At 69.5% G+C, this 56,841-nt stretch carries 52 protein-coding genes, 1 tRNA gene and 2 pseudogenes (2 of these 55 running past the window's edge); 23 read left to right on the top strand and 32 right to left on the bottom strand.

Annotated features, from left to right (window positions below; genetic code table 11):
* Window positions 1–573: the 3' portion of an alpha/beta fold hydrolase gene (locus N5079_RS19500; RefSeq protein WP_261585360.1), read on the top strand. It extends 348 nt beyond the left edge of the window; 573 of the gene's 921 nt are visible here — the last part of the coding sequence; its start codon lies beyond the left edge, outside the window; the stop codon is at window positions 571–573.
* Window positions 574–713: 140 nt separating this feature from the next.
* Window positions 714–1,193, top strand: a complete 480-nt coding sequence (locus N5079_RS19495; protein ID WP_261585359.1) for a DUF309 domain-containing protein — start codon at window positions 714–716, stop codon at window positions 1,191–1,193.
* A 68-nt stretch (window positions 1,194–1,261) separates the two neighbouring features.
* Here N5079_RS19495 and N5079_RS19490 read toward each other — a convergent pair whose 3' ends face one another.
* The gene (locus tag N5079_RS19490) at window positions 1,262–2,446 is read right to left on the bottom strand and encodes a MarP family serine protease (RefSeq protein WP_261585358.1); all 1,185 of its coding nucleotides are present in this window, start codon (window positions 2,444–2,446) and stop codon (window positions 1,262–1,264) included.
* Window positions 2,447–2,517: 71 nt separating this feature from the next.
* On the opposite strand from N5079_RS19490, the gene N5079_RS19485 reads away from it, so the two are divergent.
* A complete protein-coding gene (locus N5079_RS19485; RefSeq protein ID WP_261585357.1) occupies window positions 2,518–3,069 on the top strand; it encodes a HEAT repeat domain-containing protein in 552 nt (183 codons plus the stop codon).
* Here the strand turns inward: N5079_RS19485 and N5079_RS19480 are convergent.
* A complete protein-coding gene (locus tag N5079_RS19480; RefSeq protein ID WP_261585356.1) occupies window positions 3,016–3,660 on the bottom strand; it encodes an NUDIX hydrolase in 645 nt (214 codons plus the stop codon). The genes N5079_RS19485 and N5079_RS19480 overlap by 54 nt on opposite strands.
* Before the next feature lie 9 nt (window positions 3,661–3,669).
* Entirely contained in the window at window positions 3,670–4,389 is a 720-nt protein-coding gene (nth, locus tag N5079_RS19475; protein ID WP_261585355.1) for an endonuclease III, read from the bottom strand.
* Window positions 4,390–4,421: 32 nt separating this feature from the next.
* On the opposite strand from nth, the gene N5079_RS19470 reads away from it, so the two are divergent.
* Window positions 4,422–5,120 carry a Crp/Fnr family transcriptional regulator gene (locus N5079_RS19470; protein ID WP_261585354.1) on the top strand — a complete coding sequence of 233 codons (699 nt, stop codon included), beginning with the start codon at window positions 4,422–4,424 and terminating at the stop codon, window positions 5,118–5,120.
* Between the two features lie 29 nt (window positions 5,121–5,149).
* Here the strand turns inward: N5079_RS19470 and N5079_RS19465 are convergent, their stop codons facing one another.
* Genes N5079_RS19465 through N5079_RS19445 form a run of 5 tightly spaced genes read right to left on the bottom strand, consistent with a single transcriptional unit; the run spans window position 5,150 to window position 8,203 of the window.
* A complete protein-coding gene (locus N5079_RS19465; protein WP_261585353.1) occupies window positions 5,150–5,941 on the bottom strand; it encodes an MBL fold metallo-hydrolase in 792 nt (263 codons plus the stop codon).
* Window positions 5,938–6,687 (bottom strand): NUDIX hydrolase, encoded by a 750-nt coding sequence (locus N5079_RS19460; RefSeq protein WP_261585352.1) that lies wholly within the window; start codon window positions 6,685–6,687, stop codon window positions 5,938–5,940. The genes N5079_RS19465 and N5079_RS19460 overlap by 4 nt, the downstream gene beginning before the upstream one ends.
* On the bottom strand, window positions 6,684–7,148 hold the full coding sequence (locus N5079_RS19455; protein WP_261585351.1) for a RidA family protein: 465 nt from the start codon (window positions 7,146–7,148) through the stop codon (window positions 6,684–6,686). The genes N5079_RS19460 and N5079_RS19455 overlap by 4 nt, the downstream gene beginning before the upstream one ends.
* The gene (locus N5079_RS19450; protein WP_076440089.1) at window positions 7,148–7,300 is read right to left on the bottom strand and encodes a DUF4177 domain-containing protein; all 153 of its coding nucleotides are present in this window, start codon (window positions 7,298–7,300) and stop codon (window positions 7,148–7,150) included. Before N5079_RS19450 ends, N5079_RS19455 begins: the two co-directional genes overlap by 1 nt.
* A 9-nt stretch (window positions 7,301–7,309) precedes the next feature.
* Entirely contained in the window at window positions 7,310–8,203 is an 894-nt protein-coding gene (locus N5079_RS19445; protein WP_261585350.1) for a slipin family protein, read from the bottom strand.
* Between the two features lie 134 nt (window positions 8,204–8,337).
* Between N5079_RS19445 and N5079_RS19440 the strand changes: the two genes are divergently transcribed.
* Both N5079_RS19440 and N5079_RS19435 read left to right on the top strand, forming a co-directional pair.
* Window positions 8,338–9,351 carry an ArsA-related P-loop ATPase gene (locus N5079_RS19440; protein WP_261585349.1) on the top strand — a complete coding sequence of 338 codons (1,014 nt, stop codon included), beginning with the start codon at window positions 8,338–8,340 and terminating at the stop codon, window positions 9,349–9,351.
* A 13-nt stretch (window positions 9,352–9,364) separates the two neighbouring features.
* Entirely contained in the window at window positions 9,365–10,495 is a 1,131-nt protein-coding gene (locus N5079_RS19435; RefSeq protein ID WP_261585348.1) for an ArsA family ATPase, read from the top strand.
* A gap of 8 nt (window positions 10,496–10,503) precedes the next feature.
* Here N5079_RS19435 and N5079_RS19430 read toward each other — a convergent pair whose 3' ends face one another.
* Window positions 10,504–10,800, bottom strand: coding sequence for a WhiB family transcriptional regulator (locus N5079_RS19430; protein ID WP_036326687.1), 297 nt, complete (start codon window positions 10,798–10,800; stop codon window positions 10,504–10,506).
* Between the two features lie 249 nt (window positions 10,801–11,049).
* On the opposite strand from N5079_RS19430, the gene N5079_RS19425 reads away from it, so the two are divergent.
* On the top strand, window positions 11,050–13,299 hold the full coding sequence (locus N5079_RS19425; protein ID WP_261585347.1) for a transglycosylase domain-containing protein: 2,250 nt from the start codon (window positions 11,050–11,052) through the stop codon (window positions 13,297–13,299).
* A gap of 41 nt (window positions 13,300–13,340) precedes the next feature.
* Here N5079_RS19425 and N5079_RS19420 read toward each other — a convergent pair whose 3' ends face one another.
* On the bottom strand, window positions 13,341–13,796 hold the full coding sequence (locus N5079_RS19420) for a GatB/YqeY domain-containing protein (RefSeq protein ID WP_261585346.1): 456 nt from the start codon (window positions 13,794–13,796) through the stop codon (window positions 13,341–13,343).
* Between the two features lie 79 nt (window positions 13,797–13,875).
* Here N5079_RS19420 and N5079_RS19415 point away from each other — a divergent pair, with 79 nt between their 5' ends.
* Both N5079_RS19415 and N5079_RS19410 read left to right on the top strand, forming a co-directional pair.
* Window positions 13,876–14,778 carry a metallophosphoesterase gene (locus N5079_RS19415; RefSeq protein ID WP_261585345.1) on the top strand — a complete coding sequence of 301 codons (903 nt, stop codon included), beginning with the start codon at window positions 13,876–13,878 and terminating at the stop codon, window positions 14,776–14,778.
* Window positions 14,779–14,839: 61 nt separating this feature from the next.
* Window positions 14,840–14,913, top strand: a tRNA-Pro gene (locus tag N5079_RS19410).
* A 316-nt stretch (window positions 14,914–15,229) separates the two neighbouring features.
* Here N5079_RS19410 and N5079_RS19405 read toward each other — a convergent pair.
* The 12 genes and pseudogenes from N5079_RS19405 to N5079_RS19355 all read right to left on the bottom strand — a co-directional run bounded on the left by N5079_RS19405 (window position 15,230) and on the right by N5079_RS19355 (window position 27,954).
* Window positions 15,230–17,251, bottom strand: coding sequence for a M60 family metallopeptidase (locus tag N5079_RS19405; protein ID WP_261585344.1), 2,022 nt, complete (start codon window positions 17,249–17,251; stop codon window positions 15,230–15,232).
* Between the two features lie 437 nt (window positions 17,252–17,688).
* A pseudogene (locus tag N5079_RS19400) lies at window positions 17,689–18,039 on the bottom strand (IS1380 family transposase); the annotation flags it as partial.
* On the bottom strand, window positions 18,009–18,311 hold the full coding sequence (locus tag N5079_RS19395) for a site-specific DNA-methyltransferase (RefSeq protein WP_261585479.1): 303 nt from the start codon (window positions 18,309–18,311) through the stop codon (window positions 18,009–18,011). The pseudogene N5079_RS19400 and the gene N5079_RS19395, both read right to left, overlap by 31 nt.
* A 962-nt stretch (window positions 18,312–19,273) precedes the next feature.
* Complete coding sequence (locus N5079_RS19390) at window positions 19,274–19,999, bottom strand: alpha/beta fold hydrolase (protein WP_261585343.1); 726 nt, start codon at window positions 19,997–19,999, stop codon at window positions 19,274–19,276.
* A 166-nt stretch (window positions 20,000–20,165) separates the two neighbouring features.
* A pseudogene (locus tag N5079_RS35585) lies at window positions 20,166–20,327 on the bottom strand (hypothetical protein); the annotation flags it as partial.
* Between the two features lie 30 nt (window positions 20,328–20,357).
* Window positions 20,358–21,146: an oxidoreductase gene (locus tag N5079_RS19385; RefSeq protein WP_261585342.1), complete on the bottom strand. Its 789-nt coding sequence runs from the start codon at window positions 21,144–21,146 to the stop codon at window positions 20,358–20,360.
* 55 nt (window positions 21,147–21,201) lie between these two features.
* A complete protein-coding gene (locus tag N5079_RS19380; protein ID WP_261585341.1) occupies window positions 21,202–22,008 on the bottom strand; it encodes an alpha/beta fold hydrolase in 807 nt (268 codons plus the stop codon).
* A gap of 13 nt (window positions 22,009–22,021) precedes the next feature.
* Window positions 22,022–22,969: an alpha/beta fold hydrolase gene (locus N5079_RS19375; RefSeq protein WP_261585340.1), complete on the bottom strand. Its 948-nt coding sequence runs from the start codon at window positions 22,967–22,969 to the stop codon at window positions 22,022–22,024.
* Between the two features lie 71 nt (window positions 22,970–23,040).
* Window positions 23,041–23,832, bottom strand: coding sequence for an alpha/beta hydrolase (locus N5079_RS19370; RefSeq protein ID WP_261585339.1), 792 nt, complete (start codon window positions 23,830–23,832; stop codon window positions 23,041–23,043).
* A gap of 20 nt (window positions 23,833–23,852) precedes the next feature.
* Window positions 23,853–24,311 carry a cupin domain-containing protein gene (locus tag N5079_RS19365; RefSeq protein WP_261585338.1) on the bottom strand — a complete coding sequence of 153 codons (459 nt, stop codon included), beginning with the start codon at window positions 24,309–24,311 and terminating at the stop codon, window positions 23,853–23,855.
* Window positions 24,312–24,516: 205 nt separating this feature from the next.
* Entirely contained in the window at window positions 24,517–25,050 is a 534-nt protein-coding gene (locus N5079_RS19360) for a helix-turn-helix transcriptional regulator (RefSeq protein ID WP_261585337.1), read from the bottom strand.
* Window positions 25,051–25,152: 102 nt separating this feature from the next.
* A complete protein-coding gene (locus N5079_RS19355) occupies window positions 25,153–27,954 on the bottom strand; it encodes a helix-turn-helix transcriptional regulator (RefSeq protein WP_261585336.1) in 2,802 nt (933 codons plus the stop codon).
* 82 nt (window positions 27,955–28,036) lie between these two features.
* On the opposite strand from N5079_RS19355, the gene N5079_RS19350 reads away from it, so the two are divergent.
* On the top strand, window positions 28,037–30,799 hold the full coding sequence (locus N5079_RS19350) for an ATP-binding protein (RefSeq protein ID WP_261585335.1): 2,763 nt from the start codon (window positions 28,037–28,039) through the stop codon (window positions 30,797–30,799).
* Window positions 30,800–31,890: 1,091 nt separating this feature from the next.
* Here the strand turns inward: N5079_RS19350 and N5079_RS19345 are convergent.
* Entirely contained in the window at window positions 31,891–32,499 is a 609-nt protein-coding gene (locus tag N5079_RS19345; RefSeq protein WP_261585334.1) for a TetR/AcrR family transcriptional regulator, read from the bottom strand.
* 468 nt (window positions 32,500–32,967) lie between these two features.
* Between N5079_RS19345 and N5079_RS19340 the strand changes: the two genes are divergently transcribed.
* The 5 genes from N5079_RS19340 (at window position 32,968) to N5079_RS19325 (ending at window position 35,280) form a co-directional block, all read left to right on the top strand.
* Window positions 32,968–33,360, top strand: a complete 393-nt coding sequence (locus N5079_RS19340) for an ester cyclase (protein ID WP_261585333.1) — start codon at window positions 32,968–32,970, stop codon at window positions 33,358–33,360.
* Between the two features lie 84 nt (window positions 33,361–33,444).
* A complete protein-coding gene (locus N5079_RS19335) occupies window positions 33,445–34,131 on the top strand; it encodes an SDR family NAD(P)-dependent oxidoreductase (RefSeq protein ID WP_261585332.1) in 687 nt (228 codons plus the stop codon).
* A 269-nt stretch (window positions 34,132–34,400) separates the two neighbouring features.
* Window positions 34,401–34,652 carry a response regulator transcription factor gene (locus tag N5079_RS35385; protein WP_315967870.1) on the top strand — a complete coding sequence of 84 codons (252 nt, stop codon included), beginning with the start codon at window positions 34,401–34,403 and terminating at the stop codon, window positions 34,650–34,652.
* Between the two features lie 17 nt (window positions 34,653–34,669).
* Window positions 34,670–35,074: a response regulator transcription factor gene (locus tag N5079_RS35380; RefSeq protein ID WP_315967869.1), complete on the top strand. Its 405-nt coding sequence runs from the start codon at window positions 34,670–34,672 to the stop codon at window positions 35,072–35,074.
* A 71-nt stretch (window positions 35,075–35,145) separates the two neighbouring features.
* Window positions 35,146–35,280, top strand: coding sequence for a hypothetical protein (locus tag N5079_RS19325; RefSeq protein WP_261585331.1), 135 nt, complete (start codon window positions 35,146–35,148; stop codon window positions 35,278–35,280).
* Here N5079_RS19325 and N5079_RS19320 read toward each other — a convergent pair.
* From N5079_RS19320 to N5079_RS19310, 3 genes are all read right to left on the bottom strand, one after another.
* Complete coding sequence (locus N5079_RS19320; protein ID WP_261585330.1) at window positions 35,277–35,648, bottom strand: YybH family protein; 372 nt, start codon at window positions 35,646–35,648, stop codon at window positions 35,277–35,279. The two genes, N5079_RS19325 and N5079_RS19320, sit on opposite strands and share 4 nt — an antisense overlap.
* A gap of 191 nt (window positions 35,649–35,839) precedes the next feature.
* Window positions 35,840–36,553, bottom strand: a complete 714-nt coding sequence (locus N5079_RS19315; protein ID WP_261585329.1) for an SDR family NAD(P)-dependent oxidoreductase — start codon at window positions 36,551–36,553, stop codon at window positions 35,840–35,842.
* Between the two features lie 221 nt (window positions 36,554–36,774).
* Complete coding sequence (locus tag N5079_RS19310; protein ID WP_261585328.1) at window positions 36,775–37,698, bottom strand: LysR family transcriptional regulator; 924 nt, start codon at window positions 37,696–37,698, stop codon at window positions 36,775–36,777.
* A gap of 340 nt (window positions 37,699–38,038) precedes the next feature.
* Here N5079_RS19310 and N5079_RS19305 point away from each other — a divergent pair, with 340 nt between their 5' ends.
* From N5079_RS19305 to N5079_RS19295, 3 genes are all read left to right on the top strand, one after another.
* Window positions 38,039–39,325, top strand: a complete 1,287-nt coding sequence (locus N5079_RS19305) for a YbfB/YjiJ family MFS transporter (RefSeq protein ID WP_261585327.1) — start codon at window positions 38,039–38,041, stop codon at window positions 39,323–39,325.
* Between the two features lie 280 nt (window positions 39,326–39,605).
* On the top strand, window positions 39,606–40,865 hold the full coding sequence (locus N5079_RS19300; protein ID WP_261585326.1) for a trypsin-like serine peptidase: 1,260 nt from the start codon (window positions 39,606–39,608) through the stop codon (window positions 40,863–40,865).
* 247 nt (window positions 40,866–41,112) lie between these two features.
* Window positions 41,113–41,718, top strand: a complete 606-nt coding sequence (locus N5079_RS19295; RefSeq protein ID WP_261585325.1) for a MarR family winged helix-turn-helix transcriptional regulator — start codon at window positions 41,113–41,115, stop codon at window positions 41,716–41,718.
* A gap of 269 nt (window positions 41,719–41,987) precedes the next feature.
* Here N5079_RS19295 and N5079_RS19290 read toward each other — a convergent pair whose 3' ends face one another.
* Window positions 41,988–42,176 carry a hypothetical protein gene (locus tag N5079_RS19290; RefSeq protein WP_261585324.1) on the bottom strand — a complete coding sequence of 63 codons (189 nt, stop codon included), beginning with the start codon at window positions 42,174–42,176 and terminating at the stop codon, window positions 41,988–41,990.
* 331 nt (window positions 42,177–42,507) lie between these two features.
* Between N5079_RS19290 and N5079_RS19285 the strand changes: the two genes are divergently transcribed.
* Window positions 42,508–43,356, top strand: a complete 849-nt coding sequence (locus N5079_RS19285) for a hypothetical protein (RefSeq protein ID WP_261585323.1) — start codon at window positions 42,508–42,510, stop codon at window positions 43,354–43,356.
* A 159-nt stretch (window positions 43,357–43,515) separates the two neighbouring features.
* Here the strand turns inward: N5079_RS19285 and N5079_RS19280 are convergent, their stop codons facing one another.
* The 4 genes from N5079_RS19280 to N5079_RS19265 form a co-directional block, all read right to left on the bottom strand.
* A complete protein-coding gene (locus tag N5079_RS19280) occupies window positions 43,516–48,591 on the bottom strand; it encodes a DNA repair ATPase (protein WP_410007810.1) in 5,076 nt (1,691 codons plus the stop codon).
* A 16-nt stretch (window positions 48,592–48,607) separates the two neighbouring features.
* Entirely contained in the window at window positions 48,608–50,683 is a 2,076-nt protein-coding gene (locus N5079_RS19275) for a flotillin family protein (RefSeq protein WP_261585322.1), read from the bottom strand.
* Between the two features lie 13 nt (window positions 50,684–50,696).
* Window positions 50,697–51,257: a hypothetical protein gene (locus N5079_RS19270; protein WP_261585321.1), complete on the bottom strand. Its 561-nt coding sequence runs from the start codon at window positions 51,255–51,257 to the stop codon at window positions 50,697–50,699.
* Window positions 51,258–51,491: 234 nt separating this feature from the next.
* Complete coding sequence (locus tag N5079_RS19265) at window positions 51,492–52,472, bottom strand: hypothetical protein (protein ID WP_261585320.1); 981 nt, start codon at window positions 52,470–52,472, stop codon at window positions 51,492–51,494.
* Between the two features lie 186 nt (window positions 52,473–52,658).
* Between N5079_RS19265 and N5079_RS19260 the strand changes: the two genes are divergently transcribed.
* Both N5079_RS19260 and N5079_RS19255 read left to right on the top strand, forming a co-directional pair.
* The gene (locus N5079_RS19260; RefSeq protein WP_261585319.1) at window positions 52,659–53,219 is read left to right on the top strand and encodes an isochorismatase family protein; all 561 of its coding nucleotides are present in this window, start codon (window positions 52,659–52,661) and stop codon (window positions 53,217–53,219) included.
* A 207-nt stretch (window positions 53,220–53,426) separates the two neighbouring features.
* A complete protein-coding gene (locus N5079_RS19255; RefSeq protein WP_261585318.1) occupies window positions 53,427–54,653 on the top strand; it encodes a PAS domain-containing sensor histidine kinase in 1,227 nt (408 codons plus the stop codon).
* Window positions 54,654–54,725: 72 nt separating this feature from the next.
* On the opposite strand, the gene N5079_RS19250 is transcribed toward N5079_RS19255, so the two are convergent.
* Window positions 54,726–55,604: an NAD(P)-dependent oxidoreductase gene (locus N5079_RS19250; protein ID WP_261585317.1), complete on the bottom strand. Its 879-nt coding sequence runs from the start codon at window positions 55,602–55,604 to the stop codon at window positions 54,726–54,728.
* A gap of 59 nt (window positions 55,605–55,663) precedes the next feature.
* Between N5079_RS19250 and N5079_RS19245 the strand changes: the two genes are divergently transcribed.
* Window positions 55,664–56,044, top strand: coding sequence for a MerR family transcriptional regulator (locus N5079_RS19245; protein WP_261585316.1), 381 nt, complete (start codon window positions 55,664–55,666; stop codon window positions 56,042–56,044).
* A 269-nt stretch (window positions 56,045–56,313) separates the two neighbouring features.
* Window positions 56,314–56,841, top strand: the start of a protein-coding gene (locus N5079_RS19240; RefSeq protein ID WP_261585315.1) for a serine hydrolase domain-containing protein. It continues 735 nt past the right edge of the window; 528 of the gene's 1,263 nt are visible here — the first part of the coding sequence; it begins with the start codon at window positions 56,314–56,316; its stop codon lies off the right edge, out of view.

The following is a 56,841-nucleotide window of genomic DNA, read 5'->3' as shown; positions in this document are numbered from 1 at the left end:
ACGATGAGCGTGCTCGACCCGAAGGTGGTGCGCCGGCTGGTGCCGGTGTCCGCGCCGCACCCGCTGCGCATGCGCTCGGCGCTGCTCACGGACCCCTTCGGCCAGCTCAGGGCCAGCGGGGCGAGCCTGGCCTTCCAGCTTCCGGTGCTGCCCGAGCACAGGCTGACGGCCGACGACGGCGCGCTGGTGGGACGCCTGATCGACGAGTGGTCGGGGCCCGAGTGGCCGCCGGAGGATGTCGCCCACCGCTACCAGGAGGCGTTCCAGATCCCCGCCGTGGCACACTGCGCGCTGGAATACCACCGCTGGTTCGCGCGGTCGCAGTTCCGGCCGGACGGGGTGCGTTACGTGCGGCAGATGCGCACGGAGATCGAGGCGCCGACCCTGCAGTTGCACGGCGCCCTGGACACCCGCGTCCTCCCCCGGACGGCTCAGGGGTCCAGCCGTTTCGTGGCCGCGCCGTACCGGTGGAGGCTGATCGAGGGGGCCGGTCACTTCCCGCACGAGGAGCGGCCGGAGCAGTTCGACAGCGAGCTGATCGGCTGGCTGTCCGACCCCGAACCGGACCGCTGACCACTGGTGGGTGATCATGCATAGGTTCCCGGCGGGCCGGGCCGACCTGCACCCCCCTTGTGTGTGATCATGCAGAGAGTCCCGGTCAATCACCTTGAGCCGGCCAAACACCAGCCGTGATCATGCACTGTGGAGAAATGATGCGTGACCGTGACGACGCGGGCAGGCCGCGGAGCTCGCGTCCCCGTGACGAGTACGGCAGGCCGCTGCCGCGCGGCGCGGAAGGCGTGCCCCGCGTCCCGGACGACTACGCGCCGGACGGCCGGGAAGCGCTCCAAGAGGCCGCACGGCTGCTGGCCGCCGAACGACCGTTTCACGCCCACGAGGTCCTGGAGGCGCGCTGGAAGACCGGCCCCGCCGACGAGCGGGACCTCTGGCAGGGACTCGCTCAGATATGCGTGGGCCTGACCCATGTGCAGCGTGGCAACCCGTCGGGGGCCGCCGCCCTGCTGACCCGTGGGGCCGCCCGTCTCGGCTCGTACGGCTCCAGCCGGCCGTACGGGCTGGACTTGAGGTCACTGGCTCTGGCCGCCGACCGGATCATCGTGGACATCGACGCCGGGGACGTCGATGGAACCGCTGCCATCACACTAATCCTGAGCCTCCTGCATGATCACTGAGGGTGTTCCGCCAGGCCAGGTGGCCTGTTCGGGAATCCGCGCATGATCACGACCGGGGGTGGGTGCGGTTAGTCGCAGTCTTGGGTGTCCACCCGGACGACCGCGCCGCTGCCGTCTTCGGCGTCGGGGAGGACCTCCTCGGCGGTCAGGGCGTAACCCGTCTCCGGCTGGTCGGTGGCCGCCGCGAAGATCACTCCGTAGACCTTGCCGTCCGGGCTGAGCAGCGGGCCGCCCGAGTTACCCGGCTGGACCTTGCCCCGGATCGCGTAGACCTCGCGGTCCACCTTGTGCTGGTTGTAGATGTCGTACGACTCCGCCCGCTGCTTGACCCGGATCCTGGCGGCCAGCGGCGTGAACCCGTGGCCCTTGGGATATCCGGCGATGATCGCGCTGTCTCGGCTCTTGGCCGAGTAGTCGAAGCGCAGCGACCCCGTCTGGAGGTCTGGCACGAACAGGATGGCGATGTCCCTGTCCGGGTTGTAGAGCACCACACGGGCGTCGTGCGAGGTCCCGTCCGAGTCCGTGACCCGCAGCTCCTGCGTCACCCCGGCGACCACGTGGGCGTTGGTCATGACCTTGTGCTGAGCGTAGACGAACCCGGTGCCCTCGATGCGCTTGCGGCAGCTCGGAGCGGTGCCCTGCACCTTCACGATGGCCCTGCGCGCCCGGGTCAGGCCGGCGCTCCCGGTGAGGACCCCCTCGTCGGGCGGCGCCACGTTCTGGCCGCCGATCGAGGTGATCACCTGGGGCCATTCCGAGGAGTCCACGAAGTCCCTGAACGGCTTCTGCAGGGCACGCACGCCGTTCGGGATGGCCTCGTCCACGGCCTGCCAGACGAGCGAGCCGTTGACCTGCTCCTTCGGCAGCGGGAAGCTCATGGACACGATCAGCGACCCGAGCAGCCACGCGATCAGCAGGACGGACAGGCCGCTGGCCACCGAGCCGCCGAAGGCGTCCACCACCCGCGCCGGCTCCCAGGTCACGTGGCTGCGCACCACCGCCCCGATGGTGGACGACGCGAACTGCCCGATCGTCGCGGTCAGGAAGACGATCACGATGGCCAGCAGCGCCCTCTCGATGTCGCCGCTCACGATCGCCCCGGCGATCGGCGGCGCGATGAACATGCCGAGGAAGGCCCCGCCGACGAAACCGACGAAGCTGAAAGCCCCGATGATGAAGCCCTGCCGGTATCCGGACACAGCGAAGGCCAGCACCAGGCCGATCAGGATGAGGTCGAGGAGATCACCGCGCACAGCCTCAACGGTATCCAGCCACGCCCGTCATCGTGCAGACGTCCCGGAGGTCCGCTCGATATCGTGACGTCATGGGGGGCGAGACCGTCGACGATCTGATCCAGATGGCGCTGAACGACAGGGATCCGGACGGCGCCGTGCGCTGGCAGGCGATCTCCGTCCTGCAGGGACGCGGTGACCTGGAGACCTTCACCGTGGCCAGGCGGCTGTGCGCGAGCGCCACGGCCGCGGAGCGGGTGCTGGGGGTGGACATACTGGGGGAGCTCGGACGCGACCGGCCGTTCGCCGACCGGACGCTTCCCGTTCTGCGCTACCTCGCCGCGAGCGAGACCGACTCCCAGGTCCTGTACGCCGTGCTGATCGCGTTCGGCCACCTTCGAGACCCTCGGGCGCTGCCGTCGGTGATCGAGCTGTCCACGCACGACAGGGCCACCGTCCGGTACGGCGCCGCCTACGCCCTGCCGAACGTCCTCGGCAAGCCGCCGGACGCGGCGGGCCTCGCGGCGCTGGGCCGCCTGGCGGACGACCCGGACGAGGACGTCGCCGACTGGGCCTCGCTCGGCCTGAGACTAGCCTCGGGCGGAAAGATCGAGGACTTCGGGGGGCAGGTCCTCGATCCGTGACCGGTCCCACGGCTGCTCGAACCCGGCGGCCGCGAGCACGCCGTCGAGCACCCCGGCCGTGAATCCCCACACGAGCAGGCCGCGCACGCGGAACGCCGGGGACGGGAGGGGGTGGCGCAGCCGGAGCCGGAGCCGGTTCGCCGGATCGACCAGCTCGGCGATGGGGATCCGCTCGACGGCCTCGACCTCGTCGGGGGACGCGGCGTGCACCTCACAAGGCGTGTGCCACCAGGCCAGGACGGGCGTGACCCGGTTGTCGCTGCGCCAGACGTAGAGCTCCGGCATGGTCCCGACGACCTCGACGCCGTGCGGGTCGAGGCCGGTCTCCTCCTCCGCCTCTCGCAGCGCGGCGCCGACCGGGCCGTCATCGCCGGGGTCCACGCCGCCGCCGGGGAAGGCGGGCTGACCGGCGTGCACGCGGCCCTTGGAGCTGCGCTGGATCAGCAGGATGTCCGGCCCCTGCGGCCCCTCCCCGAACAGCAGGAGGACCGCCGCGTGCCGCCCTCCGCCGTTCGCGGGCGGCCGCAACGCCGTCGGGACGGGGGTGTGCGCGGCTTTCGCCGCCAGACCCTTCAGCCAGTGGGGAACCACGACCACCTCCTATGAGAACGGGCCGGTCCGGACGAGTTTCCTCGCCTCTTCCGGATCCGTGGGGCCCGTGCCGTACGACGGGCAGAGCGCGGCGACCGGGCACACGCCGCAGGCCGGCCTGCGGGCGTGGCAGATGCGGCGGCCGTGCCAGATGAGCCGGTGGGACAGCATCGTCCACTCGGACTTGGGGATCAGGTCGCCGACCTCGTGCTCGATTTTGACGGGATCGGTCTCAGTGGTCCAGCCAAATCGTCTCGTGAGCCGCTGGAAGTGGGTGTCCACGGTGATGCCGGGGATGCCGAAGGCGTTGCCGAGCACCACGTTGGCGGTCTTGCGGCCGACGCCGGGAAGCTTGACCAGTTCCTTGAGCGTGCCGGGCACCGCGCCGCCGTGGCGCTCGCAGAGGGCCTGGGCCATGCCGATGATGCTGGTGGTCTTGGCCCGGAAGAATCCGGTCGACTTGATGATCTCTTCCACCTCGGCGCGGTCGGCCCCGGCGTAGTCCGCCGCCGTCCGATACTTCGCGAAAAGTACCGGAGTAACCATATTGACCCTTTTGTCCGTACACTGCGCCGAGAGGATCGTGGCGACCAGCAGCTCCAGGGGGTTCCCGAAGTCGAGCTCGCAATGGGCGTCAGGATAGGTTTCGGCCAGGATTCTGTTGATCCGCCGGGCACGGCGTACGAGAGCGAGCCGGGACTCCCCAGCCGATGGGACTTTGCGGGGCACCCCGTAAGCCTACGCGGACCGGGTGGGTCACAATGGCGAAGGGAGGCATCGTGAGCACCGAAGACGTACTGAGCAAGGCGCCCCTGTTCTCCGCACTCGACCGAGAGAGCGCCGCGGCGCTGAGGACGAGCATCACCGAGGTCGAGCTGTCCAAGGGCAGGACGCTGTTCAGCGAGAACGAGACCGGCGACCGGCTCTACGTCGTGCTCGAAGGCAAGATCAAGCTTGCCCGCACCGCTCCCGACGGCCGTGAGAACCTGCTGAGCGTGCTCGGCCCCGGAGAGATGTTCGGCGAGCTGTCGCTGTTCGACCCCCGCCCCCGTACGGCCTCCGCCATCGCCCTGACGGACGTACGGCTGGCCGGGCTCGGCCATGACGACCTGCGGCCCTGGCTGACCGGCCGTCCCGAGGTCGCCCTCCACCTGCTCCGCGCCCTGGCCCAGCGGCTCCGCCGCACCAACGACGTGCTGGCCGACCTGGTCTTCACCGACGTGCCGGGCCGCGTCGCCAAGCAGCTTCTCGACCTGGCCGACCGCTTCGGGCAGAAGGTCGACGACGGCGTGCGGGTCCACCACGACCTCACCCAGGAGGAGCTGGCTCAGCTCGTGGGCGCCTCGCGGGAGACGGTCAACAAGGCCCTGGCCGACTTCGCCCAGCGCGGCTGGCTGCGGATCGAGGCGAAGGCCGTAGTGATCATGGACATGGAGCGGCTCTACAACCGCTCCCGTTAGGGTCCCGTTAGGGTCCCGTTAGGGTCCCGCTAGAGCGTCTTGAGGTAGTTGAGCTGGGCCGCCACGGACATCTCCGCGGCGGGCCACAGGGACCGGTCCACGTCGGCGTAGACCATCTCGACGATCTCGTGCGCGTCCCTGGCTCCCTGGCGGATGGCCTCGCGGATCTGCTCCAGCCGCTGCCGCCGGTGGGCGATGTAGCCGTCGAGGACGCCGATCGGGTCGGGGAGCACGGGCCCGTGGCCCGGCAGCAGCGCCTCGGCCTCCAGCATCTCGGCGCGCTGCCTGAGCTGGTCGAGGCTGCGCAGGTAGTCGGCGAGATCGCCGTCGGGCGCGATGACGGTCGTGCCGCGACCCAGGATCGTGTCTCCCGTCAGCATGGCCCGGTCCTCGGGGAGCCAGAAGCACAGCGAGTCGAACGAGTGCCCCGGCGTGCCGACCACCCTGAGCTCGAGGCCGCCGGCGGTCAGGACGTCCCCGTCACCCAGACCTTCGCCGCCCAGCCGGTGCTGGGGGTCGAGGGCGCGGACCGGCGCGCCGACCATCTCGGCGAGCTTCCCGGCGCCTCCGCTGTGGTCGGGGTGCCCGTGGGTGAGCAGGATCGCCTCGACCCTGCGGTCCGACAGGTGACCGGCGACCCGCTTGAGGTGCGCGTCGTCATCCGGCCCCGGATCGACGACCAGCACGGCCTCCGCCCGCCCGACGACCCACGTGTTCGTGCCGTCGAGCGTCATGGGCGACGGGTTGGGGGCGAGCAGGTTGACGGCGTTGGCCGTACCCGACCCGTCCGGCCCGTCCACGGGGATGCGCAGCCCGCTCACGCGATGTCCTCCGGGGCGACGGTCACGATGATCTCACCGTCCTTGACGATGGGCATGATTGTGATGATCTTCTGGTCGTGCTGGAACACGCCGTCGATCGTCTCGAACGCCGCCACCTCGGTCAATGTGTGGAACGTCGGCGGCATGATGAGGATGTCGCCCGCCATGGCGCGGGCGAGCGCGATCCCGGGCTTCATCCACGCCACGGCGTCGGCCTCGCCGCCCACCTCACGCGTCCGCTGGCCGGGCGGAAGGGCCGCCACGAAGAACCTCGTGTCGAACCGCCGCGTCTCGACCTCCGGCGTGATCCAGTGTCCCCACGCCTTGAGCAGGTCGGACCTGAGCACGAGCCCGCGGCGGTCGAGGAAGTCCGCGAACGAGAGCGTGCGGCCGATCAGCGCCAGCCGGTCGGCCTCCCAGTCCTCGCCGGTGGTGTCCGCCACGACGGTCGCGGCGTCGGGCCCGGCCAGGAGCACCCCCGACTCCTCGAAGGTCTCCCGTACGGCGGCGCAGACGAGGCCGCGCGCCGTCCTCTCGTCGGCCAGGAACGCCTCACCCCACTCGGCGGGCGAGGGACCGGCCCAGGTGACCGCGTGGTCGCTGTCCCGGGGGTCGACGGAACCCCCGGGAAAGACGTACGCCCCCGCCGCGAAGGCCATCGTCGCCGTCCGCTTGAGGAGGTAGACCTCAAGCGGGTCGTCGCGGAGCAGCACCACGGTGGCCGCGTCGCGGGCGGGGGTGATCACGCGCGCACTTCGGCGATGATCTCGACTTCCACGGGGGCGTCCAGGGGCAGGACGGCGACGCCCACGGCGCTGCGCGCGTGCGTCCCGGCCTCCCCGAAGACCTCTCCCAGCAGCTCACTCGCGCCGTTCACGACCTGGGGCTGTCCCGTGAAGCCCGGCGCGCTCGCCACGAACCCGACCACCTTGACGATCCTGACGACCTTCGAGAGGTCCCCCACCACGGACCTGACCGCCGCCAAGGCGTTCAGCGCGCAGATGCGGGCCTGCTCCCGCCCCTCCTCGGCCGAGACCTCGGCGCCGACCTTGCCGGTGACGCCGAGCTTCCCGCCCACCAGGGGGAGCTGGCCGGAGGTGTACACGTAGTCACCCGTCCGTACGGCCGGCACGTAGGCGGCCAACGGGGGCACGACCTCGGGCAGCACGAGCCCGAGCTTCTCGATCCGCTGCTCCGGCGTGCTCATCACTTGGGCCGCTTCATGTAGGCGACGAGCTGCTCCGGGTTGGGCCCCGGAATCACCGAGACGAGCTCCCAGCCGTCCTCACCCCAGTTGTCCAGAATCTGCTTGGTCGCATGGGTGAGCAGCGGCACCGTGACGTATTCCCACTTGGTCATGCGGACAGGCTATCGAGGCTGGACGCTCCGCGGCTCCTGTGCTTCCAGCACGGGGGCGTCGACGGCCGGCAGCTCGTTGATCGCTTCCTCCACCGGCTCGGGCTCCTCCACCGGGGCTTTCGGCTCGGCCTGTTCCGGGGCGGGAGCCATCCGGTCGAAGAAGCGCAGCAGCTCGACCGGCATCGGCATGACGAGCGTGCTGTTCTTCTCCGCGGCGACCTCGACCACGGTCTGCAGCATGCGAAGCTGCAGCGCCGCCGGGTCTGACGACATCTCGCGTGCGGCGGCGGCGAGGCGCTTGGACGCCTGGAACTCGCCGTCCGCCGTGATGATGCGCGCCCGCCGCTCCCGCTCGGCCTCGGCCTGGCGGGACATCGACCGCTTCATGCCCTCCGGCAGGGCGACGTCCTTGATCTCGACTCGCTCGATCCGGATGCCCCACGGGCCCTCGGTCGGCTCGTCGATGACCCTCTTGAGCTGGGCGTTCAGCGCGTCCCTGTCGGAGAGGAGCTGGTCGAGCTCGGACTGGCCGATGACGGAGCGCAGAGAGGTCTGGGCGACCTGGGAGACCGCGAACAGGTAGTTCTGGACGTTGACGACCGCCTTGATCGGGTCGATGACCCGGAAGTACACGACCGCGTCGACGCGGACCGAGACATTGTCACGAGTGATGCCCTCCTGCGCGGGCACGCCCATCGTGATGATTTGCATGTTCACTTTTTGCATGCGGTCGATCAGCGGCACGATCAGATGCAGGCCGGGGCCCCGGACGCTCGGCTGGATCCGGCCCAGCCGGAAGACGATGCCCGTCTCGAATTGCTGCACGATTCGCACGCCCCGGGCCACCGCGATGAGTAGCAGGAAGCCCAGTACGAGAACCAACGCGAACAGCACCGACTCCATGGTCGGTACCTCCTTTGTGGGGGGAGCGCCCTTTAATCGGGTCTTACCCAATCGACGCGTGAGCCGTACCACAAGGTTCCCCTCGCAGACCACCCCTGCGAATCAGGATGTGACCTTTGGGTAGCCTTCGGAACGTGGGCGCAGAAACAGCTCGTGACATCGACTGGGACGGCGTGCGGCTGCACGTCGTCAGCGGTAAGGGCGGCACCGGGAAGACCACGGTGGCCGCGGCGCTCGCGCTCGCCCTGGCCGCCGGCGGCCGCAAGGTGCTGCTCATGGAGGTCGAGGGACGGCAGGGCATCGCCCAGATCTTCGACCTGCCGCCCCTGCCGTACGAGGAGCGGAAGATCGCCGTGGCGCCCGGCGGCGGGGACGTCTACGCGCTGGCCCTCGACCCGGAAGAGGCCCTGCTCGAATACCTCGAGATGTTCTACGGCATCAAGCGCATGGGCAAGGCGCTCACCAAGATGGGCGTGGTCGACTTCGCCACCACCATCGCCCCCGGCCTGCGCGACGTCCTCGTGACGGGCAAGGCCAGCGAAGCCGTACGGCGCCGCGACAAGTCGGGCGATCGCGTGTACGACGCGATCGTCATGGACGCTCCCCCGACGGGACGGATCGCCCGGTTTCTCAACGTCACCCAGGAGGTCGCCGGACTCGCGAGGGTCGGGCCGGTCAGGAACCACGCCGACATGGTGCGCGGGGTCGTCGCCTCCCCCGACACCGCGGTGCATTTCGTGACTCTCCTGGAGGAGATGCCCGTCCAGGAGACGCTCGACGGCATCGCCGAGTTGCGTACGGCGAAGCTGCCGGTCGGCGGGATCTTCATCAACATGGTGCGGCCCGTGGTGCTGCCCGGCCCCGTGCTGGACGCGGCCTACCACAACCGGTTCGACCATTCCGAGCTGATGCTGGGGCTGAAGGCCGCCGGCCTGGCGGACGGCAAGGCCGACGCCTCGAAGGTCGCCGAGGCTCTGGCCCAGGAGGTCTCCGAGCACGCCCGCCGCACCGAGCTGGAGAAGCGCGAGCGCCTCTCGCTGGAGGCCGCGGGCGTGCCATGCTACGACCTGCCGCTGCTGCCCGACGGCGCCGACCTGGCCGGCCTCTACGAGCTCGCCGAGGCGATCCGCAAGCAGGGCGCCGCATGAGGGAGGTTCACCTGTGAGCAGGAGCGCGCCCGCGCTGGACATCGACGCCATTCTGGACGACGACAACACGCGGATCATCGTGTGCTGCGGCTCGGGCGGCGTCGGGAAGACCACGACGGCGGCGGCGCTGGGGCTGCGCGCCGCCGAGCGCGGCCGGTCGGCCGTCGTGCTGACCGTGGACCCCGCCAAGCGGCTGGCCCAGTCGATGGGCCTCACCGAGCTCGACAACACTCCCCGCCGGGTCACGGACGTCAACGGCGCCGGTGGCGAGTTGCACGCGATGATGCTCGACATGAAGCGGACCTTCGATGAGATCATCGAGGCCCACGCCGATCCCGAGCGAGCCCAGCAAATCCTGACAAATCCCTTTTATCAGTCGTTGTCGTCGAGTTTCTCCGGCACGCAGGAGTACATGGCCATGGAGAAGCTGGGCCAGCTCCGCCGGTCCGGCGACTGGGATCTCATCGTGGTGGACACGCCGCCGTCACGGTCGGCGCTCGACTTCCTCGACGCCCCCGAGAGGCTCGGCCGGTTCCTCGACGGACGGCTCATCCGCATCCTGACGGCCCCCGCGAAGGTGGGCGGCCGGAGCGCGTTCAAGGTGCTCAACGCGGGTTTCGGCATCGTCGCCGGAATGCTGACGAAGGTGCTCGGCGCGCAGGTGCTGAAGGACATTCAGATGTTCGTGTCCGCGCTCGACGCGGTCTTCGGGGGCTTCCGGCAGCGCGCCGACCAGACCTACCGGCTGCTGCAGGCGCCCGGCACCGCCTTCCTCGTAGTGGCGGCTCCCGAGCGCGACGCGATGCGGGAAGCCTCGTACTTCGTGGAACGGCTCGCCGAGGAGCGCATGCCCCTCGCCGGAGTCGTGGTCAACCGCGTGCACCTGTCGCGGGCGCAGGGCCTGTCGGCCGCCCGCAGCTCCGCGGCCGCCGAAGACCTGGAGGCCAAGGGCGAGCACGAGCTGACGGCCGCCGTGCTTCGCCTGCACGCCGCCCGCATGCAGCTGGCCGCCCGGGAGCAGCGGGAGCAGGAGCACTTCACCTCGGCGCACCCCACGGTGCCCATGGCGCAGGTCCCCGCGATGCCGGAGGATGTGCACGATCTGGCGGGTCTCCGCCAGATCGGACAACTCCTCGCGTCATAGGAGGCGCATCAGCCGGCGATCAGCTCGTTGGTGCGCTCGTACTCTTCCTTCGCCGACTCCAGCAGGTCGCGCCAGGAGTCGACGTCCGGCCGGCGCCTCAGCAGCGCTCGGCGTTCCCGCTCTGTCATCCCGCCCCACACCCCGAACTCGATGCGGTTGTCCAGCGCATCGGCGAGGCACTCGGTTCGGACAGGGCATCCTCGGCAGATCAGCTTCGCCCGGTTCTGCGCGGCGCCTTGCACGAAAAGCGCGTCAGGATCCGCACCTCGGCAGGCGGCACGGGAGGTCCAATCCGTGATCCACATGTTCGACCCCACTCCCCTTAGGTGGTCAGTCGTCATTTCGGCCGACGGGCGCGGGCGTCGAGCCTCCTTGTTGCAGTAGCCGCAGAGGAGAAAGTACGCAACGAGACGATCGATCCGACAGTCCCCGGGGGGACCAATTTCTTGCATGGTCATGTCAGGCCATGTGGCCGGGAATGACTAGTCCCCCCCGCGAATGGGTAATGCGTGCCGATGCGGATCGAGCGCCCTTTCCGACGTACCCTTGGTTTCGTGCAAGCGAGAGGCAAAGCTGAGGGGTCGGCGTTCGCGAGCGTCCTGCGGCTCATCGCCGCGGCCGGCGTGGCGGGGCTGCTGGCCGCCGCGATCGCGCTGCCCGGGGTCGGCGGCGCCGGCGTGACGGTCAAGTCGGCCACCGAGGCTCTGCGCCTGGCGCCCGAGGACCTGGCCGAACCGCCGCTCCCCGAGAAGACGACGCTGCTCGACGCGAACGGCAAGCAGATCGCCCAGTTCTACTACCAGAACCGGGAGTCGGTGCCGCTGGACAAGGTCGCGCCCATCATGCGCAAGGCCATCGTCGCGATCGAGGACTTCCGCTTCTACGAGCACGGCGCGCTCGACCTCGAGGGCACGAGCCGCGCGCTCATCAAGAACCTGACCAGAGGCGGCGTCACCCAGGGCGGCTCGTCCATCACCCAGCAGTACGTCAAGCAGGTCATCTTCAACAAGGCCGAGACCGATGAGGAGAAGGCCGCCGCCATCGCGCCGACCTTCTCGCGGAAGCTCAACGAGATCCGCTACGCCATGGCCATCGAGAAGAAGTACAGCAAGGACGAGATCCTCAACCGCTACCTCAACATCGCCTACTTCGGCGCGAGCGCGTACGGCATCGAGGCGGCCGCCAAGCGGTTCTTTGGGAAGCACGCCTCCGACTTGAACCTGAGCGAGGCGGCGACGCTGGCGGGGGCCGTACAGAACCCGAACGCGACCGACCCGAACCTGGGCAAGGACAACAGGCAGCGCCTCCTTGAGCGGCGCAACGTCGTGCTCGACCGCATGGCCGATCCGCAGCTGAAGATCATCACTCCGGCGGAGGCCGCCGAGGCCAAGGCGAAGAAGCTCGGATACAAGGACAAGCCGATCCCCGGCGGGTGCGAGGAGAGCGAGTTCCCGTACTTCTGCGTGTACGTCCAGAACGAGATCCTGCACGACACGCAGTTCGGCAAGACGGAGAAGGCCCGCCGGGAGTTCCTGAACCGCGGCGGCCTCACGATCAGGACCACGATCGACCGGGACATGCAGAAGGCCGCCGAGAAGGCGATCAAGAAGTACGTCCACCCGTCCGACAAGCCGGTGGCGTCCGAGGCGCTCGTCGAGCCGGGCTCCGGCGCGATCCGGGCGATGGCGTCGAGCCGGAAGTTCGGCACCAACCGCAAGAAGAACGAGATGTCGTTCAACATCGTCGCCGACAGCGAGCACGGCGGCGGCACGGGCTTCCAGGCCGGGTCCACCTTCAAGGTGTTCACGCTGGTCACCGCCCTCAAGGAGGGCATGAAGTTCAATGACGGCTTCAGCATCGGCAGCACGTTCCGGGCGAACGGCTACTCGGACTTCAAGAACTGCAAGGGTGAGAACGTCGGCGACCCGACTGCGGACCAGCACAACTCCGAGGGCGGCGGCGGATTCAAGACCCTGCAGACCGGCACGTGGGGCTCGATCAACACCTTCTTCATGACGCTGGAGCGGAAGGTCGGCCTCTGCGACGTCGTCAAGACCGCGAAGGACCTCGGCATCAAGCGCGCCGACGGCCAGAAGCTCCGCGAGTTCCAGACCTTCACCCTCGGCTTCAACGAGATGGACCCGGTGACGGTCGCCACCGCGTACGCCACGCTCGGCGCACGCGGGAAGTACTGCCCGCCGATGGCGATCACCGAGATCACCGACCGGTTCAACAAGGTCACGCCGTTCAAGCCGGAGTGCAAGCAGGTGCTGGAGCCGGAGATCGCCGACGCGACCAGCTACATCCTCCAGGGCGTCTTCACCAAGGGCACCATGTCGCAGGTGGGCGGCATCGGCAGGGACGCCGCCGGCAAGACCGGAACGGGTGACCAGTCACGGACTGTGTGGTTCGCCGGATACACCCCCGACCTGGCCGGAGCGGTCAGCCTCGGCGACCCGCGCGGCCCCGTGCGGTATCCCCTGAGCAACCAGGTCATCGGCGGGCGGTCGTACGGCTCCGTCTTCGGCGCCAGCATTCCCGGCCCCATCTGGAAGGCCACCATGCTCTCGGCGCTGAAGGACATCGACCCGTCGTCCTTCGTCGCGCCGGACATGTCGCGGTTCGGTGGGTGTAGCCAGCAGTGTGCTCCCCCGCCGAAGCGGCCCGACCATGGCGACCATGGCGACCACGGTGATGGCGGCGACCATGGGGGCGACGGGGGTAACGGCGGCGACGGCCGTGGCAACGGCGGCGACAACCCCTTCGGGATGAACAACCCCCCGATCGTCCCGGCCGTCCACTGAGGCGGAAGTCCTCCCCTCACGCCGAGGGGAGGACCACGAGGTCAGCCGGAGAGGCGGGCGCGGACGGCCTGCGCGACCCGGCCGCCCTCGGCCCGGCCCGCGACCTTCGGGTTCAGGACCTTCATGACCTGGCCCATCGCCTTGGGCCCCTCCGCGCCGCTCTCCGCGATCGCCTCGTCCACGAGCCGGCCCAGCTCCTCGTCGGAGAGCTGGGCGGGAAGGTACCCCTCCAGGACGGCCTGCTCGTCGAGCTCCGCCTGAGCCTGCTGGGCGCGGCCGGCGTTGGCGAAGGCCTCGGACGCCTCACGGCGCTTCTTCGCCTCGCGGGTCAGCACTTTGACGACCTCGTCGTCCGAGAGCTCCCGCGCCGCCTTGCCCGCGACCTCCTCCACGTTCACGGCGGCGAGGGCCATCCGAATCGTCCGAAGACGCACCTCGTCGCGGGCTTTCATCGAGGCCGCGAGGTCGGCCTTCAGCTTGTCCTTCAACGCACTCATGGGTCCATCTTGCCGCGTCAGCCGCCCGATTCTCGCCACGTTATGCCGAGCAGGAAGCGGCGTCAGGCATGATGGCTGTGTGAGGAAAGCTGCCGCGGTGCCCTTGTCCCTCCTCGGTCTCGGTGTGGCCGGTCTCGGCTACGCCTCCGTCGTGGAGCGCAACTGGTTCCGCCTGCGGCGTTTCGACGTGCCCGTGCTGGCTCCGGGACACCGTCCGATCCGCATCCTGCAGATCTCCGACCTCCATCTCACGCCCGGACGTTCCCGGCTGATCAACTGGGTCCGGTCACTCGCGTCCCTGCAGCCCGACCTCGTGGTCAACACGGGCGACACCCTGGCGCACCCCGACGCGGTCGGGCCGTACATGCGCGCGGTGGAGCCCCTGCTCGACCGGCCGGGCCTGTTCGTCTACGGGTCCAACGACCTCTACGCCCCCAAGCCGAAGAACCCCGCTCGCTACCTGTGGCGTACGTCGAAGAACGACGCCCGGCAGCACATCCCCAACCTGCCGTGGGATGAGCTGGGGTCCGCGATGACCGCGGCGGGCTGGCTGGACATGAACAACCGGACGGCCCGCCTGAAGGTCGCCGACCTGGACATCCACGTGGGCGGCATCCACGACTCGCACATCGACCGGGACCGGTACGACGAGATCGCCGGCCCGGCCCCCGAGGACGCCGACCTCCGGCTGGGCGTCATGCACTCGCCCGAGCCGCGGAACATGACGCGGTTCGCAGGCGACGGCTACCAGCTGCTGCTGGCGGGGCACACGCACGGCGGCCAGCTCTGCATCCCCTTCTATGGCGCGCTGGTGACGAACTGCGGCATCGACCGCGCCCGGGTCAAGGGCCTGAGCCGGCACGAGAGCGCGTGGCTGCACGTGTCGGCGGGGCTCGGCACCTCGCCCTACGCGCCGGTCCGCTTCTCCTGCCCACCGGAGGCCACACTGCTCACACTTGTGCCCCGCCGCCCAGCCCGCTGATGGCACAAGCATGGCCAAAGTCCGCTAGACTTGCCGAGGCGCAGGGGATTCCCTGAGCCACCGGGGTGTAGCGCAGCTTGGCAGCGCGCTTCGTTCGGGACGAAGAGGCCGTGGGTTCAAATCCCGCCACCCCGACCCAGAAGTTGCAGGTCAAGGGCCTGATCGCTGGAGACAGCGATCAGGCCCTTGATCGTTTGACCGTCATTTGACCGTCGGTATGAACGCCCCCACGGGGCACTGACGGGTTCAAACGAGTTCTCCTGGGCACCTTGATCACCCGGCTCCGGCCACCCGAGCTCGGCGAAGGCGTTCACCACAGGATCTTGATCGTCTCGCGCGTTCGTTGCCGCGCCGCGTTGGCCACGCTCCTTCTGCCGGTCGAGTCGTCCAGCACCGCGCCCGACGCCTGAACGCGGGAAGCCCGGCGACGGGGCCGCCGGGCCCGGGCGTGTCACGTATAGGGGCGGATCTTGGTCAGGTCGGTGTCGGGCTTGGGCAGGGCCAGGGCGCGGACGGCGTCCCAGATGTCCGTTTCGCTCTCCTTGAGTAGGCCCCAGTCGGCGAAGAATCCGGTGAGGTCGCGGCCGGCAGCGGTGGAGGCCGAGACCACGAACCACTTCTTGCGCTCGTAGGTGCTCGTCGTGTTCCCGTGCACGGCGCGGACGTGCTTGTGCCAGGCGGGCAGGAAACCCGGCCCGAGGCCGAGCCGCAACTGCTCGAAGATCGCCTGAGGATCGGAGTCGCCCGCCCCGAATTTCTTTTCCGAACGGGGCAGGGCCAGGTATTTCTGGGTGGCGGGCCAGCGTCCCGGGAATTCGTCGGTGCGCTCGTTGTGGAATTTCTGGTTGACGGCCAGCGCGTAGAGGTTGACCGATATCTCGGTGATTCCTTCGGGGTCGCCGTAGGTGGTGTCCTGCTGGAAGTGATGGCCGTATTCGTGCAGCATGACCCAGGAGTTGCGGGCTGCCTCGGAAAGCAGCGCGTTCATGAAGTAGCCGGGCTGATCCTCGTGCGGGAGGCCGATGTACCCCGACGCCGCGTGCGGGGGCGCGCCACTGCTCGTCTCCACCGCGTACAGCCGCAGCGTGGGCGGCGCGTGGACCGGGGAGCTGCCGTCCATGCCGCTGACCGCCTCGGAGATGGTGACGACGTCGTGGTGCGCGGCGAGTGTGGCGGCCGGGTCGACGTCCTTGTAGCGGCGGGCGGTGGGCAGCAGTGCGGCGATGACGACGCGTTCGCTGACCATCTCGACCTCGGGGGCCGTCGTCTTGTCCAGCATGACGCGCCACTGGGCGGCGGTCGTCTTCCCCTGGACGTGGTAGGGGACGGGCCGCGCGGTGCCGCCCAGGAGCAGCCACGCCGGTTCGCCTTCGCCGGAGGGGGTGGTGCGGCGCAGGTGGATGATGCCGCCGTACGGGTCGGTGATCTTGTTGATGCCGGGTTTGAGTGCGGTCACGCGCAGGCTGGGGGCGAACTGCTTGGGGTCGTCCCGGTTCGCTATTCCCGGGGCGCCGACCAGCACTTCCAGTCCCGGCGCGTGGCCGTAGACGGTGATGGAGACCTCCTGGCCGGCCGGCGCGAAGTAGCCGGTCGGCTGATAATCGGCGAACGGGAAGCCGAGCTGGAGCCGCACCTCCTCGTCGCCGGCGCCGACGGACGGCGCGAGGGCGAGGAGCCGCGGCTGCGGGAAGTCGATCGTCGCCTCGACGGCGTCGTACACGCGGTCGCCGAGGTGGACCCGCAGGCGCAGCGTGTTCGCGTCCCATTTGTAGTCGGCGGGCACGTCGGGGTTCGACATCGTGCCGTCGGCGGTGAAGTCGCCGATGCTCCCCCAGTTGCCGTTCGGCCACTGCGCCTGCAGGTTCGCCCCCTGCGGCCCGCCCCGCGCGGTCACCTGCAGCTTCCCGTCGGCGGCCTGCACCGCCGAGACCGCGGTCAGCGGCGGGCGTACCCGGACGTCCACCGAGGGGGTGAAGGTGAGGCCGGGCTTGAAGATGCGCAGCCGCAGGACGTCGGTGCTCACCTGGTAGTTGGCGGGCACGTCGGGGTTCGACATCGTGCCGTCGGCGGTGAAGTCGCCGATGCTCGCCCAGTTGCCGTCCGGCCACTGCGCCTGCAGGTTCGCCCCTTGCGGCCCGCCCCGCGCGGTCACCTCCAGTCTGCCCGCCGCCGTCCAGACGGCGGTCACGACCAGTGCCGGCCGCACGGTTAACTGCCGGTAGCCGGAGGCGTCGCCATACTTGAAGGCGCGCAGACGCACCGTGTCGCGCGCCCACTGGCGGTCCTGCGGCACGTCCTTGTTGAGCACGCTTCCGTCGGCGGTGAAGTCGCCGATGCTCCCCCAGTTGCCGTCCGGCCACTGCGCCTGCAGGTTTCCCCCCACCGGACCGCCCCGCGCGGTCACCCAGAGCCTCCGGTCGTCGGTCCAGGCGGCCCATGCCTCGTCGAGGTGTGCCTGCGTTTCATCGGCCACAGAAATTCATCGCCTCTCCCGCTGGAATAACAGGAAATGCCCCGGCCCCCGGACCGGCCTTTTGTCGTCCCCATTCCGGGCCCGACCGGTGCATTCGGAGCCTAACCCAGAGAAAATATCGAAACAAGGAAGCAATTTTAGGGCCTCGACAATTCGGCGCGCCCCAAACAGAATCAAGTGGCCGTTCCGCGCGGCCCGGAAAGCCGGACACCGCTCAGCCTGAATCCACCGCGTGATTTCCTGTGATCATTTCCCGTCCAATTCCTCGACGAGGACCGTTTCTGCTGGTGAAGGCTGGGTTTTCGGGCGTGGGAGGGCCGCCGCGCGCGGGTCGCGGCCTGTCCAGGAGTCCCTCGGGTTGGGGGCGGTGGCGCTGGGGGCGCGGGTGACCGTGCAGTGGTCGTCACAAGCTGGCAGTGACCGGGGGTTGGGGCGGGTCAGACCAGGCGGCGGCGCGGTGGGCCGTGAAGCGCGTCGAAGATATTGAGCCAGGCGTCCTGCCAGTGCCAGTGTTCGGGCAGGTGGAGGGTGAGGTAGCCGCGGCCGTGCCGGGCGATGCGGGCGGGGACGGCAATCCGCTGGCGGCGTAGCGTCGCCCCGCGTGCTCGGGCGTGGAACGCTCCGGCCAGGGACCCGGCCGCGCGCAGCAGATTGTGGGTGAGGGCCGCCAGGGTGAGCCAGGCCGCGTTCGCGGTGAACACACCGGAGGGCATGTGGGCCAACGGTCCGTCGATCAGATCGGCGTTGACCTGTTCCATCACCGCGTGGTCCCGGTGCTGGGCTTCGGCCTGGACGCAGCCCTGGGCCGCACCTCCGGCTGATGGAGGTTGTAGTCCTTCCCCCGGGCCCATCCGTCGGCGTTCGCCGAGTAGCGGTCGCCGAGGTTCAGCCAGCAGGTGCCGTCGTCGGCGAGCACCCGGCGCGCCTCCGCGAAGGTGGCCCGGAGGTTTTCCACGTACGCCGCCGGTGTGGGCTCCTGCCCGTACTGACCGTCGCAGTAGTGCCGCAGCCCCCAGTACGGCGGGCTGGTGATGATGCAATCCACGGAGCGGTCTGCCATCTCGGCCAGCACCGCACGCGCGTCGCCGTGGTAGATCGCCGCCTGCTCATCGCGCCAGTACGGCTCTCGCAGCCCGGTCATCGGCGGCCTCCGGTGTCCCGGAGCTCTCACAGCACGCGGGCGACGTCCTCGGCTCCCATCGGGACACGACTGGCGGTATCCCGACCAAGGGTGCTGGGGACGATGCGGAAACCCGGCGTCGACTCCGAGATACTGGCCGGCTACCTGCATGCCCTGCGCCGACTGGACCTCGCCGCTCCCGGCGTCCGTTCCGGCCTGTGCCAGGCCGCCCGGCATGCGGGCGAGCGCGCCGTACGGCACATCCTCACCACAGCAAAGCGGCGGCAGCCGCCTGACGAGTCACCTCCGCCGCCACGCCTTGGGGGCCGCACCTGGCTCCACCCCGATCTAGTGCTGGTCGACGCGGTGAGCACAGGCCTGCTCAGCGAACTGGACACCGAGCTGATCCTCCTGACCCGGCTGGGCGGCATGCCGCTACGGCAGCCGTCCAGCACGACGCCTTTGTCACCTGCTTCCTCATCCACAGGCCCTGTGGATAAGGAAGCACCTTCGGCTTCCGCGCGGAGCCAGGGCACTTCGGATGCAAAGACCGCAACCGACCCGAAGGGAGGCAGGGACACTACCCCTGGCTCCGCGCGGACCTCATCCCGTCACCGGCCTGCCGCCCTGCGCCGCATCCCCTGCACCGCGCGGCGGCGGGCGGCACCACCGTGTCGCGGCAGGCATAGGCGGCAACGACCTGCGCGGCGGGTTGCCGTCCGGGTCCTGCTCATGATGGCAATCGCCATACTGCTCTGCCGCAGCCACGTGGCCCGCGGTTGCCGTTTCCGCTGCCACAGCCTCGGTCCCCAGCCGCCCCGCTGCCACTCGCGCTGTCTGGCCGGCAGCCGTAGTCGGGCAGTTTCTCCATTTGCCGCGTGCCCGACCACGCCCGTCTTCGTTCAGCCCTGTACGTGGCCGACGGCGTCGAAGACGGCTGCGGACACCGCGTCGGGCTGGGACGCCCCGACGGCGTGGGAGGCGCCCGCGATCTCACGGGTTACGCGCGAGCCGGCGCGTTCGGCCATGAACCTCAGCGCCGCGGCCGGGATGTTGAGGTCGCGATCACCGTGGACGAACCAGGACGGCTTGGCACGCCAGCCCGGCTCGCTCACCGTCAGCCCGTCGGTCAGCGCCTGTTCGGTCACCGGCCGCTGGGTTGCCGCCATCAGGGCGGCCTCATCGGCGTCGAGATCGGCGCAGAACTGGTGGTGGAACCTGTCCTCGGCGATCCGGAACTCGTTGCCGCCGGAGGAGACTGGGTAGGCGACCAGCGCGCCACCCAGGCTTCCGCCCTCGAACTTGCTGGACAGCACCAGCGCGCTCTCCCCGGGCTCGGGCGCGAAGGCGGCGACGTACACGAGGGCCTGCACGGCGTCGTTGCCGGCCGCCGCCTGGCTGATCACCATGCCGCCATAGGAATGGCCGACCAGGACGACCGGCCGTCCGATGCCGGCGATCACGTCGCGCACGTAGGCGGCGTCGCCCGCCACGCTGCGCAACGGGTTGGCCGCCGCGACGGCGGTCAGCCCGCGGCCGTGCAGACGCTGGATGACGCGGTTCCAGCTCGCCGACTCGGCGAAGGCGCCGTGGACGAGGACGACGACGGGCTGTTCTGTGGTGGTCATGAGTTCGCCTTTCCGGTGGTGAGGGCGGCCTCGAGTACCTCGATGGCCTGGGCGACTGGGCGACGGCGGCGCCTGCCGTCGCGGTCGAGCGGACGGGGTTGAGCATCATGACGTCGTGCAGGGTGCCGTTGTAGCGGACGCTGGTGGTGGGCACCCCCGCCGCGGTCAGCTTGCGGGCGTAGGCCTCACCCTCGTCGCGCAGCACGTCGTTCTCGTCGACGACGACGAACGCGGCGGCAGGCCTTCGAGGTCGTTCAGGGTGGCGCGCAGCGGTGAGACGGTGATCTCTACGCGGAGCCTCACGGTGCTTCTGTGCCCATGAACTCACCGACGAGGTGACCGCCGCCGTCCGCCTGGGTCACAGGGTGCCGATCAGGCCGCCGTCGATGACGAAGTCCGCGCCGGTCACGTTGCCGGCGCGCTCGCTGGCGAGCAGGACGACGAGGTCGGCGACCTCGTCGGGGCGGGTGAACCGGCCGGTGACCGAGTCGGCGGCGGCCTGCTCCGCCACCGCGTGCGACTCGCCGCCGTTGTGGCGGGCGAGCGTGGCGGCGACGCCGTCCGAGCCGAGCCACAGGTCGGTGGCGACCGGCCCGGGGCTGACGGTGTTGACCCGGATCCCGTGCGGGCCCAGCTCCTTCGACAGGGACTTGCTGAAACTGGCCAAGGCCGCCTTCGCGGCGCTGTAGTCGATCACCAGCGGGTCCGGCAGCGACGCGTTGACCGAGCTGACGGACACGATCGTGCCGGCGCCGCGGCCGAGCATGAGCGGCAGCGCCTCGCGGGTGGCGCGCACCGCGGACAGGAAGTTGACGGTCAGGGTGGCGAGCCAGTCCACGTCGGTGACAGACGCGAAGCCGCCGGTGCGCGGGCGTACCGCGCCGACGTTGTTGACCAGGATGTCCAGGCCGCCGAAGGCCGCGCCGGCGGCCTCGACCAGTTCGGCCGGGCCGTCCAGGGTGGCGAGGTCCACCGCGACCGGTCGGACGCGGCCCCCCGCCGCCAGCTCGGACAGCTCGGCACTGATGTGCCGCGCTCCTGCGGTCACGCTGACGCCCTCCGCGACGAGCGCCCGGGTGACCGCCAGCCCGATGCCCTTGCTCGCGCCGGTGACCACGGCGGTCTTGCCTGACAGGTGCAGCTCCATGACGGGCCTTTCTGCGGGACGCGGCCCCGCCTTCGGGGCGGGGCCGCGTGCGGGGTCAGCGGGCGGACTTTGCGGCGGCGACGATGACGTCCACCACGGCCTGCGGCCGGGACAGCATGGCCAGGTGTGACGCGGCGACCTTGGTGACCTGGCTGTGCGCCCGGTTGGCCATGGTGACCTGCAGCGACGGTGGCAGGATGGCGTCCTTGGTGCCCACCAGGTACCAGCTGGGCAGCGTCTTCCACGCGGGCGCGCCGGACGGCTCCTGGAGCGCGCTCAGCGCGATCGGGCGCTGCTCGGCGGCCAGCCGGGCGGCCGTGGCGGCCGGCAGGTCACCGGCGAACGCCTGCGGGAACACCGCCGGCTTGATGTAGAGGTCGACGTCTCCGGCCGGCGCCCCAGGGTAGGCCACGGCGTCGAACAGCGCGCTCGGGTCGCCGCCGCCCTGCAGTCCGAGGACCGTCTCGCCCTTGTCGGGCACGAACGCGTCGACGTAGACCAGCGCCTTCACGTCGGGGTCGGTGCCCGCCGCGTTGGTCACGACCGCGCCGCCGTAGGAGTGGCCGACCAGAACGACCGGGCCGCTGGTCCGCTGGGCGAGGAACGCCGACAGGTACGCGGCGTCGCCGGCAAGCCCGCGCAGCGGGTTGGGCGCGGCGAGCACGGTGTACCCGAGCCGTTGCAGCCGGCCGGTCACGCCCGACCAGCTCGACGCGTCGGCCCAGGCGCCGTGGACGAGCACGATGGTCGGCTTCTGGCGATCGGCACGGCCGGCGGCCGATGCCGGGGCGGCGAGCGTGAACAGGGCGAGGGCGGCCAGCGCGATCACCGCACCGCGCCGGCGGAGGGGGTGTTTCATCATGATGGATCAGCTCTCAGTCGAGGAAGGCGAGCAGGCGCCGGGTGAGCTCGGCCGGATGTTCCTCGTAGATCCAGTGGCCGGAGTCCGCGATCACGAGTCCGGTCACGTGGGTGGCGTACGACCGCACCTGGGTGGGGACGAAATCGCCGAGGCTGCCGCTCGCGCCGATGGCCAGCACCGGCATGGTGAGCTTCGTCCTGCGGTAGCGGGCGTTGTCGGCGATGTCGGCCGGGAAGGCGCGGAACCATTCGAGGCTCGCCCGCAGGTGGGCGTCGTCGCGCAGGTAGCGGGCGAACTCCCGGACCTGTGTCGGCCCGATGGCGCCCTTGCGGACTGTGAGGGAGTCGGTGAAGCGGTCCACCCAGACCTCCTCGTTCCCGTCGATGACCTGCTCGGGCAGGCCGTTCTTCAGGCTGAAGAAGCCGAAGTTCCACACGCCGGGGCCCTTCGGGGTGAGCGACGGGAAGCCGTAAATGCTCTTGTCCGGGATCGGCGCCTCGCTCAGCACCAGCCTGCGCACGTCGCGAGGGTGCGCGGCGGCGTAGGCGTAGGCGACCATGGTGCCGATGTCGTGGCCGACCAGGCGGATGTCGCGGTCGAGGCCGAGCCGCTCGAGCAGGCCGTGGATGTCGGCGGCCATCGTCTTCTTGTCGTAGCCGCCGGAGGGTGCGTCGCTCCGGCCCGCCCCGCGCAGGTCAGGGGCGATCACGGTGTAGTGCTTGGCCAGTTCCGGCAGGATCTCCCGCCATTCGTACCAGGTCTGCGGGTAGCCGTGCACGAGCACCAGGGTCGGGCCGTGCCCGCCGCGCACGTAGTTGATGCCGACGCCGCCGACCCTGACCTTCCGCTCGGTGAACCCGGCCGGCACCCGGGGGTGGTCACCGCGGGCCGCCTCGGCCGTGGCCGCCTGGGTCGTGGCCCCGGGCAGTAGCAGGGATACACCCAGCATCAGAGCGGTCACGAGGAGTGATCGCCATTTCGCTCGGGCGACCATGGATATGTTCGACATTCTGGTCCGTTCGATGATCGTGTTCAGAGCGACTGGCGGGCGAGCCAGGCCAGCGTGAAGTCGGCGACCTCGCGCCAGCCGCCGTCAATGATGAGCGAGTGCGCCCGGTCGGGGAACTCGTGGAAGTCGGTGACCGCGGCGGAGTGCCGGTACTGCTTCAGGGTGGCCAGGGTGACGGCCTCGGGCACGGTGTGGTCCCGGCCGCCGGTGATCAGCAGCAGCGGGCCGCGGGCCTGGTTCCCGGTCGCCACCTTGGCGGGCGAGTGCGGGTCGAAGTTGGCCGCCGCGGCCTCGAACAGCGGCTTGCCGGGGGCCGGGATGTGCCAGCGCCGGTACAGCTCGGCGGACTCCTGCTCGGAGACGGCGTTGCCGAAGGCGTACCGGAACTGATCCTCGGTGAGCGACACGGCCCGGTTGCGGTTGGCGGGGTTGCGGAACACCGGCAGCGCCGAGCGCAGCGCGGTCAGCGGCACCGGCAGCACGCCCTTGATCTGCGCGGCGTCGATCGCGACGGCGGCGGCCGCGAGGTCCAGCCCGAGCAGCTTCTGGGCGATCATGCCGCCGAACGAGTGGCCGATCAGGATCGGCCGTTCCGGCAGACCATTGATGATTTTCGCGTAGTGCTCGACGACGTCGTCGATGCCGTGGCCGGCGATGGCCTCGGGGTTCGCCCGGGACTCCTCGACGGTCGCGCCGTCGCCGGGCCAGCCGGGCGCGCTCGGGGCGTAGCCGGCCTCCTGGAACAGGTCGGTCCAGGGGGTCCAGGAGGTGGCGTGCAGCCAGAGTCCGTGGATGAAGATGACGGGAGTGCTCATGGTGACCTCTCAGCAGGTGATCAAGCCGTAGGCGGGGGGCCGGCGACGTGGAGCCGGAACGTCTCGGCCGAGGCGACGATCGCGCCGATGTCGAAAGCGGGCGGGGCCTCGTCCAGCGAGGAGACGGGCGAGCCGTTCTTCCGGAACCACTCCTCGATCCCGGAGGGGGCGTAGACGACGGCCATCCGTGATTGTGGCGACCGCACAAGGTAGCTGTGCGGGACGCCGCGCGGACCATGAGCAACCTGGCCGGCCGTCAGGTCGTGCCGGGCGTCGCCGACGAAGAAGCTGATCTCACCGTCGAGGACGATCCACACCTCGTCCTCGCCGTCATGCACGTGCAGCGGCGGCGCCTGTCCCTGGGGGTCGTCGAACATCAGCACGCTCATCGTGCGGCCGGTCGCCTCGCCGGGGACGAGGATTTGGGTACGGCCGCCGAGGAACCAGAACGGCTCGCCGGAGAGCCCTATGTCGGTCATGTGGGCGCCGCCTTTCCATAGTGCGTACGGGCACGGGTGATTCCCGGTTCCACGGCCGGAACGCGCGTACCCCCGGAGGATCAGGACGCCGTGCCGAGCGCGGGTGCACCCATCACGCTAGGGATCCGGCCTGCGAGCCACCCCACGTGAACACGTAGTCCTCGACCATCCGGGGCCCGCACGTCGTGAACCCGCGATTTCGGGCTCAGCCAGCCTGGATCGCCATCAGCCGGGCCAGCTCCACCCGGGATCGCACCTGGAACTTCCGGAACACCTGCCGCAGGTGGTAGTCGACCGTGTGCGGCGAGATGAACAGCAGGGCGGCCGTCTCCCGGTTGGTGAGCCCCCGGGCGACGTGCTCCGCGACGGTCCGTTCCGAATCGGTGAGCCGGGACCAGGCCGGTCCGGTATCGGCCGGCCGGCCGTCCAGCCAGATCACCGCGCCGGCCAGGACATCGTCGTTGTAGACGCCCTCGCATCGCCCGGTCAGCGTCCCGGACGGCAGGGTCAGCCGCCCCTGCCGCCGCCCCGACGCGGTGCTCAGCCGCCGCCCGGCCCACTCCCACAGCAGCGTGCGGTCCGCGGACGACAGCAGGCCCGCGGCGGCGCTGTTCACGAACATGGTGTGGGCGTCGACGACGGCGACGGGCCCCTTCGCCTTCCGGCGTACCTCAAGGAAATGCGCGTGCAAAGCCCGATGCGGGCCGGGCCCGGCGGTGTGCGGATCGTGAGCGGGCACCGTTTCTCCCCCTGCGTCGCCTTGACCGGTCGTCCTCATGGAACCGCGCCGGGGCGGGCCGCCGAATCAGGGAAACACCCCAGTGTGTCCAGAGGCCGGGGGTCAGCCGGCGGGGCTGTCCTTGAACAGCTCGCGCAGCTGCCGCCGGGAGGTGAGCCGCAGCTTCCGGAAGATCTTGGTGAGGTGGTACTCGACGGTCGAGGTGCTGACGTACAGCCGCCGGGCGATCTCCGCGTTCGTCGCGCCCTCGGCGGCAAGAGTGGCGATCTTGGTTTCCTGCGGGGTGAGCACGGGGCCGACCGGCGGGGCCGGGGGCGCGACCCGCTCGCCGGTCGCGGCGAGCTCTACCCGGACGCGCTCGGTGAAGATCCCGGCGCCCATCGCGGCGAACATCTCGTGTGCGGTACGCAGCTGCGCCCCTGCCTCGCCGCGGCGCCGGTGCCGCCTGAGCCATTCTCCGTACAGCAGGTGGGTGCGGGCCAGGTCGGTGCGCATCCGGGTACGCCCGAGCAGCTCCAGCGCCTGCCGGTAGAGCGGCTCCGCGGCGCCGCCGGTCTGCTCGCCGAGCAGCGCACGGCTGCGCGCGAGCAGGCCGAGTCCCCAGGGCATGCCGCTGATCGGCGCCCGCTCCTCCAGCCGCGCCAGTGCCTGCCGTGCCGTGTCGGGGTCGCCTGCCCGTACAGCCGCCTCAACCAGGTCGGGCAGCACCCGGTTGCCGTGGCCCGGCGGGTCGCGGTCGAACAGCGGGCGGGCCCGGTCGAGCGCCTCGCGGTAGTTGCCGAGGCTCACCTCCAGCACCGTCATGGCCAGGGCCGCCTGGTTGACCAGGGCCGGGACGTTGTGGGCGGCGCTGACGGCGATCTGGTCGGCGGCGGCGCGGGCCTCCTGCTCCCGGCCCTGCCAGACCAGCTGCTCGATCTGCCAGTGCGGGCCGCCCCGAGGCATCACTCCGCTCATCGCGTACAGGTCGAAGTTCTCGGCGTAGTGCCCGTCGGCGACGGCGATCCGGCCCGCGCGCAGCTCGCTGCCGGCGAGCAGGGTGAGCGTCACCCGGAGCGCGTGCAGTGCCCCGCTTTCGCGGCCGGACGCCTCCAGCCGGCGCAGCAGCGTGGACCGGCCCTGCTCGTCCCAGAGCTCGTCGGCGGCGAGCCCGCCGAGCAGCGCGAGCGGCATGCCCTCCTCGCTGAGCCGCTCCGCCGTGCACAGCTCGGCGACCGCGGCCCGCATCAGCGGCACCGCAGCCCTGTACCCGGCCGTGACCCGGGTGGCGAACGCCCGGGCCAGCATGTCGGCCGCCGTCTCCGCCGGATCGGCCGGTACGGCGAGCACGGCACGGGCTACCTCGAGCGGCGTGGTGCCGACCGTGTGCTCCAGCGCGACCATGGCGGTCTCCATCGCCTCCCGGAGCATCACCCGGGTCAGCCGCTCGTCCCGGCCGCCGAGCGCGGCGGCGGCGTCCATCAGGATCGCGGGCGCGTGCGCCACCCGGTCGTCGTAGTTGGCGACGGCGGCGCGCAGCCGCTCTCCCATCGCCCGGGCGACCGGGGTGTGCAGCATCGGCCGCGCCTGGTCGAGCAGCCGGCGGACCGCGGCGATGTCCCCGGCGACCAGGAACGCCCCGGCTGCGGCGAGCAGCCGACCGCCGCGCGCCGGTGCGTCCGGGCTGAGCTCGGCGGCGCGGGCCAGGAAGGCGGCCTGGGCGGTGTAGCCGCCGCGCGCTCCGGCCCGCTCGGCGGAGGCTTCCAGGTCCCGGGCGACGCCCTCGTCAGTGCCCGCGGTGGCGGCGGCGAGGTGCCAGGCCCGGGTGTCGGGGTCGAGCACGGGGTCGCTGGAGTCCGCCAGCGCGCGGTGCGCGCGGCGGCGATCGGCCGGCGTGGACGCGTTGTAGACCGCGGCCCGGATGAGCGGGTGCCGGAAGGTGACGCTGCCGCCGGCCAGGTCGCCGAGCAGCAGGATGCCCTCGGCGAGCGCCGGGTCGGCGTCCACCGGGGACATGCCCAGCAGCGCCACGGCCCGCCAGAGCAGAGCCTGGTCGTGCGCGGGCGCGATCGAGGCGACGAGCAGCAGCTCCCTGGTGACCGGGGGCAGCGCCCGGACCTGGCCCAGGAAGTACGTCTCCAGGTACGCGCCCAGCGGGAGCGGTACCGGCAGTTCGGTGTGGCCCGCGAGTTGCTCCGGCGAGAGGGCGGTGGCGAGGGTGATGAGCGCGAGCGGGTTGCCGTCGGTCTGCTCCACCACCCGCTCGGCCACCGCGTCGTCGAGCGGCCCGGCGACGGACTCTGCGAGCAGCCGGCGGGCGGCCGCGTCACGCAGCCCGCGGACGGGGCGCACCGGCAGGCCCTCGAAGAGCGCGGCCCCGGATTCGCGTAGCGCGACGAGCATCCCGACCCCTTCTGCGTGTAGCCGCCGGCCGACGAAGGCGAGCGCCTGGGCGGAGTCGCGGTCCAGCCAGTGCGCGTCGTCGACGAGGCAGAGCAGTGGCCGGTCGGACGCGATCTCGGCGAGCAGGCTGAGGGTGGCGAGACCGATCAGGAACTGGTCCGGCGGGGGGCCGTGCATCAGCCCGAATGCCCGCCGCAGGGCGTCGCCCTGGGGGCCGGGGATCCGTTCGAGCCGATCGAGGAACGGCGCGAGAAGGTGGTGCAGCGCGGCGAAGCCGAGCGGAAGCTCGGACTCGACGCCGGAGATGGTGAGCACCTGCAGCCCCGCTGCCGAGGCCGCCGCAGCCGCCGCCTGCAGCAGCCGGGTCTTGCCGACGCCCGGCTCGCCGGCGAGGACGAGCGTGTCGCTGAGCCGCGCGCTGAGCCGCCGGATCACCTCGTCGATCGCGTGTCGTTCCGCGTCCCGGCCATGCAGCGACACAGGCGCCGGCCGGGGTCCCTGAGCGGTGACGTCGTCGGACACGATTCCCTCTCGACTATGCGTGCGCACGTGCCGGGGCCGGATTCGGTTCGACCCGGAGGCGGCACCAGGAGACTATGTCACCATGTCCAGCGAATCCGCCAAATCAGCGCTTTTCGGGCGAGAGTCGGAGATCGCCCGGCTCTCCGGTCTCCTCCGTGGGATTCGCGACGGAGGCAGTTCACTGGTCGTCCGCGGCGAGCCCGGCATCGGCAAGTCCGCACTGCTCACCGCAGCTGCGGACGCCGGCCGGGACGCCGGACTGCGGGTGCTGTCCACGGCCGGGACGCAGGCCGAGTTCCATCTCCCGTACGCGGGGCTGCACCGCCTGCTGCATCCCGCACGGCTGGACGACGGGGCGCTGCCCGATCCGCAGCGGCGCGCGCTGGCGGCCGCGCTGGGGCTCATCGACGCTCCCGTCCCCGATCTGTACCTGGTCGCGCTCGCCACGCTCAACCTGCTGGTGGAGGCGGCGAGCCGGACTCCGCTGCTGGTGCTCGCCGACGACGGCCAGTGGCTCGACCCGCCCACCGCCGGGGTACTGTCCTTCGTCGCCCGGCGGCTGGAGGCCGAGCCGGTGGCGCTGCTCGCCACGCTGCGCGACGGCGTGCCCTGCGCGCTGGCCGAGGCCGGGCTGCCCGAGCTCGTGCTGCGGCCGCTGCCGGACACGGCCGCGACGCTCCTGCTCGACGCGCGCGCCCCCGGCATGGATCCGCGGACCCGGCGGCGGCTGCTCGACGAGGGCGCCGGCAACCCGCTCGCGCTGGTGGAACTGACCGGCGAATGGCGCGACCAGGGGGCCGGCCTGCTCTCCTCGCCGTGGCTGCCGCTGACCGAGCGGCTGGAGCGCGCCTTCGGCGCCCGGCTGGACGACCTGCCCACCGCCACGCGAGCTCTGCTGCTCGTCGCGGCCCTCGACGACGGCACCACGCCGGAGGAGGCGATCGCCGCCGCCGCCGTCCTCACCGCCGGGCCCGTCGCGCACCACGACCTGGCGCCGGGGATTCGCGCCGAGCTGATCGAGCCGGACGCCGCCCAGATCCGGTTCCGGCACCCGCTCATGCGCTCAGCGATCTACCAGGCCGCGACGCTGCCGCAGCGCCGCGCGGGCCATGCCGCGCTCGCCGAGGCGCTCGCCCGGCAGAGTGGCGAACGCGCCGCCGACCGCCGGATCTGGCACCGCGCGTCCGCCGCCGCCCGGCCGGATGAGGAGATAGCGGCCGAGCTGGACACCATGGCCGCCCGCGTCGCGCAGCGCGGCGCCCCGACCGAGGCGGTGACCGCGCTGGAGCAGGCGGCCAAGCTCACCGAGGACGCGCGCCGACGGGCCGACCGGCTGCTCCGGGCGGCGGACCAGGCCGTCGAGCTGGGTGGCCGCGACGTCGTCGTGCGGCTGCTGCGCCAGACCGAGCTGCTGCCGCTCACCTCCCAGCAGCAAGCCCAGCTGCGGTGGATCCGGGGCACCCTCAACGACGGTTCGGACGGCCGGGCGACCGGCCCGCAGGTGCTCACCGCCCTCGCCGAGTCGGTCGCCGCCGACGGCCGGCCCGAGGAGGCGCTACGCATCCTGTGGAGCGCCGCGCTGCAGTGCTTCTGGATTGAGCCGGGCGCCGAGGTGCGCCGCCGGATCGTCGCGGCCGCCGAAAGCCTGCCGGTGCCGGCCGCGAGCCCACTGCTGCTGGCTATCCTCGCGTACGCCGCGCCACTCGACCGCGGGGCCGTGGTCATCGACGGGCTGCGGGAGCTGGCCACGCAGCCCGTCATCGACCCACAGGCGGCCCGGCTGCTGGGCTCCGCGGCGGTACTCGTCGGGGCGTTCGAGCAGGTGGAAAGCTTCTCCGCGGCGGCGCTGCCCGGGCTGCGCGCCCAGGGACGGCTTTACCTGCTCACCCGCTCCCTCGCCCAGCAGGCGTGGAGCGCGGTGCACCGGACCAACCTGAACGTCGCGATCCCAGCCGCCGAGGAGGCGGCCCGGCTCGCCCTCGAGACGGACCAGCCGCAGATGTACGGCACCGCTGTGTCCACTCAGGCAATGCTCGCGGCGCTGCGCGGCGAACCGGACCGCGCTCGGGAGCTCGCGGCGCGCGCCGAGGCGATGAGCGTCGCCGCCGGGGTGCGGCCGGTGCTCGCCACCGTGCAGATGGCCCGCGGCCTGGCAGCGCTGGGCGAAGGTCGGCACTCGGAGGCGTACGAGCACCTGCGCCGTCTGCACGACCCCGCCGATCCGTCGTACCAGCTCGCGCTGCGCTGCTATGTGGCGGCCGCGTTCGCCGACGCCGCCGCCGGGAGCGGTAACGCCGGCGCGGCGCGGGCGGTGCTGCGCGAGCTGGAGGAGGTGGCGCGGACGACGCCCGCGCCTGCGCTGCACGTCGGCCTGCCGCTCGCCCGGGCGCTGCTCGCCGACCCAGCGGACGCACGGGCTCGGTTCGCCGACGCGCTCGCCGCCGACCACGCCCGCTGGCCGTTCGCCCGCGCGTACGTGCAGGTGGCCTACGGCGAGTGGCTGCTGGACCAGGGCGATCCCGGCTCGGCCCGGCCGCTGCTGCGCACCGCCCGCGATACGTTCGACGCGCTGGGCGTCGTGCCGTGGAGCGACCGGGCCCGGCGCGGGCTTCGCGCTTGCGGGGAGGCCAGTGCCGACCGCGTCCTGACGGCCCGTGACAAGCTCACCCCGGTGGAGCTGCACATCGCCCGTCTCGCCGCCGAAGGCTTGTCCGACGAGGAGATTGGCGAGCAGGTCTACCTGTCCCGCCGGACGGTCGGCGCACACCTGGCGCAGCTGCTGCCCAAGCTCGGCATCGACTCCCGGGCGGACCTGCCCGCCCTCCGCCGGGACCGGACGGACTGACCCGCCCTGAGGTCAAGACGCAATGGACAGATAGCGATGCTCACGAGGAACGCGGCCTCAAGCATCGGGGCCGTGACGACGTACGGCCGGTTCCCATCCCTCCCGCTCTGGTGAAGATCCTTCGGCAACACATCGATGAGTTCGGCATCGGGTCCGACTCGGATCTTCCGAAGCGAGCGCGGCGGTGTGGTCGCCTCAACGGCCTATACAGAGGTGTGGCAGGACGCCCGACTCCTCGCCTTCACCCGGCTCAGGTTGCCTCTTCCTTCGCTCGCCGACCGTACGACCTCCGGCACGCGGCCGTGTCCCTGTGGCTCAACGCAGAAGTCTCAGCCCCGATGTGCGCCGAGCGCGCCGGACACAGTGTGGATGTCCTCCTCCGCGTCTACGCCAAGTGCCTCGACGGACAGCAGGAGATCGCCAACCGCCGGATAGAAACCGCGTTGGTGGGATGAGCAGCCGCGGACATACTGACCACGTGGAACTCTCGGCAGAACTGCGCGACCATCTCGCAGAGCTTCGAGGGGTTCTCCTTCATGGACGGCTTACCGGCTCCGTCACGAACGCAGGATGGCTGGCCTGTGAGTTGCTCGGAGCGGGAGTTGACACCCCCACCGCGCTCGAACTAATCGGTGCTAGTCCGAGAAGCAGTCACGTACGTCGTTCGAAGGTGGTAACCCACTGAGCGCCCGTGATCTCATGTGGGTCGCCGCTCGACTGGCGGCCCACACTCCGGGTGGTGGCGTTGGGTGATCGCCTGCCAACCTGGGGCGTGTTTAAGATCAACGATCTGGTGGGCGTGGTGTTCTCGGGGCTGTCTGACCTGGTCATCGAGGATGTGGTAGACGGTGGCGGACCCCCTCGCCCGGGCAGCCTCGAAGGACGTCACCCAAGGCTGACGGGCGCTGGCTCAGCCGGGGCTCGGCCTTCTGCGGCCCGGCATGCCGACGGCCGTACCGAGCCGACCGCCGGAAGCAGCGGCTGTGTGAAGCCGTCACCTCCGTGTGCGTTGGATCTCGCGCAGACAGGCTGGTACCCAGAGGGCGTCAAGCCCCTTCCCTGGTGGTCGAAAAACACACTCCGGGCGTGCCTCAGATGAGTGGCCAGTTGCGTAGTACGGCGTCGGCCATCTTCCGGAGCTCGTCGCGGCCGACACCGCTCGCGGCTTGTACGGCGATGCCGTAGGCGAAGGTGGTGAGGTAGCGGGCCAGTAGCCCTGGATCGGTCTGCGGAGGCAGGTCGCCTTCGTCGACGGCGCGCTGGAACCGCTCCTGGATGCAGCAGTAGCCGTTGTTGCGCCAGGCGACGAGGAGGTCGCGGACTTCCTGTCCGGAGTCGCTGGTGGTCAGGGCGCTTTGGACGCCCAGACAGCCATGTGGATGGGCCGGGCGGGTGGTGGTTCGAACGGTGCCGGCCAGGATAGCGGTGGCGACATGGAGGGCGGTCGGCTCCTCTAGGGCTCGGGCGAGGTATGCGCTCGGGCCTTCGGTGTAGCGCTCCAGGACCCTGCGGAACAGCTTCTCCTTGTTGCCGAAGGCTGCGTACATGCTGGTGGTGGAGATGCCCATCGCGTTCGTCAGTATCGCCGTGCTGGCTCCCTCGTAGCCATGCTCCCAGAAGACCAGCATGGCGCGCTCCAGAGCTTCGTCGGCGTCGAATCCTCGGGGGCGGCCGATGAGGCCGCTCTGTTGCTTCTCCACCCCGGCAGCCTACCTTTTCCGCAGCGATCGCTGCGGAAGTGCTAACGTACAACTTCCGCAGCGATCGCTACAGAAGCTGAAGGGGCTAACCATGTCGGACTGCTCAAGAGGAAGACCGCTCTCGTCACCGAAGGCAGTACCGGGATCGGCCTGGCCAGTGCCGCCCGGCTGGCGGCCGAGGGCGCATTGACGACAGCGGGGATTCGTGGCCCAGGCGAGGTCGGCAGACGGATCGCCCGTGCGGCACTGGCAAACGCCCAGGCCTGTCATTCAGGCTCCCCGCACCACCACCGTCGGTCATCCCCCGGCACCGTCTGACGAGAGTCCAGCGCATCGGCCGAAAGGAACTCTCGTCAGCGCATATCCGCTTCAGCAACGGCCGGCACGGCTAGGCCGTAGAGGGCGTCGCATCTCATCAGCATCCCGTTGCAGTTCCAATCCGGAGCCGCCCCACAGAAGGGTCACCTTGTGTCCGACAGAGATCTGCGCGCTTTCTACCTGCGCTACATCGAGGCGCTCAACGCCCACAAGTTCGACGGCATGGACGAGTTCATCGACGACCGGACCACCCTGAACGGTGAGCCAGCTACCCGGGACGACCTCATCGCGGTTCAAAAGCATGACGTGGACGCGGTTCCAGACCTCCACTGGGAGCTCAAGGAGCTGCTCTTCGACGGTGACCGTCTGGCCGCGCGACTCGTCAACACGGGTACCCCGGTGAAGGAATGGCTCGGCGTGACTCCTACCGGCGCCTCGTTCGAGATCATCGAGTGCGCCATCTACCAGGTCCGCAACGGACGATTCGTGCACATGACCGCCCTGCACGACGCCGGCGAACTTCTCCGGCAACTGACCGGCTGAGTTCCGGATCAGCGCCAGAAACTCACAGAACAGTCCCAACATCACTAACGGCCCAGCCGGGCCACATGACTCTTAGGGGTACGCATGACCATCGCTCTGATCACTGGGGCCAACAAGGGCATCGGGTTCGAGACAGCCAGACAGCTCCTTGCGTTGGGTCACGTCGTCTACATTGGCGCTCGTGACGTCGAGCGAGGCGAGAAGGCCGCGGCGGCGCTTGGCGCACGATTCGTGCAGCTCGACGTGACCGACGACGCATCAGTGAGCAGCGCTCTGGCGACTATCGACTCGACCGAGGGCCGACTCGACGTCCTGGTGAACAACGCGGGCATCCTGGGGCAGGGAGTCACCGACGGTCCCACGGCACTCCGGGCCTTCGACACCAACGCGGTGGGAATCGTGCGTGTCACGGAAGCGGCGCTTCCTCTGCTTCGCAAGTCCTCGAACCCCACTGTGGTCACCGTTTCCAGCAGCGCCGGATCCTTCTGGGCGGTGACCAATCCGGAGCGACCTGAGTTCAACTTGCCGTTGGCGCTCTACTCCGCGTCCAAGTCCGCAGCCACCATGCTGACAGTCCAGTACGCCAAGTCCCAGCCGGGCATCAAGTTCAATGCAGTCGAGCCCGGCACCACCGCGACCGACATGACCGCGGCATTCGGAATCGGAAGGACGCCGGAGGAGAGTGCCAGGGTCGTCGTGCGTCTTGCCACCCTCGATGCTGACGGTCCGACAGGAACGTTTCAGGATGAGAACGGCGAAGTGCCCTGGTAACCGTGTGGGAACAGGCGGGGCAGCACGCCTGGACTGCCCCGCCTGTTCCCACAGGGCGACCCTTATGCACCAAAATGTCGGTGAACAGCCCGCGGTACTATCCATGCTGGCCCCGCCAGGCCAACCCGACCTCCGGCAGCTCCCGAATAGGCTCACGTTCCGCCACAAGAGGTAGTACTCGAAGGACACCGCGATCGGCGGGACCTTTCAAGCCGAGCACGTCGAGAACGGGTTTCGCGTGACTGCTCGTATCCTGAGGCCCGAATGTCATGAATGAGCGCGGAACCCGAATTCGCGTCGTCATCGCCGATGACCAGCCGTTGCTGCGCCACAGCCTCGCCGCTGTAATCAACGCCAATCATGACATGACGGTGGTCAGCGAGGCGGGCACAGGCGATGAGGTCGTCAGACTCAGCGCTGAGCTGCATCCTGACATCGTGCTCATGGACATTCGAATGCCGGGTACTGATGGAATCGCAGCCACCCGCCGCATCATGACCAACGCAGGCATTGAACCGTGAAGGTCATCGTTCTCACGATGTTCGAGCTTGACGAGTATGTCCGCGCTGCACTCCAAGCCGGCGCCAGTGGCTTCCTCCTCAAGGATTCTCACCCCGATAAACTCCTTGATGCGATCCGCCGAACTCATCAAGGCGAATCATTGTTTGCCCCGAAAGTCCTTACACGCCTTATCGAGGTCTACATCGCCCAGCCCACAGGCGCGAAGCCGGCGGGCCTGGACGCTCTCACCGTACGGGAGACCGAGGTCCTCACCTTGGTCGGTCACGGGCTCTCAAACGACGAAATCGCGGCGAGACCCACGATCTCGATTAAGACCGTCAAGACACATATCGGCAACCTGCTGAGCAAACGCCAGGCACGAGATCGCGCGCATCTCGTCATCGCGGCCTACGAGGGCAACCTCGTCCAGTCGACGCGCTGAATCCGCCTGACCTGGAGGACAGCCACGGCCGACACATTGAGCCGTTGACGGCGACGATGACCTCGACGTTCGTGAGACCGTACTGTTCCTGGCCCGGCTGCTGCACACCGAACGCCGCCGACGCCGGCCTGATCCACGTCGACCTGGACGACATGCTCATCCTCACGATCGAGCGCGACAGAGGTAGGAATCCGCGGGTGAACTAGTCGAGGCGGGAGACCTGGTAGTGGCTGATGTACCAGCCCTCCTCCGTCCGCTTCACCAGAACGCTGAGGTAGACGCTGATGGTGGGACGGTCGGTGAACGAGAAGTCGACGGCCAGGTAACCGAGCACGAGGTCGTCGGCGGGGGCTCTGGTCTCCAGGATGCGGTACGCGGCCGTCAGCCCGAGTGGCTGGGAGTCGTAGTAGGCGGCGATGCCCGGCCTGCCGACGCTGTAGGGGCGCAGTCCCTGGAAGATCGCGTCCTCGGTGAACTGGGCTGCGACCTGCTGCGGTTCGTGGCGGTCGATGCCGTCCTTCCACCGGTCGAGGACGCTTCGGAGGATCGCTTCCCTGTCTGCGTTGCTGTTCATCAGGGTTCTCCTGCTCATGGGATCGAGGGCTTACGACTGCTGGGTCCGGTGAGCCACGGTGAGCGGGAGGCCGGCTCTTCGATGTGTCCTGCGGCGGGTGCCGGCGCCACATCGGTGCCACAGCCGGCCTTGCCCCGTGCTGCTCGGCCCGGAAGCCGCCCGGTATCGCGTCGCGAGCGATGGCCTGCGGGTCAGTGGCCGGCGTTCTGGCCGCCGTCGACGTGGAGGATCTCGCCGGTGACGAACGAGGCGTTCTCCAGATAGATCACCGCGTCGGCGATGTCGCTCACTTCACCGAGGCCGCCGACCGGGTGCAGGCCGCTGAGGAACTGGTGGGTCTCCTCGGGGTGCATGGGCGTCTTGATGATACCTGGGGAGACGGCGTTGACCCGGATGCCGCGCGTGGCGTATTCGATGGCGAGGGACTTCGTGGCCGACTGCAGGCCGCCCTTGGTCAACGAGGCCAGCACGGACGGAACTCGGGAGTCGGGGTTGTCGACCAGGCTGGTGGTGACGCTGACGACGTGGCCGCCGCCCTGGGCGAGCATGTGCTCGATGGCGAGCTGGGTGATGCGGAAGAAGCCAGAGAGGTTCACTCCGATCACGGCGGCGTAGTCGTCGAGGGTGTAGTCCGTGAACGGCTTGGCCACGAAGATGCCCGCGTTGTTGACCAGGGTGTCGATACGGCCGAACCGCTCGACGCCGGCGGCGATGACGCGTTCGGCGGTGGCAGGGTCGGCGATGTCGCCCTGGACGGTGAGGATGCCCGGGTCGTCGGAGGGGGCGATGGTACGTGAGGTGGCGACGACGGCGTAGCCGAGCTTGCGGTAGGCGTCGACGAGGCCGGCGCCGATGCCCTGCGAGGCACCGGTGATGAGGGCGACCTTCTGGTGGTGAGTGCTCATGATGACCTTCTCCGGCAGGGATGGAGGATCTCGACCGGCTGATCATTTAGCCGACCGGTCGACTACTTGTATGTGACCGTAGGCGGCCGCCGGGGAAGAGTCAAAGGCCAACAGGGACCGGTTCAGGACCGGCATCCTCATAGCTGGTAGGCGCAGGCTCCTAGCACAGGTCAGCGCGGTGGCGCCTCCACCGGGGACGGTCGGCGCGGCAGTGTTGCTGGCTAACGCCGGTGCGGGTCGCCCTTGGGCAGCCAGGCGTCCGGACCATGGATCGCGAGGTCGCCGTCGTCGTCGCAGAGGGCGTCGACAACGGCGAGGACTGCGGCGCGCACTTCACTGCGGCGCCACACCAGGGACCAGGTCCAGTAGAGCTCCGGCGTGATGACGGGGCGTTGGACGAGGTCCGGCGGGAGCGAAGTGGTCTGGCCCTTGGGCGAGTTGATGACCGGGCGGCCGCTGCGGCGGACATGGTCGAACAACGCGGGGCCGGTGATGCCGCCGTCGGAGACGCGTACCGCATGGGCCCCGGTCTCGTGGGCCAGTTCTTCGGCGTAGGCGTTCCAGGACGACCACGAAGTGGTGTCGTCGTCGAGGAGAACGACGGTGTCCCGGGCGGGAACCTCGCCGGTGTCATCGCCGGTGGCCACGGCGTAGAGGCGGTCGGCACCGATGAGTCGGGCACGCAGGCCGTGCTGCTCGAGGTCGTCGGTGCGTACCCAGCACACCGCGAGGTCCAGGCCGCCGTCGGCGACCCTGGCGGCCTGCGTGTGCGAGGGCGCGACCCAGGCGTCGACATGGACCTCAGCCACTGTGGCGGTGCGGGCGTTCAGGTCCGGCGGCAGCCAGTTGACGTAACCGAGCCGGACCGGTTCCGACCCGGACAGCCGACGGGCGCGGTGCCGGAGGTCGTCGGCGCGTTCCAGCAGGGCGCGGATGTGCGGGAGGAGGGCGGAGCCGGCCGGCGTGAGTGCCACCGAGCGGCGGTCGCGGTCGAACAGGCGCACACCGAGGTCGCGTTCGAGTGCCTTGATCTGCTGGGACAGCGAGGGGCTCGCGATCAGCAGGCGCTTGGCAGCGCGGCCGAAGTTCAGTTCCTCGGCCACCGCGACGAAGTACCGCAGCCGGCGCAGCTCCACGCTCGTCATGCTATGTCGCTGGGAGGCTGCGCCTAACAGCAGGGAGGACGGCGGTCGTGGCGTTCACCTGGCCCGCGGGCAGACGATGAGCGGTGGGAAGGCCGGACAGCAGATGACCGCAGTGCCCTGCGGACCTCCTACCGACGGTCAAGGGTCGCCGTCCGGCCTGACCACGGCGGTGTGTCATTCCACCGCAAACCCCACTACCAATGGCGTTCCGGTCGTCGCCGAACGCCCAACCGAGCGGAGAAAGGACCATGCGCGAGTTCCTGGTCGAAATCATTACCACCGTTCCCGAGGGCACCAGCGCCCATCCCGGAAACACGCTCGACCGAACAAGGACTCCCTCATGACCGTACGGCCCCTGCGCGCCTCCTCGGCCCGAGGAGGCGGCGCGCTTCACTCACCCTGGGGCCACGTTGCCCAGGCCGCCGCGGCACTCGCGACGGGCATGGGGGTCGGCCGGTTCGTCTACACCCCGATCCTCCCCCTGATGCAGGCTCAGGCCGGGCTGTCCGCGGCAACCGGCGCGAACCTGGCCACGGCCAACTACGTCGGGTACCTCCTCGGCGCACTCGCCGGCTTCCTGTCCCCCGCGCTGGTCCGCTCAGCCGCCCTCCTCCGCACCAGCCTGGTCGTGCTGACCGGCAGCCTGGCCGCGATGCCCGCCACCCACAGCACAGCCGTGTGGATCGCGCTGCGACTGCTGGCCGGGGTGACCAGCGCCCTTATCTTCGTCATCGCAGCCGGCTCCCTCCTCAGCCATCTGCGCGAGCACCCCGCCCACCTGCCCGGCTGGGCGTTCGGCGGAGTCGGCGCCGGCATCGCGCTGTCCGGCCTGCTCGTCCTCGCGCTGCGCTCGGTCGCCGACTGGCGAGCCGCCTGGTGGGCCGCCTGGTGGGCCGCCTGGTGGGGCTCGGCCGCACTCGCCGCGCTTCTCACCGCCGCCTCGTGGAACCTCCGCCCCGAAGCCCCGCCTACGGCACCCGCGGAATCCGGCAGGTCCGCGGCCGGCGGCCCGAGGACGCGCACGCACCGCTGGTTCACCGCCCTGTTAGCCTCCTACACCCTGGAAGGGATCGGTTACATCGTCGCCGGCACCTTCCTGGTCGCCGCGATCGAGCAGAGCTCCCCCGGCTGGGCCGGCAGCGGCGCTTGGGTGCTGGTCGGATTGGCGGCCGTGCCGTCCTCGGCGCTGTGGGCCTGGCTCGGACGTCTCTGGTCCCGCCCCGGCCTGCTGTTCGCCGCGCTCGTCATCCAGGCGGTCGGCATCAGCCTGCCGGCCTTGATCCACGGCGTGGCGGCCTCCCTGGTTTCCGCGGTCCTGTTCGGCGCGACGTTCATCGGCGTCAGCACCCTCGCCCTCGCCGCGGGCGCCCACCTGCGGTTCCCCCGCTCCGTCGCGCTGCTGACCGCCGGCTACTCCGTCGGCCAGATCCTCGGTCCCCTGGCCGTCACCCCGCTGCTCCACCAGGGCTACCACCAGGCGTTGATCCTGGCCGCCGTCGTGGTCCTCGCATCCGCCACGGCCGCCGCCGTGCTGCGCATCGGCTTCCCGCACCACATGGTGGTGGTGCGACAAGCCCCGCCGGTACGACGGCCCACTCCGGCGGACGACGCCCCGGCGACCGGGTGAGACAAAGCCCTCATCCTGCGGCTTGCCGCAAGCCACGACGCCGCTTGGCCGGGCTCGCATGTCAATCATCCGCACGGCTTATCAGCTGCATTGATGCGAATCCCCGACTCCAATGGCCGACCGTGAGTCAAAAATAACGGAAAGGTGTCGCCATGCGCCGCCCGTCCCGAAGCCACGGCGAACCGTCTGTCCGGCAGATGTTCGGTGTATCTTCACGTTGTCCCCTTTACGAACCTTGTGGGGCCTATGTGGCGTCCCACGACATTTACGAGGAGCTCCCTTGAAGCGCACTGTCGCATTCGGTGGCATTGTCGCGGCGGGCGGCCTTCTTGCCGTAAGCCTCACCGCTCCGGCTCAGGCTTCGTCGCCCGACCCCAAGCCCGACGTCGCCAGCGCGAACCTGGCCGGCGACGCCGTCGCCGCGAAGAACATCGTGACCTTCTGGTACGCCGAGAACTCGGCCAATCTGATCAACGCCACGCCGTACAAGGTGGAGACCAAGGCCGTCACCACCCAGGTCGTCTCGAAGGGCGGCCCCGCGGCGAGCGGCAAGCCCGGACTCGTGCCGGCGGTCGGCGACGAGAAGAAAGCCGGCAGGTCGAAGAACGTCAACCTGCCCAGGAGCACCGGCAAAGTGTTCTTCCTCGGCTCCGACGGGCAGCCGCACTGGTGCTCGGCCACCTCGGTTCAGGCGCGGTACCGCAACCTGGTGGCCACCGCCGGCCACTGCGTCTACGACACCGAGTCGAACAAGGCCACCCTGAAGAACTGGGTCTTCGTCCCCGGCTACTACCAGGGCAAGACCCCCTGGGGCATCTACGTCGGCAAGCAGGCGTTCACTCACTACGACTACAGCGTCTACGAGGACGGCGACCGCGACTACGCCTTCGTCACCGTCTACAACGGCCTCAAGTTGCCCGCGGGCGGTTTCAAGGACGTCGAGGACCTCATCCACGAGCACAAGTGGGACCAGCTCAAGGACTACGTCAAGGTCAAGGAAGTCGACAAGGCGACCTACGACGCGTACGTCCGTGGCGACTCCGACCACGATGGCTGGGGTTACTGGAAGGGTGATGACGACCAGGGCCACACGCACTACTACGTCCTGAGGTTCCACGACATCGGCCGTCTGGGCAACAACGTCGGCGGCCAAGGCCTGGCCTACAACCAGAAGCTCGGCAGGTATGTCTACGTCTTCGGCTACCCGAGCGGCTCCCACCCGGACGGCAACCACGCCTTCACCGGCAAGACCCTCAAGTGGTCGTACGGCAAGACCTTCGCGGCCAGGTCCAAGGACCTGAAGGCCGAGCAGCTCGTCGCGGTCAGGTCGGCCTTCACCGGTGAGGGCGCCCTCGGCTCCGCCTGGGTCGCCAACTACAGCAACAGCCGCCGTCTCGGCTACCTGAACGGTGTCACCATCGGCGTCTCCGACACCGACAAGAACAAGCGCTTCGACACCAGCGTCTCGCCGTACTTCGACGGGGAGACCTATCAGGTCTACAACGCGGCCAAGAACCGCTGGTCGGGCTCGATCGCCTGACCTCCGAGCGGAGAGAGACGTCGTCTCGATCGATCGTGTGGCCCGCGTCACGTCCTCAGGACGCGGGCCACACCGGCGTCGGGACGCCGATCACGGCGCCGCGCGACTGCGCTCTCACCACCAGCCGGCCGGCCCGGCAGGCGCCGGGGCGACCACGCGGTCCCCTGGCCAACGAGTCGATTGCTATATGGAACAGAACGTCTTGCCACAAGCGCATTTCGGGGGACGCCGCCCATAGAATTCAAGGATGACGGTCACATCACCATCCGCGGCCTCGGACAGCACCTCGGCGGAGGACTGCGCCCCGACGGAAGACTGCGCCGGCGCGCTGAGTGGCGACCTGGGCTGGGCACTGGGCAAGGTGTTCCGCTCGTACATCAAGACGGCCAACGATGTGATCGACGGCATGGTCGGCGGCGCCCGGGGTTACCAGATCCTGACCACGGCCGCACGCGCCCTGCCGGCGACGCAGCTGGCGATCGCCCAGCGGCTCGGCATCGACCGTACGGTCATGACCTATCTGCTCGACGACCTTGAAGACGCGGGCCTGATCGAGCGACGCCCAGACCCGGCGGACCGGCGCGCCAGGCGCATCGTCGCCACGGAGAAGGGTCAGGAGACACTGGTCGAGCTGACGCAGCGGCTGCGATGCGTCGAAGACCACCTGCTCAGCGCCCTCGACGAGTGCGAGCGTGGCGTCTTCCGCGACCTGCTGCGGCGCCTGGCCTCCCATGCCGACAGCCTCGACCCGGTGACGAACCCATGTAAGGCGGCCGAGGAGGTCGGCGTATCGGTCGATGCCGGCAGAGGCACGTCCATGCCCCGCCCCCGGCGTTCCGCCGCGAGCCGATAGAGCGCCGGCGGATAGGAGCGCTCCGGGGAGGAAGACCACCAGGCGAGCCTGCCGAAGGGTCCTCAGGCAGGCCCCAACCTGGTGCGCAGGTTGAGGAGATTTACCAGCGCCGGCTCGAACAGCTCGGGGTCGATCTTGGCTGCCATTCCCCCACCCAACCGGACAATCACCCCACACGACCACGATTTGACAAACCGCGGCAGGACAGAGATTCTCAGATACAGATAATCTGTCAGACATACTAAGTGGCAGGTCGCGGCAGGCGTGTGTCATCCAGCCGTCCTCCGGGAGGATGCCCGCGTCGTGTCCGTGCCCGCCCTGATCATGAAGGCCGTCCCGCCGTCCGCGGCCTCGGCGGCCAACGGGGTGAACTCCTTGATGCGGGCGATCGGCACGTCCACCTCCAGTGCCGTGGCCGGAACGATCCTGGCCGGCACCAGCCAGTCATTCCGAGGCATCATCATTCCTTCAATGGACGGATTTCGGATGGTCTTCCTCATCGATTGCGCGGTAGGAATCGTGGCCGTGCTGAGCGCCGCCCTGATTCCCGCGCGCCGGGCAAGGCACCTCCGCCGCCAATAAATTCACAACACACATACCGCACAACCGCGAGGCCACAGACCCGGCGGCTGTGCGGCTTTCGTCATTTCTGTAAATAGGCGCCCCAATGTGGCCGACCACACATGTGATTTATCAGACTCCTTTTGCGGCAATAGTCCGCCGAAATTCCGGGTTAGCGTCCACATACACCCGATCGGGTGCGCTTCATTGGGGAAAGGAAGCAAGGAAATGGCACGGAAAATCGTCACCACCATTGGGGCGGTCGCCGTCGGCGCCCTGGCTCTCGCGGCGGCCTCCGCTCCGGCGTACGCCGACGTGGCGCCCGGACGTGAGCAGGGCCCGATCAGCTCAGAGATCCAGTCCGAGCACACCGGCTCCCGCCCCGCGCCGTTCACCGGAGACCACCAGACCGGAGACGGCCGCGGTGAGCACGGCGGGGAAGGCCACAACGACCACCACGACGGGGACAACTCTCACGGAGACGGAGATGGAGACGGCCACGGGGACCACCACCAGTGGGGTCACTGGGGCCACGGATCGGACCACGGATCGGACCACGGATCGGGCCATGACGAGAACGGCCATGGGAACCACCACGGTGACCACTATGGTGACCACGGCACGGGGTGGAACCAGCACGGCCACGGCTGGAATGGCCACGGCTGGGACCACGACGGCTACTGGAACCACTCGCACTATTGGAACCAGTGGAGCCACAAGCATGGCCTGCACATCGTCAAGTGGCACTTCTCCCACAACGACAACCGGGCGACCCGTATCACCGGCTTCCAGGTGACGCCGGGACGGGCCCACGAAGGCGACCGCCTCACCCTGGACGGCACGCTCCACACGCGCGGGGGCGCCAACCACTACATCGGCCGACAGCGCATTCACGTCTATTTCCGCTCGAACGGCTACGGCGGCTGGAGAAATGTCGACACCATCACGACCGACTCCGACGGCGGCTTCCGGACCGATGTCCGCGCTCGCCGCTCCGGCACCTGGCTCGTGAAGTTCAACGGCAACGACCGTCTCGGCAGCTCGGAAGCGCGCGACTACGTCAGGGTCGCCGGCTAGGGAGCCGTCTCCCATGGACTGGGCCCCCGTACGGCACCACGCCTTGCCGTACGGGGCCCGCCCTGGTGGAGGGCTCGCCGGACTCCTCAGATGGCGGCGGTGTCCGGTCAAGGGCCTGATGACGCGCGATAGCGAGAGGGCCTTCGAGTCGGCACGACGTTAGCGGTTTGAACGACCAGCGGGCCCGTCAGGCGCGGCAGCGCGGTCGATGGCCTTCTCGACGCCCACCACGCGGTCGGCGAGGAGGCCGATGGCGCCGACGGCGCGGGTCATGGGGTCGTCCCCGTCTCCGCCCAGGGCCTTCGAGCGAAGATAGCCGGATTTCACCTGCGTCCAGCGCTCGGCCTGGTCAGCGGTCATCGTGTCGCGCAGCTCCGCCAGCTTGAGCAGGTTGGCCTCGGCTTCGGACGTCAGAGTCTGGGCCTCTCCCAGGTAGTGGGCGTCGATCACGGCTTGGAGTTCGACGTCGTTCATGACGGGGACTATCCGCTCGGCCAGCTTGTTCATGTTCCGGTACGAACCCTGCAACTGGAAGGGCGGCTCCGTGCGCGAGGCGTCGGCCTGAGCGGCTGAGGCGATGTATGCCTGGTTGACCGCCAGCACGACCTGCCGGACGCGCAGCAGCTTCGCCAGCACCGAGAGGATCTGGTCGAGCTCGACTCTCGAATAGGGATGACTCAGCTGGTCGGCGTTCACCCCCGAATCCACCCCCGAATCGCCTTGGGCCAGCCGTACGAGCAGCTCGACGTCGGCGCGGTCGCGCGTGGAGAGCGGCGCGAGGACGGGATTGGAGGTCAGCGCGTTCTCGATGTAACTGAGCGCGAACAGCTCCTCCTTGCCGGACAGCACGTCGCCGAGGTTCCACACGTCGGCCCGGTTGGCGAGCATGTCCGGGACGTGGAACCGCCGGCCCGACTCTGTGTACGGGTTGCCCGCCATACAGATGGCGAAGCGCTTGCCGCGCAGATCGTAGGTCCGGGTCCGGCCGTTCCAGACGCCCTCCATCCGGCGCTGGGCGTCACACATCGAGATGAACTTCTGCAACAGTTCGGGAGAGGTGTGCTGGATGTCGTCAAGGTAGAGCAGCACGTTGTTCGAGCATTCCAGCGCGAAAGAGACCTTTTCGATCTCCTGCCGTGCGGTGGCGTCCAGCGCCTGCGCCGGGTCGAGCGAGGTGACGGCGTGGCCGAGTGACGGACCGTTGACCTTGACGAACACCAGACCGAGCCGGCTCGCGACGTACTCCATGAGCGTCGTCTTGCCGTACCCCGGCGGGGAGATGAGCAGCAGGAGTCCCATCTGGTCGGTGCGCTTGGCGTCCCCCGCCGCGCCGAGCTGCTTGGCGAGGTTGTCGCCGATCAGCGGCAGGTACACCTCGTCCAGCAGCCGGTTGCGCACGAACGCGCTCATCACCTTGGGCCGGTACTCCTCCAGCCGCAGCCGCGCCCGCTCGCGCTCGATGAGCTCGCCACGCTGCCGCTGGTAGGCCCGGTACGCGGGCACCCGCTCGGTCCGGAAGCGCCGGGCGCGCGTGAGCATCTCGTCGAGGCGCAGCACGAGGCTCCGCCCGGCCAGCCGGGGATGCGCGCCGAGCAGACCTTCGACGGTGGCCGTGAGTGCCGCCGACGAGTCGTACCGCGGCAGATCACCCAGCTGTACGGCTATCGCCTCCGCGAGGTCGCCGGCGTGTACGGCTCCCGCCTCACCGTTCTGTTCGCCACTGAGGAAGGACCCCAGCCAGGCCTCCGCCAGCTGGTGGCGGGCTCCCAGATCGTCGCCCAGCGCCCGCAGATCGTCCTCGAAGTCCTTGAGAGAACTGCCGAGTGCCCCTCGGAACCTGCCCAGGAGACCTCTGGCGGCGGCACTCGTGACGAAACCTGAGGGCGCGCTCGCCAACTCCTCGAACAGGTACTCCCCCGCGAGGTCGGTGTCGCCGCTCTTCAGTTTGGCACGGCGCAGGAAATCCACCATGGCGGACGTCAGTTCGGTACAGATCTGGCCGATCGGATCCGCACGAAGTTCCAAAAGCACCTCGGAGCCTGTGAGATTCGACGATCCCGGCTGACCGGGAGGTGCGAATCCGTGCCTGAACGTGGCCCGGGCCCGGGCCAGCGACCGGGCCCGCGTGGTCCAGATCTCGCGGGCCGCTTCCTCTGTGCCGAACGCCCAGAAGAGCTGCGCGGCGGCTCGCGCCGCGGGCGGGAAACGCAGCAGGCCGGCGCCCGCGTGGAGGCGGAGCAGCGCGTCGAGGATCGCCGCGGCGTCCCGGTCATGGACGCCGCGCTCGTAACCCTCGTCGTAACGTGTCTCCGCGACGCGGCGCACCACCTCCAACAGGCCGCCGTCGACAAGCGCGGCCGCGTGCAGGGCGTCGAGAGAGAGCCCCGCGCGGCTTGCGCTGCCGGTCCGCGCGAGGCCGCCCGTCTCGGCCTCGGTAAGGATCGAGGCGGCGAGATGCTCCGCCCGATATACATCGACTGACTCGGAGACGAGCAACTGGTCCCAGAACGGCCGGGTCGCCTCGAACGACTCCTCGTCGACAGGCGACCGGTAGTCGGTCCCGGTGACGGCGAACGCCATGCGCCCGTCCAGGGGGACGAGCGTGAGGTCGAGCGGCTGGGTGTTGACGGCGAACCGGTGACGGCCGAGGCGGATGGTCTCTCCGCCGTCGGAGTAGAGGTCAAGGCGGTCGCGCAGGGCACGGCCCGCGTCCAGGCGGGCGGACTTGATCCGGCCGTCGAGCTCCTCGGCCCGGACCTGGTCGCCCAGCGAGCGCAGCTCGTCGGCGACCGCGCGCAGCTTGGCCACCATGGGATCGGAGGCGAAGTAGGTGTTCACCTCCTCGATCGAGTCGAGGCTCACGACACGCCGGTGCACGCCGCTCAGGATCCGGTCCGCGGAGGCCGAGAGGCGGTCGGCCCGGCGCGCGCGCTCGTCCAGCAGCGTCTGCTTGCGTGAGGAGAACGCCTCGTAGACGTCCTCCCGCTTACCCTCCAGCTGGGCCACGAGGTCGTCGAACTCCCCGAAGCGTGACTCCAGGTTCTCCAGCTGGAGCAGCAGCCTTCCCAACTGCTCGTCGCAGCGTTCGGGTGTGTCCGCCACCGCGAGCGCGCCGGTGATGGTCTGGCCGAGCACGGCGAATTCGGCGGCGAAGTCGGCCCTTCCTTCGCTCGCGAGCAGCTCCCCGCGTTTCGCGGCGAGGGTGGCCCGGGCCCGGTTGATCCCGCCGAGGACCGCGCCGATCCGTTCCAGGATCGCCGTGCGCACTGTGACGTCGGCGATCTCCAGGGTGCCGACGACCTCGGTCAGGATCGCCAGACCCTCGCCCTGCTCGACGAGCCGATCGGAGATCGGAGTGGACTCCGCGACGGTCCTGATGGCCTCCGCGTCCGAGATGAGCCGTTCCACGTCGGCGTGGTAGGCGGTGAACGCGTCGTCGCGCTGGAGGAACGCGGCAGCGCGCTGCGCGGCGGCGCCGAGCTCGGTCTCAAGGTCGCCGGCCAGAGCGTCCACCCGCTGGGTGTCGATGTAGCGCAGCTCCCGCAACGTCGCGACACGGCCCTGCGCACGCCGCAGCCCGGCGAGCTGCCGCACCCACGCGTCGGCCGTCATGGGCGACTCGCCGCGGGCCTGCCGTACCAGGGACGCGATCTGTGCGGCGGCCTCGTCCAGGGCGGACGCCGCCTGGCGGGTCAGCGACTGGACCTTCTCGAACTCGTCCAGCACCTGCTCGGCGGTCGCCCTGAGGTCGGCGATCGGGGAACGGAGATCGTGGTCGTTCAGCCAGTGGTAGTGGTCGAAAGCCCGGACGCACGCGGCGATCAGCGCCTCGAAGACCGGCACCGACGGGGCCATCTCCTCGACCATGCGGACGACGGACAGGCAGTCCGAGATCCCGCGCACCAGCTCGGCGTTGCCGATGCGCTCCAGCGGCCCGCTGCCCACGGGCTGGGCCGCGGCGAAGGTGTCCGAGACGTACGGCGTCTGCCAGATTTGCATGGGATGGACGCGGGTCGGCTCGTCACTGGTCGCCCGGAACACGATGAGGGTGCCGTCGTCGAACAGCGAGTAGCCGTGACACGGGATCGGGTTGGCGACCTCCTTGCGGATCACGTTGTACGGCAGCAGCAGCGTCCGGCCCTCCGCCCTCGCGTGGAAGACGTAGAGCACGTCCTCCCCGTTGGGCGAGCGGATGACGCGCTCGAACTCCAGACTGGCGACGTCAGTGTCGAAGGTCTTCGCCGTGCCGGTGGCGAGGTAGTAGCCGCCGGGGAAGATGATGCCCTGGTCTTCGGGTAGCCGCCGGCAGGCCTGCCCGATGCCATCGAGCCGGACCACTTCTCTGGACCTGGTGTTGAACACCAGGTGCCGCCACTCGGCCTCGTTGTAGGGCCGGATGCGGAGCAGGATCAGCGGACCGACCCTGGCATGGTGCACGTCCGCGTCGGCCAGGCTCTGCAGCGGCTCGTCGACGGGCTCGCGGTAGATCCCCTCACCGGTCTCGGTGTTGTTCTCGACCTTGATGGTGAGGTCGCCGCCGACGGTCTCGACGAACACCTCGTCGGCGATCGAGATGTGCGGGTGACGGCCGAGGACGTGGTCGTCCCTGGTGGTCACCGTCCACTCGAAGTCGTGCGACGGCGGGAAGACGTGGTCACGCTCGCCCCGGTTGTCCAGGTAGCTGACGGAGCCATCGGTGCCCACGCTCCATCGCAGGACCCGGATGTCCTGCGGGCCGGTCTGGAAGACGGCCAGCAGCCGGCCTTCCAGCCGGCGCAGCTGCAGCAGCCGGGTTTCCTTGTAGTACCGGTACAGCTCGCCGAAGTCCCGCTCGAACTGCGGGTCGTCGAACAGCAGCGGGCTGTCGTCGAACCGGAAGGCGTCGCCGTCGCGGGTGAACCGGTGGCATGAGAACACGTCCGGGACGGTCGTCTCGGACCTCAGCCCGATGAACACGTTGTATCCGAACAGCATGACCCCGCCCACGGACACGATGTCGCGCGGCACGCAGTTGTTCTCGGTGCGGATGCGCTCGGTGCCGGCCAGCCGGAGCTCGGCGCCGCCGAAGACGTCCAGGCGCCGGGCGTTGAGCGCCCGGGCCCGGCGGGCAAGCTCCTTGGCCTGCTCGGACAGCCGGGCCCGGAGGACCTCGTAGGTGCCCGCGTCGAGCCCCGCCTGCGTCTCGGCGACCTGCGTCCCGATGGCCTGTGTCCCGATGACCTGTGTCTGTCTGATCTGGGCCACGGGGCCGTCAGTGCTTCGCCGCGTTGAGGGCCGCGACCGGCTGCTCGGCGACGCCCAGGCGCTGCGCGGCGCTCAGCAGATCCTGCAGCTTGTCCGCGTCGGGGCCGCCCGCTTTGATCAGCTTCACCAGCAGGGCCGACAGCGTGAGGTTCCGCACGTCCGCCGTGTCCAGCGAGCCGAGCATCCGGGAGAGGTCCTGGGGCAGGCTGGCGGTCCCGTCCAGGTACGGCTTGGCGACCGCCCGAGCCACGCTCGAGTTCTCGACGAAGCCGTCCACGCTCTTGCCCATCGTGATCGAGCTCATGAGCCGATCGAAGAAGATGCTGTCGCCACCCACGATGTCGATGTCGGCCTTCTCGAGGCCCGCCGCCAGCACGGTGGCCTGCGCCGCCGCGATCTCCCGCTGGACGTCGATGTCCTTGAGCCGGATCTCCTTCTCCGCGTCCAGCCGGAGGCGGTACTCCTCGTGCCCGCGGCTCGCATCGTCGAGCGCGGCCAGCGCCGCGGCTTTCTGGGTGAGACCTTCCGCCTCGGCCTTGAGCGTCTCGCCCACAGCGGCCGCGGCGGCCAGCGCCTTCGCCTGCTCGCCCTCGGCTTCCGCCTTGAGCTTCTCGCCCACGGCCAGCGCGGCGGCGAGTGCCTTCTCCCGCTCGACCGTGGCCTCCGCGCGTCCCACCTTCTCGATGGCTTCGGCGTCGCGCTCGCGCACCTGGACATCGGCGAGCCCGGCGGCAGCCGCCTCGGCCTGGAGGCCCTCCGCGAGGCGGATCTTCGCCCGGGTGTCGAGCTCGGCCGCCTGCTGGCGGGCCTCGGCGAGGACGAGCTCCTCGCGGGCCCTGTACTTGGCGGCCTGCTCGGCGGCCTCGGCCGCCTTGATGTCCTTGACCAGGTTCTCCTGCGCCTCGGCTTCGGCCTGGATCACCAGCGCCTGACGCGCCCGCTCGGCCTCCTCGACGACCCGCAGGCGCTTGATGTTCTCCTCCTGCTCGGCGACCGTCTTGTCCACCGCGATCCGCTCGCGCGTCACCTCGGCGATCGCCCGCTTCTCGACCTCGAGCTCCTTGTCCTTGGAGATTCGCGACAGCTCCGTCTCGCGTTCCCGGGCGATCACCTCAAGCATGCGATCCTTCTCGATCCGCTCGGTCTCGATCGCGATGACACGCTCGCGGTTCTTCTCCGCGACGGCGATCTCCCTCGCCCGGTTCTCGTGCTGGATGCCCAGTTGCTCGTCGGTGCGGATGTTGGCGGTCTGCGCCTTGAGCCGCTCCTCGGCCTGCACCCGCGCGGTCTCGGCCTCTTCGCGCGCCTTCATGGTCTCGATCTCGCGCTTCTGCTTGGCCTCCGCGTCGGCCTGCCGTCGCGCGAGCTCCAGGATGGCCTCCCGCGCGTCGACGTTCTGGCGGGTGATCTCCTTCTCCTCGTTGCGCTGGTACTCGTTGGTCCGGACGTGCTCGATCGCGGTCAGCTCAGTGATCTTACGAATGCCCTGGGCGTCGAGGATGTTGGCCGGATCGAGCTGCGCCATGGGCGTCTGCTCGAGGAAGTCGATGGCGGCGTCCTCGAGGCTGTAGCCGTTCAGGTCGGTGCCGATCACTCGGACGATCTGGTCGCGGAACTCGTCGCGCTTGGTGTAGAGGTCGACGAAGTCGAGCTGCTTGCCGACCGTCTTGAGCGCCTCGGAGAACTTGGCGTTGAACAGCACCTGCAGCGTCTCCTCGTCGCTGGCCCTGGCGGTGCCGATCGCCTGGGCCACCTTGATGACGTCTTCGACCGTTTTGTTGACCCGCACGAAGAACGTGATGCGGATGTCGGCCCGGATGTTGTCCCGGCAGATGAGCCCTTCCTGGCCGGTCCTCGTGATCTCGATCGTCTTCACCGAGATGTCCATGACCTCGGCCTTGTGCAGGACGGGCAGGACGACGGCGCCGGTGAACGTGACGTCGACGTTCCTGACCTTGGAAACGATCAAGGCTTTGCCCTGTTCGACCTTGTTGAACAGCCGGCTGATGACGAACATCAGGCCGATGACGACGAGGAGGAGAACGGCGAGAAGCACGCCCACCCCTGTGCTGATCACATCCATCGAAGGTCCCCTGTCAGTGGAGGTCGTAGGGCATGACCCAGAAGAACTCGCCCTCCGGGTCATAGTCGAAGATGAGTGCGGAGCTACCAGCGCGGAGATCGTCGTCTCCGGTCTGGCGCACCTGGACGACGGCCGAGGAGCCGTCCTCCGCCGTGACCTCGGCCTGGCCGAAGTCGGATCCGACCCGTCCGGTACGGATGACGCACATCCGGCCGACGAAGTCGCTCCGGGACGGCGCGGCCACGGCCGGGAACAGAAGGCGTATCGGCAGCACCAGCAGGCGGGTGCACAGCCAGCCGGCGAGCAACGCGATCAGAAGGACGGCGGTCCGCGCGGCCGTCCCCTCCACCAGAGCCACGCCGGCGAGGCTGACGAACCATGCGATCGCCACCATGACCGAGATCACGACAGTGGCCGGCACTCCACGCAAACCGAAGCCGGCAAGAAGATCGTCAGGGAGGTCCGCCCCGAGGCCCCCCAGCAACACGAGGACCCAGTAGCCGATGACGACAACCAGCATGAAGCTGAACAGCACGGCCGGAAATCCAAGCGCCGCGCCGACGAAACCCCCCAAGTGACTCCCACCGTTTATCAGCATCTCCCCCGAGACATATGCATCATTGCGCATATCCCAGCAATGGTGAGCATCTATTTCAAGAGGGAATAACAGGCACTTTTCAATGATTACGCGCGTTGTACCGCCGGTCATAGGTAGCAACACGACTCAGCGCAGGCGCTCCCCTGAGCGGGGGCGCCTGCGCGTTTGTGGCCGGTCACTGCCACGGGCCGGTCACTGCCACGGGGCCGGTCACTGCCACGGGGCCGTCGGGAACCAGCCGTAGCCGAACCGCGCGGGCAGGCGAAGGTCCCAGTACAGGAAGGTGAACGCGCCGACGACGATGAAGGCCACGGCGGTGATCGTCGCCACGCGTGCCGGCTTCGCGGTCATCCAGCGGGTGAATCGCCCCCTGGTCGCATACACGAGAACGACGTAGAGCACGGCCATCACCGTGATGTTGCCGAGTGACTGCAGGATGAACACCGCCGCGCCGTAGAACGGGTTGTGGGTCCTGGCGGCGTACTCGAACAACTTGTGGAACAGCGGGAACGGTCGTCCGACAAGGAACCCGCCGATCAGCGCGCCGATCACCACCAGACGGGCGTGCGGGAAACGGAGCGAGAGAGCCGCGAAGGGATCGGGCACCACGCGCAGCGCCGCCAGGCCGAGGTAGAGGAAGGCCAGGCCGATCACGCCGAAGACGATCGACGCCTGGATGAGTCGTGGGGGAAGCCCGGATCCACCCACCGCGGTGGACAGCTGGGGGAGGCGCTCGCCGAGGATCGCGCCGATGGCGCCGTAGGCCCCCGAGATCGCGACCATGCCGAGCGCGAGCCAGCCGATCGGCCCCAGCGTCGACCTGAGCGAGAGCGAGCCGCCTGGGGCGGCGGTGCTCATCCGGCCATCCCGGTCATCCCGGGCGTTCGCCATGGGGGCGATCGCGCCGAAGACGGCGATGTTACAGGCGGTGAACGTGCCGGCCAGGCCGGAGACGAAGGCGAAGGCCGTCCCCGCGATCAGGCCGCCGATGGCCGTTCCCTTGGCGTCGTAGCCGAGCAGCGTGTTGGCGACGTTGTCGCCGATCACGCTGTCGACGAGCGTGAAGGACCACAGTGCGGCGACCAACGCTCCCGCCAGCACGCTGAGGATGACGATCAGTCCTCGGCGGCGGGGCAGATCAGCAGGGGAGATGTCGGATGAGGAGGCGGCGAGTGGAGTGGTCCGAGCCATGAGACACCCTTTCTGAGTCCGAGCATCCTGGCCACGCCACAGGACGTCCCACGCAGGATCAGCTGAGAGATCTGCCGGGGCAACCCCTACGACACCGCCGGAACCCAGAAGTCGCCGTCGGCTTGTTGTCGGTGGGCAGGTCTACCGTGGGCGGACACAGGAGCCCAGGCTGAGCAAGGAGAGACGATGAGCACACTGGAGAACCGGCCGAACACCGCACTCCTCGTCGTCGATGTGCAGAACGGCGTCGTCGAGGGGGCTCACGAACGCGACGCGGTCGTCGCGAACGTCGGCAGCCTGGTCGAGAAGGCGCGGCGCGAGCGGGTCCCCGTTGTATGGGTTCAGCACTCCGACGAGCAGCTCACGAGGGGAAGCGACGACTGGCGGATCGTCCCCGAGCTGACTCCGGGCGACGCCGAGCCACTGGTCGAGAAGATCTACGGCGACTCCTTCGAGGACACCACCCTTGAGACCGTGCTGTCGGGCCTGAGAGTCGGGCGGCTCGTCGTCGTCGGCGCACAGACCGATGCGTGCATCCGCTCGACGCTCCACGGCGCGTTCGTGAGGGGATACGACGCGACCCTTGTCAGCGACGCCCACACGACGGAGGACCAGACGGCATGGGGGGCGCCGCCGCCGGACCAGGTCATCGCGCACACGAACCTGTACTGGACCCACCAGACGGCGCCGGGGCGGACGGCCGGGACCGTCGAAACCAAGGACGTCGACTTCGGCGGCACGTCCTGAAGCGACCGAGAAGTCCGCGCTGTTCAGCGCCGTTCATAATCCGCGACCCGGACCGGAACGTCTCGGGGAGGGCACCGCGTCCGAAGCACGTGACAAGCTGAGCCCCGCAGGGGCTCCGGGGCGGGGCTGAACGACGCGCACGGTGGCCCGGGACTTTGGACACCTCACCTAACCTGGGCATATGTGCGTGTGGAGCGGTGATCGCCGGTGAAGGACTCGGAGATCGACTACAAGGCGGTGTTCAAGGCCACACATGCCCCGTTGATGGTGCTGACGCGGGACCTCGTCATCGTGGCGGTCAATGACTCCTTTCTGGAGGTGACGGATCGGATCGAGGCGGACCTGCTGGGCCGGGACGTCTTCACGGCCTTCCCCATCAATCCGGAGGCTCACAACGATCCCGACGGGCAGGGGGCGGAGGCCCTGCGTGCTTCGCTGCAACGGGTGACGGCCACCGGCGAGCAGGACATCGTTTCGCTGGTCAGGTACGACGTCGAGGCGAACGGTGAACCAGGGGGGTTCGAGAAGCGGTACTGGACTGTGGTCAACGCGCCCGTCCTCGGCGAGGACGGTGAGGTGAGACTGATCCTTCACCGTGTAGAAGAGATCACCGGCTTCCTCCAGCGGCTGAGGCGGCCCCGCGAACGCGATGTCACCGGCGCGCGGGCTGAACTGCAGGTGGTCGAGGCCGATGTCTACGTCCGCGCCCGCGAGCTCCTCGACCTCAACGAACGGCTCCAGCGGACACACAGACAACAACGCCAGACCACAGCGGCGCTGCGGGAGGCCATCGAACGGCAGCGGCGGTTGGTCTTCGATGTCTCCCACGACCTGCGCAACCCGATCACCGGGCTGCTGACGGAGCTGGAGGCGGCACTCTCGGAACCCGACATCGATCTGGAGCAGATCCTTCGCAAGTTGCTGAGAAACGCTGAGCGGCTCAACGACATCGTGGCGGATCTGCTCGAACTCGCCCGGCTGGACAACGGGGCGCGCAGCGCCGCCGAACCGGTCGATGTGACCCACCTCGTCATGGACGAATTGGAACGCCGGACCTCGGCCGCCGCCGTACACACCCGGCTCGATGAGCGGGTGATGGTGCGTGCCTCCCGGATCCGGCTGGCCCGGCTTCTGGGCAACCTGCTGTCCAATGCCGAACGGCACACCACTACCAAGATCGAGATCAACCTCACCGCCGACCCGCCCGATGCGGTCCTGGAAGTCATCGACGACGGACCGGGCATCGCCCCGGCCGATCGCGAAAGAGTCTTCGAACGCCTGTGCCGCCTGGACGCCGCCCGCAGCCTGGATCCCGGCGGCTCCGGACTCGGTCTGCCCATCGCACGCGAGATCGCCCACGCCTACGGCGGTGACCTGTACGCCGCCGACCACCCGATCGGCGCCCGCTTCGTTCTCCGCCTCCCCCTCGCGTGACGGGAGCAGATCGGGTGACCGGTTCCCAATGAGAATTAACGCGGGTCCGCGACCACAACGCCAGGCAGAGCGTCAGTCCCCCGTCGCCGTACGGAGGACCTGGGTCAGCCGGGAGAAGCCGTCGGAGCCGTACCCTGCGTCGATCGCCCGTTGTGTGACGGCTCTGGCGGCGCTCAGGACGCCGACGTCCAGGCCGCGGGCCTGAGCGGCGTGGATGATGTGTTCCATTCCCGCCGCGGCCGAGGCGATGCTGGATCGGTCGCCGGGGTGCCTGCCCTCGTCGATCCGCTCCGCGAACTCGGCGATGATGCCGGGCAGCAGGCCGACGCCGGCTTGGGCATACGGCGCGATCTCCTTGGCCGTGACGTTCTCCGCGCCCGCCAGGGCGAAGGCGTGGACGATGGCGCTCATGGACGTCCAGAAGATGTCGAGCAGGGCCACCTCGTAGGCGGCCGCCCGCCCCGGGTCGGCGCCCATATATGTGGCGGTGCCGCCGAGGCTCGCCAAGGTCGGGCGGTGAGCCTCATAAACGGCCTCTGATCCGCTGTACAGAACATGAGCCGCCGGCCGCCCGATGGTCGATGCGGGGGTCATGATCGACCCGTCGAGATAACCGGCGCCGTGCTCGGCGGCCCACGCGGCCGTTTCACGGGCCCTGTACGGCGAGCCCGCGGTGAGATTGACGAGAGTCCGCCCGCGTACGGCTTGGCCGAAGAGAATCGAATCGACGGCGTCGTAGTCGAGCACACAGACGACCACCAGCGGGCCGGTGGTGATCGCGTCCGCGATCGTGGCCGCGGGCAGGGCTCCATGCGCGGCAAGCTCCTCGGCCTTGGCCGGCGTCCGGTTCCATACGGTCGTCGGGTGGCCGTTGGCGATGAAGGCGCGGGCCAGCGCCTGGCCCATCGGGCCGAGTCCCAGAACGGTCACGGCTGATCTTCGCGTTGTCATGGCGGTTACGCTAAAGCTTCACGTCGGCGTGAGAGTCAACAGGCTTTGCCGGAGGTCACATGCGCATCGGGGAGCTGTCCCAGCGGACCGGGATCAGCCAGCGGGCGCTTCGCTACTACGAGGAACAGGGGCTGTTGCGGCCCTCACGGCGGCCGAGCGGCTACCGCGAGTACGACCCGGCGGACCTGCGCACGGTCCGGCGCATCCGCATGTTGCTCGCGGCCGGCCTCAACACCGCCACGATCGCGGAGATCCTGCCCTGCATCGCCGATGACGGCCAAAGCCGGGCTCCGGTATGTCCGGAGTTGTACGCCGGCCTGTCCAGGGAACGTGACAGGATCAACGACGCGATCGATGAATTCATGGCCGCCCGTGCCATGTTGGACGCCATCATCGCCGCCCCACAGCACCTGAGGTCCGCCGGCGTATCGACAAGGTGATTTCGGAACTCGTAGTTTTCCTCGCGGGAAAATGTGCCGCACACGCCGGCGGGCACTCCTACCAGTGAGCGTGGCCTGGGGAACCGCCTTTCCCAGGGCCCCCGTCCCCATCCGGGTCGTCATCCGATGAAGGCCCGGATGCCCTAGATCACTCCCGCCTCGCTGTGATCCGTACGGGGTCCGGACATGTTCCGGCGGCTGACCGCCTCGACGTCGAAGATCCCCTAAGATACTGATCTTTCTGACAGATCATGACTTGGGAGTCAAGAGTGACAACGCTGAGCCGTAGGAGCCTGCTGAAGGCGGGCGTGGGAGCGGTCCCCGCCCTCGCGCTGGGCGCTGCTCCCGCCCGAGCGGCCGACGTGCTGGTCAGCGGCGTCGCCCCGGCGGCCCTCGCCGGGCTCGACCAGGTGATGAAGACGTATGTCGCCGAACGCGACATCAGCTGCGCGCAGCTCGCGGTCGTCAAGAACGGCAAGATCGTGCTGGCGCGAGGCTACGGCTACTACACGCGGCCCACGACGACGGGCGGAACCGCGTTCCTCGCGCGCGTCCAGCCGACCAGCCTTTTCCGGATCGCGAGCCTGAGCAAGCACATCACCGCGACCGCGGTCATGCGACTGGTCCAGGACGGCAAGCTGAGCCTCTCGGCTCCGGTCACCACACTGCTGGGCCTGTCCGCCACCGCCGATTCCCGCTTGAAGAACGTGACCGTGCTCCGCCTGATGCAGCACCTCGGGGGCTGGGACAGGGACGTGAGCAAGGACCAGCTCTGGCTGGACCACACGATCTCGGCC

The organism is Planotetraspora sp. A-T 1434 (assembly GCF_025420585.1).
Classification (GTDB): Bacteria; Actinomycetota; Actinomycetes; order Streptosporangiales; family Streptosporangiaceae; genus JAOEGB01.
The sequence above is the reverse complement of the archived record's forward strand: the minus strand, read 5'-3'. Positions and strand labels throughout refer to the sequence as shown.

Bases quoted from the DNA above. Each gene is read 5' to 3' on its own strand.
- N5079_RS19310 (WP_261585328.1), bottom strand. From the start codon at position 37,698: ATGACGAGCGTGGAGCTGCGCCGGCTGCGGTACTTCGTCGCGGTGGCC.
- N5079_RS35385 (WP_315967870.1), top strand. From the start codon at position 34,401: ATGAATGAGCGCGGAACCCGAATTCGCGTCGTCATCGCCGATGACCAG.
- N5079_RS19275 (WP_261585322.1), bottom strand. From the start codon at position 50,683: ATGGATGTGATCAGCACAGGGGTGGGCGTGCTTCTCGCCGTTCTCCTC.
- N5079_RS19305 (WP_261585327.1), top strand. From the start codon at position 38,039: ATGACCGTACGGCCCCTGCGCGCCTCCTCGGCCCGAGGAGGCGGCGCG.
- N5079_RS19245 (WP_261585316.1), top strand. From the start codon at position 55,664: ATGCGCATCGGGGAGCTGTCCCAGCGGACCGGGATCAGCCAGCGGGCG.
- N5079_RS19320 (WP_261585330.1), bottom strand. From the start codon at position 35,648: ATGAACAGCAACGCAGACAGGGAAGCGATCCTCCGAAGCGTCCTCGAC.
- N5079_RS35380 (WP_315967869.1), top strand. From the start codon at position 34,670: ATGTTCGAGCTTGACGAGTATGTCCGCGCTGCACTCCAAGCCGGCGCC.
- N5079_RS19420 (WP_261585346.1), bottom strand. From the start codon at position 13,796: ATGAGTGCGTTGAAGGACAAGCTGAAGGCCGACCTCGCGGCCTCGATG.
- N5079_RS19250 (WP_261585317.1), bottom strand. From the start codon at position 55,604: ATGACAACGCGAAGATCAGCCGTGACCGTTCTGGGACTCGGCCCGATG.
- N5079_RS19380 (WP_261585341.1), bottom strand. From the start codon at position 22,008: ATGATGAAACACCCCCTCCGCCGGCGCGGTGCGGTGATCGCGCTGGCC.
- N5079_RS19335 (WP_261585332.1), top strand. From the start codon at position 33,445: ATGACCATCGCTCTGATCACTGGGGCCAACAAGGGCATCGGGTTCGAG.
- N5079_RS19265 (WP_261585320.1), bottom strand. From the start codon at position 52,472: ATGGCTCGGACCACTCCACTCGCCGCCTCCTCATCCGACATCTCCCCT.
- N5079_RS19315 (WP_261585329.1), bottom strand. From the start codon at position 36,553: ATGAGCACTCACCACCAGAAGGTCGCCCTCATCACCGGTGCCTCGCAG.
- N5079_RS19385 (WP_261585342.1), bottom strand. From the start codon at position 21,146: ATGGAGCTGCACCTGTCAGGCAAGACCGCCGTGGTCACCGGCGCGAGC.
- N5079_RS19295 (WP_261585325.1), top strand. From the start codon at position 41,113: ATGACGGTCACATCACCATCCGCGGCCTCGGACAGCACCTCGGCGGAG.
- N5079_RS19390 (WP_261585343.1), bottom strand. From the start codon at position 19,999: ATGACCACCACAGAACAGCCCGTCGTCGTCCTCGTCCACGGCGCCTTC.
- N5079_RS19370 (WP_261585339.1), bottom strand. From the start codon at position 23,832: ATGAGCACTCCCGTCATCTTCATCCACGGACTCTGGCTGCACGCCACC.
- N5079_RS19260 (WP_261585319.1), top strand. From the start codon at position 52,659: ATGAGCACACTGGAGAACCGGCCGAACACCGCACTCCTCGTCGTCGAT.
- N5079_RS19450 (WP_076440089.1), bottom strand. From the start codon at position 7,300: ATGACCAAGTGGGAATACGTCACGGTGCCGCTGCTCACCCATGCGACC.
- N5079_RS19455 (WP_261585351.1), bottom strand. From the start codon at position 7,148: ATGAGCACGCCGGAGCAGCGGATCGAGAAGCTCGGGCTCGTGCTGCCC.
- N5079_RS19290 (WP_261585324.1), bottom strand. From the start codon at position 42,176: ATGCCTCGGAATGACTGGCTGGTGCCGGCCAGGATCGTTCCGGCCACG.
- N5079_RS19395 (WP_261585479.1), bottom strand. From the start codon at position 18,311: ATGGCAGACCGCTCCGTGGATTGCATCATCACCAGCCCGCCGTACTGG.
- N5079_RS19445 (WP_261585350.1), bottom strand. From the start codon at position 8,203: ATGGAGTCGGTGCTGTTCGCGTTGGTTCTCGTACTGGGCTTCCTGCTA.
- N5079_RS19365 (WP_261585338.1), bottom strand. From the start codon at position 24,311: ATGACCGACATAGGGCTCTCCGGCGAGCCGTTCTGGTTCCTCGGCGGC.
- N5079_RS19495 (WP_261585359.1), top strand. From the start codon at position 714: ATGCGTGACCGTGACGACGCGGGCAGGCCGCGGAGCTCGCGTCCCCGT.
- N5079_RS19285 (WP_261585323.1), top strand. From the start codon at position 42,508: ATGGCACGGAAAATCGTCACCACCATTGGGGCGGTCGCCGTCGGCGCC.
- N5079_RS19350 (WP_261585335.1), top strand. From the start codon at position 28,037: ATGTCCAGCGAATCCGCCAAATCAGCGCTTTTCGGGCGAGAGTCGGAG.
- N5079_RS19485 (WP_261585357.1), top strand. From the start codon at position 2,518: ATGGGGGGCGAGACCGTCGACGATCTGATCCAGATGGCGCTGAACGAC.
- N5079_RS19430 (WP_036326687.1), bottom strand. From the start codon at position 10,800: ATGTGGATCACGGATTGGACCTCCCGTGCCGCCTGCCGAGGTGCGGAT.
- N5079_RS19470 (WP_261585354.1), top strand. From the start codon at position 4,422: ATGGCGAAGGGAGGCATCGTGAGCACCGAAGACGTACTGAGCAAGGCG.